This window comes from Streptomyces sp. NPDC047974, from assembly GCF_040653375.1.
In the GTDB taxonomy this organism is placed as follows: Bacteria; Actinomycetota; Actinomycetes; order Streptomycetales; family Streptomycetaceae; genus Streptomyces.
In genome coordinates, this window is record NZ_JBEZNU010000006.1 from 142764 (window position 1) to 200183 (window position 57420).

At 73.6% G+C, this 57420-nt stretch carries 47 protein-coding genes, 4 tRNA genes and 1 pseudogene (2 of these 52 running past the window's edge); 25 read left to right on the forward strand and 27 right to left on the reverse strand.

The features are described from left to right. The 4 genes from AB0E19_RS11510 to AB0E19_RS11525 form a co-directional block, all read left to right on the forward strand. Positions 1-435, forward strand: the 3' portion of a protein-coding gene (locus AB0E19_RS11510) for an HAD-IIA family hydrolase (RefSeq protein ID WP_362176952.1). The gene continues 345 nt to the left of window position 1, outside the view; the window shows 435 of its 780 coding nt (coding positions 346-780); its start codon lies off the left edge, out of view; it ends in the stop codon at positions 433-435. A 74-nt stretch (positions 436-509) separates the two neighbouring features. Further along, complete coding sequence (locus AB0E19_RS11515; RefSeq protein WP_362176955.1) at positions 510-1091, forward strand: hypothetical protein; 582 nt, start codon at positions 510-512, stop codon at positions 1089-1091. Between the two features lie 2 nt (positions 1092-1093). Next, positions 1094-1741 (forward strand): class F sortase, encoded by a 648-nt coding sequence (locus AB0E19_RS11520; protein ID WP_362176958.1) that lies wholly within the window; start codon positions 1094-1096, stop codon positions 1739-1741. A gap of 107 nt (positions 1742-1848) precedes the next feature. Continuing rightward, positions 1849-2820: a glycoside hydrolase family 6 protein gene (locus tag AB0E19_RS11525; protein ID WP_362176961.1), complete on the forward strand. Its 972-nt coding sequence runs from the start codon at positions 1849-1851 to the stop codon at positions 2818-2820. 55 nt (positions 2821-2875) lie between these two features. Here the strand turns inward: AB0E19_RS11525 and AB0E19_RS11530 are convergent. Continuing rightward, positions 2876-2949, reverse strand: a tRNA-Lys gene (locus AB0E19_RS11530). Positions 2950-3156: 207 nt separating this feature from the next. On the opposite strand from AB0E19_RS11530, the gene AB0E19_RS11535 reads away from it, so the two are divergent. From AB0E19_RS11535 to AB0E19_RS11560, 6 genes and pseudogenes are all read left to right on the forward strand, one after another. After that, the gene (locus tag AB0E19_RS11535; protein WP_362176964.1) at positions 3157-4524 is read left to right on the forward strand and encodes a peptidoglycan-binding protein; all 1368 of its coding nucleotides are present in this window, start codon (positions 3157-3159) and stop codon (positions 4522-4524) included. 26 nt (positions 4525-4550) lie between these two features. After that, positions 4551-6854, forward strand: coding sequence for an SPFH domain-containing protein (locus AB0E19_RS11540; protein ID WP_362176967.1), 2304 nt, complete (start codon positions 4551-4553; stop codon positions 6852-6854). Positions 6855-7098: 244 nt separating this feature from the next. Further along, positions 7099-7689, forward strand: coding sequence for a lytic polysaccharide monooxygenase (locus tag AB0E19_RS11545; RefSeq protein ID WP_362176970.1), 591 nt, complete (start codon positions 7099-7101; stop codon positions 7687-7689). A gap of 26 nt (positions 7690-7715) precedes the next feature. Next, positions 7716-8610, forward strand: a pseudogene (locus AB0E19_RS11550) (AMP-binding protein). 95 nt (positions 8611-8705) lie between these two features. After that, positions 8706-10004, forward strand: coding sequence for a sensor domain-containing protein (locus AB0E19_RS11555; RefSeq protein WP_362176974.1), 1299 nt, complete (start codon positions 8706-8708; stop codon positions 10002-10004). After that, complete coding sequence (locus AB0E19_RS11560; protein WP_362176977.1) at positions 9944-10597, forward strand: response regulator transcription factor; 654 nt, start codon at positions 9944-9946, stop codon at positions 10595-10597. The genes AB0E19_RS11555 and AB0E19_RS11560 overlap by 61 nt, the downstream gene beginning before the upstream one ends. Before the next feature lie 79 nt (positions 10598-10676). On the opposite strand, the gene AB0E19_RS11565 is transcribed toward AB0E19_RS11560, so the two are convergent. After that, a tRNA-Lys gene (locus AB0E19_RS11565) sits at positions 10677-10750 on the reverse strand. A 75-nt stretch (positions 10751-10825) separates the two neighbouring features. Next, a complete protein-coding gene (locus AB0E19_RS11570; RefSeq protein ID WP_362176980.1) occupies positions 10826-11584 on the reverse strand; it encodes an IclR family transcriptional regulator C-terminal domain-containing protein in 759 nt (252 codons plus the stop codon). A 389-nt stretch (positions 11585-11973) separates the two neighbouring features. Here AB0E19_RS11570 and AB0E19_RS11575 point away from each other — a divergent pair, with 389 nt between their 5' ends. Next, positions 11974-13089 (forward strand): LLM class flavin-dependent oxidoreductase, encoded by a 1116-nt coding sequence (locus AB0E19_RS11575; RefSeq protein WP_362176983.1) that lies wholly within the window; start codon positions 11974-11976, stop codon positions 13087-13089. Positions 13090-13343: 254 nt separating this feature from the next. Then, complete coding sequence (locus tag AB0E19_RS11580; RefSeq protein ID WP_362176986.1) at positions 13344-15044, forward strand: glycosyl hydrolase family 18 protein; 1701 nt, start codon at positions 13344-13346, stop codon at positions 15042-15044. Between the two features lie 98 nt (positions 15045-15142). Here AB0E19_RS11580 and AB0E19_RS11585 read toward each other — a convergent pair whose 3' ends face one another. Further along, positions 15143-16993: an EAL domain-containing protein gene (locus AB0E19_RS11585; protein WP_362177297.1), complete on the reverse strand. Its 1851-nt coding sequence runs from the start codon at positions 16991-16993 to the stop codon at positions 15143-15145. Positions 16994-17396: 403 nt separating this feature from the next. On the opposite strand from AB0E19_RS11585, the gene AB0E19_RS11590 reads away from it, so the two are divergent. Further along, positions 17397-18647, forward strand: a complete 1251-nt coding sequence (locus AB0E19_RS11590) for a M6 family metalloprotease domain-containing protein (RefSeq protein ID WP_362177300.1) — start codon at positions 17397-17399, stop codon at positions 18645-18647. 60 nt (positions 18648-18707) lie between these two features. Here the strand turns inward: AB0E19_RS11590 and AB0E19_RS11595 are convergent. From AB0E19_RS11595 to AB0E19_RS11610, 4 genes are all read right to left on the reverse strand, one after another. Beyond that, positions 18708-18781: transfer RNA gene (locus tag AB0E19_RS11595), tRNA-Lys, on the reverse strand. After that, positions 18772-19422, reverse strand: a complete 651-nt coding sequence (locus tag AB0E19_RS11600) for a hypothetical protein (RefSeq protein WP_362176989.1) — start codon at positions 19420-19422, stop codon at positions 18772-18774. Before AB0E19_RS11600 ends, AB0E19_RS11595 begins: the two co-directional genes overlap by 10 nt. A gap of 163 nt (positions 19423-19585) precedes the next feature. Further along, positions 19586-19942, reverse strand: a complete 357-nt coding sequence (locus tag AB0E19_RS11605) for a hypothetical protein (protein ID WP_360603364.1) — start codon at positions 19940-19942, stop codon at positions 19586-19588. Positions 19943-20028: 86 nt separating this feature from the next. Next, positions 20029-20643, reverse strand: a complete 615-nt coding sequence (locus tag AB0E19_RS11610) for a TetR/AcrR family transcriptional regulator C-terminal domain-containing protein (protein ID WP_362176993.1) — start codon at positions 20641-20643, stop codon at positions 20029-20031. Between the two features lie 81 nt (positions 20644-20724). On the opposite strand from AB0E19_RS11610, the gene AB0E19_RS11615 reads away from it, so the two are divergent. Further along, positions 20725-21366: a peroxiredoxin-like family protein gene (locus AB0E19_RS11615; protein ID WP_362176996.1), complete on the forward strand. Its 642-nt coding sequence runs from the start codon at positions 20725-20727 to the stop codon at positions 21364-21366. A gap of 59 nt (positions 21367-21425) precedes the next feature. On the opposite strand, the gene AB0E19_RS11620 is transcribed toward AB0E19_RS11615, so the two are convergent. Genes AB0E19_RS11620 through AB0E19_RS11630 form a run of 3 tightly spaced genes read right to left on the reverse strand, consistent with a single transcriptional unit; the run spans position 21426 to position 25458 of the window. Then, positions 21426-22772 carry an AAA domain-containing protein gene (locus tag AB0E19_RS11620; protein ID WP_362176999.1) on the reverse strand — a complete coding sequence of 449 codons (1347 nt, stop codon included), beginning with the start codon at positions 22770-22772 and terminating at the stop codon, positions 21426-21428. After that, entirely contained in the window at positions 22769-24358 is a 1590-nt protein-coding gene (locus tag AB0E19_RS11625) for a hypothetical protein (RefSeq protein ID WP_362177002.1), read from the reverse strand. Before AB0E19_RS11625 ends, AB0E19_RS11620 begins: the two co-directional genes overlap by 4 nt. Beyond that, positions 24349-25458: a hypothetical protein gene (locus tag AB0E19_RS11630; RefSeq protein ID WP_362177303.1), complete on the reverse strand. Its 1110-nt coding sequence runs from the start codon at positions 25456-25458 to the stop codon at positions 24349-24351. Before AB0E19_RS11630 ends, AB0E19_RS11625 begins: the two co-directional genes overlap by 10 nt. A gap of 221 nt (positions 25459-25679) precedes the next feature. Here AB0E19_RS11630 and AB0E19_RS11635 point away from each other — a divergent pair, with 221 nt between their 5' ends. Further along, positions 25680-26276 (forward strand): histidine phosphatase family protein, encoded by a 597-nt coding sequence (locus AB0E19_RS11635; RefSeq protein WP_362177005.1) that lies wholly within the window; start codon positions 25680-25682, stop codon positions 26274-26276. Positions 26277-26529: 253 nt separating this feature from the next. On the opposite strand, the gene AB0E19_RS11640 is transcribed toward AB0E19_RS11635, so the two are convergent. Further along, on the reverse strand, positions 26530-27819 hold the full coding sequence (locus AB0E19_RS11640) for a tetratricopeptide repeat protein (RefSeq protein WP_362177008.1): 1290 nt from the start codon (positions 27817-27819) through the stop codon (positions 26530-26532). A gap of 225 nt (positions 27820-28044) precedes the next feature. Between AB0E19_RS11640 and AB0E19_RS11645 the strand changes: the two genes are divergently transcribed. Together AB0E19_RS11645 and AB0E19_RS11650 are read left to right on the forward strand one after the other, a co-directional pair. After that, positions 28045-28518, forward strand: coding sequence for a hypothetical protein (locus AB0E19_RS11645; protein WP_362177011.1), 474 nt, complete (start codon positions 28045-28047; stop codon positions 28516-28518). Positions 28519-28551: 33 nt separating this feature from the next. Next, positions 28552-29415 (forward strand): fused MFS/spermidine synthase, encoded by an 864-nt coding sequence (locus AB0E19_RS11650; protein ID WP_362177014.1) that lies wholly within the window; start codon positions 28552-28554, stop codon positions 29413-29415. A gap of 45 nt (positions 29416-29460) precedes the next feature. Here the strand turns inward: AB0E19_RS11650 and AB0E19_RS11655 are convergent, their stop codons facing one another. Next, the gene (locus AB0E19_RS11655) at positions 29461-30027 is read right to left on the reverse strand and encodes a hypothetical protein (RefSeq protein ID WP_362177017.1); all 567 of its coding nucleotides are present in this window, start codon (positions 30025-30027) and stop codon (positions 29461-29463) included. An 88-nt stretch (positions 30028-30115) separates the two neighbouring features. Here AB0E19_RS11655 and AB0E19_RS11660 point away from each other — a divergent pair, with 88 nt between their 5' ends. The 3 genes from AB0E19_RS11660 (at position 30116) to AB0E19_RS11670 (ending at position 33919) form a co-directional block, all read left to right on the forward strand. Further along, the gene (locus AB0E19_RS11660) at positions 30116-30817 is read left to right on the forward strand and encodes a response regulator transcription factor (protein ID WP_360603342.1); all 702 of its coding nucleotides are present in this window, start codon (positions 30116-30118) and stop codon (positions 30815-30817) included. 16 nt (positions 30818-30833) lie between these two features. Next, positions 30834-32225 carry a HAMP domain-containing sensor histidine kinase gene (locus AB0E19_RS11665; protein WP_362177020.1) on the forward strand — a complete coding sequence of 464 codons (1392 nt, stop codon included), beginning with the start codon at positions 30834-30836 and terminating at the stop codon, positions 32223-32225. 152 nt (positions 32226-32377) lie between these two features. Then, complete coding sequence (locus AB0E19_RS11670; RefSeq protein ID WP_362177023.1) at positions 32378-33919, forward strand: cellulose binding domain-containing protein; 1542 nt, start codon at positions 32378-32380, stop codon at positions 33917-33919. A gap of 86 nt (positions 33920-34005) precedes the next feature. On the opposite strand, the gene AB0E19_RS11675 is transcribed toward AB0E19_RS11670, so the two are convergent. From AB0E19_RS11675 to AB0E19_RS11700, 6 genes are all read right to left on the reverse strand, one after another. Then, complete coding sequence (locus tag AB0E19_RS11675) at positions 34006-35658, reverse strand: bifunctional aspartate transaminase/aspartate 4-decarboxylase (RefSeq protein ID WP_362177026.1); 1653 nt, start codon at positions 35656-35658, stop codon at positions 34006-34008. 22 nt (positions 35659-35680) lie between these two features. After that, complete coding sequence (aspT, locus tag AB0E19_RS11680; RefSeq protein WP_362177029.1) at positions 35681-37384, reverse strand: aspartate-alanine antiporter; 1704 nt, start codon at positions 37382-37384, stop codon at positions 35681-35683. A gap of 18 nt (positions 37385-37402) precedes the next feature. Then, positions 37403-39085, reverse strand: a complete 1683-nt coding sequence (gene aspT / locus AB0E19_RS11685) for an aspartate-alanine antiporter (RefSeq protein WP_362177032.1) — start codon at positions 39083-39085, stop codon at positions 37403-37405. 166 nt (positions 39086-39251) lie between these two features. Next, entirely contained in the window at positions 39252-40100 is an 849-nt protein-coding gene (locus AB0E19_RS11690) for a carbohydrate ABC transporter permease (protein ID WP_362177035.1), read from the reverse strand. Next, on the reverse strand, positions 40097-41026 hold the full coding sequence (locus AB0E19_RS11695; protein ID WP_362177306.1) for a sugar ABC transporter permease: 930 nt from the start codon (positions 41024-41026) through the stop codon (positions 40097-40099). The genes AB0E19_RS11690 and AB0E19_RS11695 overlap by 4 nt, the downstream gene beginning before the upstream one ends. 41 nt (positions 41027-41067) lie before the next feature. Beyond that, positions 41068-42411 (reverse strand): extracellular solute-binding protein, encoded by a 1344-nt coding sequence (locus tag AB0E19_RS11700; RefSeq protein WP_362177038.1) that lies wholly within the window; start codon positions 42409-42411, stop codon positions 41068-41070. A 192-nt stretch (positions 42412-42603) separates the two neighbouring features. Between AB0E19_RS11700 and AB0E19_RS11705 the strand changes: the two genes are divergently transcribed. Together AB0E19_RS11705 and AB0E19_RS11710 are read left to right on the forward strand one after the other, a co-directional pair. Continuing rightward, the gene (locus AB0E19_RS11705) at positions 42604-45315 is read left to right on the forward strand and encodes a cellulose binding domain-containing protein (protein ID WP_362177041.1); all 2712 of its coding nucleotides are present in this window, start codon (positions 42604-42606) and stop codon (positions 45313-45315) included. Next, a complete protein-coding gene (locus tag AB0E19_RS11710) occupies positions 45300-46640 on the forward strand; it encodes an endo-1,4-beta-xylanase (protein WP_362177044.1) in 1341 nt (446 codons plus the stop codon). Before AB0E19_RS11705 ends, AB0E19_RS11710 begins: the two co-directional genes overlap by 16 nt. 57 nt (positions 46641-46697) lie before the next feature. On the opposite strand, the gene AB0E19_RS11715 is transcribed toward AB0E19_RS11710, so the two are convergent. The 4 genes from AB0E19_RS11715 to AB0E19_RS11730 all read right to left on the reverse strand — a co-directional run bounded on the left by AB0E19_RS11715 (position 46698) and on the right by AB0E19_RS11730 (position 49526). Further along, a tRNA-His gene (locus AB0E19_RS11715) sits at positions 46698-46770 on the reverse strand. Positions 46771-46889: 119 nt separating this feature from the next. Continuing rightward, positions 46890-47492 carry an oligoribonuclease gene (gene orn, locus AB0E19_RS11720; RefSeq protein ID WP_169084502.1) on the reverse strand — a complete coding sequence of 201 codons (603 nt, stop codon included), beginning with the start codon at positions 47490-47492 and terminating at the stop codon, positions 46890-46892. A gap of 269 nt (positions 47493-47761) precedes the next feature. Further along, a complete protein-coding gene (locus tag AB0E19_RS11725; RefSeq protein WP_362177047.1) occupies positions 47762-48931 on the reverse strand; it encodes a helix-turn-helix domain-containing protein in 1170 nt (389 codons plus the stop codon). 406 nt (positions 48932-49337) lie between these two features. After that, complete coding sequence (locus AB0E19_RS11730; RefSeq protein WP_362177311.1) at positions 49338-49526, reverse strand: hypothetical protein; 189 nt, start codon at positions 49524-49526, stop codon at positions 49338-49340. Between the two features lie 560 nt (positions 49527-50086). On the opposite strand from AB0E19_RS11730, the gene AB0E19_RS11735 reads away from it, so the two are divergent. Next, the gene (locus tag AB0E19_RS11735) at positions 50087-50608 is read left to right on the forward strand and encodes a universal stress protein (protein WP_360603317.1); all 522 of its coding nucleotides are present in this window, start codon (positions 50087-50089) and stop codon (positions 50606-50608) included. Between the two features lie 166 nt (positions 50609-50774). Next, on the forward strand, positions 50775-51338 hold the full coding sequence (locus tag AB0E19_RS11740) for a GPR1/FUN34/YaaH family transporter (RefSeq protein ID WP_362177051.1): 564 nt from the start codon (positions 50775-50777) through the stop codon (positions 51336-51338). Between the two features lie 189 nt (positions 51339-51527). On the opposite strand, the gene glmS is transcribed toward AB0E19_RS11740, so the two are convergent. From glmS to AB0E19_RS11760, 4 genes are all read right to left on the reverse strand, one after another. Continuing rightward, positions 51528-53345: a glutamine--fructose-6-phosphate transaminase (isomerizing) gene (gene glmS / locus AB0E19_RS11745; RefSeq protein WP_362177054.1), complete on the reverse strand. Its 1818-nt coding sequence runs from the start codon at positions 53343-53345 to the stop codon at positions 51528-51530. 38 nt (positions 53346-53383) lie between these two features. After that, complete coding sequence (locus AB0E19_RS11750) at positions 53384-53659, reverse strand: hypothetical protein (protein WP_030324756.1); 276 nt, start codon at positions 53657-53659, stop codon at positions 53384-53386. 220 nt (positions 53660-53879) lie between these two features. Further along, on the reverse strand, positions 53880-55649 hold the full coding sequence (locus AB0E19_RS11755; protein WP_362177058.1) for an IucA/IucC family siderophore biosynthesis protein: 1770 nt from the start codon (positions 55647-55649) through the stop codon (positions 53880-53882). Further along, entirely contained in the window at positions 55646-56176 is a 531-nt protein-coding gene (locus tag AB0E19_RS11760; protein ID WP_362177061.1) for a GNAT family N-acetyltransferase, read from the reverse strand. Before AB0E19_RS11760 ends, AB0E19_RS11755 begins: the two co-directional genes overlap by 4 nt. 62 nt (positions 56177-56238) lie before the next feature. On the opposite strand from AB0E19_RS11760, the gene AB0E19_RS11765 reads away from it, so the two are divergent. Next, positions 56239-57420, forward strand: the 5' portion of a protein-coding gene (locus AB0E19_RS11765; RefSeq protein WP_362177064.1) for an RNA-guided endonuclease TnpB family protein. It continues 18 nt past the right edge of the window; 1182 of the gene's 1200 nt are visible here — the first part of the coding sequence; its start codon is at positions 56239-56241; the stop codon falls past the right edge of the window.

Consider the following 57420-nt stretch of genomic DNA (forward strand, 5'->3'; position numbering starts at 1 on the left):
CCCGACTACGTGGTCCTCGGCGAGACCCGCACGTACTCCTTCGAGGCCATGACCAAGGCCGTCCGCCTCATCAACGCCGGCGCCCGCTTCATCTGCACCAACCCCGACGAGACCGGCCCCTCCCTGGAGGGCCCGCTCCCCGCCACCGGTTCCGTCGCCGCCCTCATCACCAAGGCCACCGGCAAGGAGCCGTACTTCGCCGGCAAGCCCAACCCGCTGATGATGCGCACCGGGCTCAACGCGATCGGCGCCCACTCCGAGACCAGCGCCATGATCGGCGACCGGATGGACACCGACATCCTGGCGGGCCTGGAGGCGGGCATGCAGACCTTCCTCGTCCTCACCGGCCTGACCTCCGAGGCCGAGATCGACCGTTTCCCCTTCCGCCCCTCCAAGGTCGTGAAGTCGATCGCGGACCTCGTCGACCGCGTGTAGTCCGCACGCGCCGCCGCCCCTGCGGATGCGAAACGCGCCGAACCGGGTGACCCTGCCAGTACCAGGAGGTCACAATGCGTTCAGGTCCCCTCGCTCTCCGTGCCGCAGGGGCGGCACTGGCTCTGGTGCTCGCTCCCGGCGCCGCCACCGCCCTCGCCCACGACGGCGTCCAGGTCACCGTCACCCCGTCCACCGCCGCCCCCGGAGCCGACGTCGACGTCCGCGCCCAGGGGTGCAAGGGCACCACCGGCGCCGCCAAGTCCCCGGCGTTCGTCGCGGACGCCGAGCTCACCGGCCGGGACGGCGGCGCCCACGCCCTCTTCGGCGGCGCCACCGTCCGCACGGGCCTTCAGGACGGCACGTACAAGATCACCGTCACCTGCGACGGCCACGACCACCCCGACGTCGGCACCCTCACCGTCCGCCACCACCAGGACCGGCCGAGCCACCGCCCGGACCCGGCGGTCCCGGTCGCCCCGGTCCGCGCGGGCGGCGGCGGCACCGCGGCCTTCGCGGCCCCCGCCGCGCCCGGCGTTGCCCAGACGGCGAGCGAGGACGGCCTCGGCACCCCGTACACCCTGCTCGGCCTCGGCATGGCCGCCGTCGCCGCCGTCGCGGTCGCCTTCCGGAGCTCCCGCCGCCGGCGTACGGAATAGGCGTGGCCGCGTCGAGCCGCCCGGTCACCGGCGTGGCCTGGGCGGTCCTGCTCCTCGGCCTGTGGCTCTGGGGCCAGGACGGCGTCCAGGGCCCGGGCGGCAGCTCGGCCCCCACGCACGGCGACATCGCGGCGGTCGGCCGCCCGCTCGGCGTGGCCCTGCCGCCGCCCCGCCCGCCGATACCCGGGGCGGCGGAGCCCCGCCGCGTCCAGCTCCCCGCCCTCGGCATCGACGCCCCCGTCGTCCCCCGGGGCCTCGACGCCACCGGGGCGGTCGACCCGCCGCCGTACGAGCTGCCGCACACCGTCGGCTGGTACGGCCCCGGCACCACGCCCGGCGCTGCGGGCCCCGCGCTCCTCGTCGGCCACGTCGACACCGAGACCCGGCCCGCCGTCTTCTACGGCCTCAGCGCCACCCGCCCCGGCGAGACCGTCCGCGTCACCCGGACGGACGGCTCCGTCGCGGTCTTCACCGTCGACGACGTCTCCGTCGTCCCCCGCGACGCCTTCGACGCCGGCAAGGTCTACGGCCCGCACGACCCCACCCGCTCCGAACTCCGCCTCATCACCTGCGGCGGCACCTTCGACCACACCACCGGCACCTACACGGCCAACGTGGTCGTCTCCGCCTACCTGACCTCCGCGGAGTAGCCCCCGCGTCGGGTTCGGGTACCGCGACGGGCGCGGCCTCGCGTGGACCGGGGCGGGGCCGTGCCACGATGGGCGTCCCCGTCACCCCGACCGCGCACGAGGCCCGCATGCCCGCACGCCGAGCCCCCGCCGCCGCCCTCGCCCTCCTCGCCGTGGCGGCCTGCGCACCCGCGACCGCCGCACCCGGTCCGGCCCCGGCGGCGGACGCCCCCTACTGGGTGAACCCCGACGGGAAGGCCGCCCGGGCCGCCGCCGCCCACCGCGCCGCGGGCCGCACCGCCGAGGCCGCGCTGCTCGACCGGATCGCGACCCGCCCCGCCGCGGAGTGGATCGGCACCGACCGCCCCGAGGCGGAGGCCAGGACCCTCACCGAGGCCGCGACGAAGGCCGGCCGGGCCTCGCTGCTCGTCCTCTACGACATCCCGCACCGCGACTGCGGCCTCCACTCGGCCGGCGGCGCGCCCGACCGGAAGGCGTACCTCGCCTGGGTGGACGCCGTCGCCCGGGGGATCGGCCCGCGCCGGGCGACGGTGGTCCTGGAGCCGGACGCGGTGATGCACATGGTCGACGGCTGCGCCCCCGCCGAGCGCCACGCCGAGCGGTACGCCCTGCTCAAGGCCGCCGTCGAGCGCCTCCAGCGGCAGCCGCAGACCACCGTCCACCTGGACGCGGGCAACGCCGGCTGGGCCGCGCCGGAGAAACTGGCCGACCCCCTCCGACGGGCCGGCATCGCATCCGCCGACGGCTTCGCGGTGAACGTCTCGAACTTCCGCACGACCAAGGAGAGCGTGGCGTACGGTCGCACGCTCTCCGCCCTGGTCGGCGGCAAGCCCTTCGTCGTCGACACGAGCCGCAACGGAAACGGCCCCTACACGGCGGGCGACCCGGCGGAGAACTGGTGCAACCCGCCGGGCCGCGCCCTCGGCGAGCCGCCGACCCTGCGCACGGGCGACCCGCTCGTCCGCGCCTATCTGTGGATCAAGCGGCCGGGAGAGTCGGACGGCGAGTGCCGGGGCGGCCCGCGCGCGGGGGAGTGGTTCGACTCCTACGCACTGGAACTGGCCCGCAACGCACGGTAGTTGAACCCCGGCAACAAGAAGGCCCCTCGCTTTCGCGAGGGGCCTTCTCTGTCGGTGCGCCGCCAGGGACTCGAACCCCGGACCCGCTGATTAAGAGTCAGCTGCTCTAACCAACTGAGCTAGCGGCGCCTGCTGACAGAGATAACTCTACCCGACCTCCAGGGGTGCTTCCGACCAACGACCGCCCCTTCCGTCCCGTCTTCCGTCCCGCCTTCCGGCCTGTCGGATGGTCGTATCAGGCCGTTGATCCGTCAAAATGCGATTTGTCCAGACAGTTGAGAAACTGGCGCCCGAAACGAGGCCCAAAGGGATCTTGACGAGTGTGGAGGGGATCACATGAGCAGCGTGCCGGCCTTCGAGGAATTCGAACCCGCGCCCGACTGTGGCTGCCCGGGCTGCGCCCGGCACCGCCGCGACCTCGCCCTGGGGCTGCCGGTCCGCGCGGGCGGCCACCCGGCGGCCCACGGCGCCCGCCGGGCGCTGGTCCTGGTGACGGCGGCGGGCGCGGTCCTCGGCGGGGGAGGGGCGAGCGGCATCGCCACCGCCCTCGCGCCCGTGGCCCCGTCCGACGCGGCGGACGCGGCGGACGCCGCCCTGGGCGCCGACACCCCGCAGGGCGGCCGCGCCCCGCTGCACGGCCCGCCGGCCGCGCAGGCCGGCGGCGGACCGACCCCGGGCGCCGTCCCGACGACCAGTCAGATCTCGACGGAGACGCTGCGGAAGACGACCCGCACGGAGATCATCAACCGGGCCAAGACCTGGGTCGCGGCCCAGGTGCCGTACTCGATGGAGAAGTACTGGTCGGACGGGTACCGCCAGGACTGCTCCGGCTACATCTCCATGGCCTGGAACCTGAGCAGCAACGAGTGGACCGGCAGCCTCGACCGCTTCGCCGTCCGCATCGACCGGACCCAGCTCCAGCCCGGCGACATCCTGCTCTTCCACAACCCGGCCAACCCGACCCGCGGCTCGCACGTGACGATCTTCGGCGGCTGGACGGACTACACCCACACCTCGTACATCGCGTACGAGCAGACCAAGCCGCGCACCCGGAAGCAGGCCACGCCCATGGCGTACTGGGAGAACTCCTCCCGGTACGTGGCGTACCGCTACAAGGGCCTGGACGGCGGCGGCACCGGCGCGGGCGGCGGCGCGACGGCCCCGCCGACGGGCACGGCGGCGTACCCCGGCAGCGTGAAGTTCGGGCCCGGCGCGAACAACGCGCACGTGACGCGGCTCGGACGGATGCTGATCCAGCGCGGCGCCAAGCGCTTCTACGCGGCCGGGGCCGGTCCGAAGTGGAGCGAGGCCGACCGCAGGGCGACCCAGGCGTTCCAGCGAGCCCAGGGCTGGAAGGGCGCGGAGGCGGACGGCCTGCCGGGCCCGCACACCTGGGCGCTGCTCGTCTCGGGGCAGGGCAGGGACATCGGCGGTTCGAGTGGTTCGAGCGGTCCGAGCACAGATGCGAACGGGTTCCCCGGGCGTGGCTCCTTCCGTCCGGGCCAATCCAACGCATATGTGGAGAAGCTGGGCAAACAACTGGTGAAGCGGGGCTTCGGCAAGCACTACCTGTCGGGACCCGGTCCGCGCTGGACGGAGGCGGACCGCCGCAACGTCGAGGCGTTCCAGCGGGCACAGGGCTGGCGCGGCGCAGCGGCCGACGGCTACCCGGGCCCGGAGACCTGGCGGCGTTTGTTCCGATGACCCCGAGAGCATGAGGTGGACCCCGAATGACGGCAGCACCCCCCAACGACTCCGGCGCGGCGGCCTCCCGCGACGCCGCGCGCACGGCCCGCCGCCTCACCGACGGCACCCTCCCCCGCCGCCCCTCCACCGAGGCCCCCGCGGACTCCGCACCGGCCGAGACGGAGCCCCCCACGGCCCCGGGCCCCACGCCCACCGCCGACCCACCGTCCCCCCCGAACCCGACACCCCCCACACCCGCCGCCCAAACGGTGCGGTCCTCGACCACCCCGACGCCCCCGGGGCCCGCGCCGACCACGCCGACACCCGTGGCCTCCGCGTCGGCGACCCCGGCGCCCGTGGGCTCCGCCCCGACCACGCCGGCGCCCGCGGGCCCCGCGTCGGTCGCGCCGGGTGCCCCGCCGGGGAATCCCGTCGCGGCGGGCCCGCCGCCCGCCGCCCGTGAGGCGGGTGGCGCGGTGTCGCGTGCGGCCGCGGTCGTGCCGGGCCGGGCCACGCCCCCGGCGCCCGAGGGCGCGGCCGGTGCCCCGGCGGGCCCGGCCCGCACGGAGACCCCGGCCGGTCCGGCCCCGGCGCAGGGCACCGCTTCCCCGGCGGGTTCACCCGCGGCGGCGCCGCCCGCGGGCTCTGCCCGGCCGGGCGGTCCGGTCGCCACGGCCCCGGAGCCCGCCGCCCGTGAGGCGGGTGGCGTGGTGTCGCGTGCGGCCGCGGTCGCGCCGGGCCGGGCCACGCCCCCGGCGCCCGAGGATGCGGCCGGTGCCCCGGCGGGCCCGGCCCGCGCGGAGACCCCTGCCGTTCCGCGCGCGGGGGCGGCCGCCCCCGGTCTTCCGCCGCACGCGGCGGCCGTGCCCGCGAGCCCTGCCCGGCCGGGCGGTCCCGTCGCGACGGCCCCGGAGTCGGCCGCCCGCGAGGCGGCTCCGGCCCGCACCGACGCTTCGACGGGGCCGGGTTCGGCAGGTGCCGTTCCCGCTCGTGCGGCCGCCGCCGCGGCCGCGGCCCGTGTCGCGGAGGGCTCGGCCGGGGCGGCGCCGGCGGGTTCCGGCTCCGGGGCCGGCGGCGCCGGTCTGCCGGGGGGCGCGGGGGTCGGTGTGTTCAAGGAGGAGCGGGAGTTGCTCGACTTCGGGCGGATCACCGGGATGCGGGTCGCGTCGGTCGCGGTGCCGGTCGCGGGAGTGGGGCGGTTGCCGCGCCGGAAGAACCTCATCGGGGCGGAGACGACCGGGTCGATCCCGGTCCATCTGCTCTTCCGTGACGGCGACGGCGCCGTCACGGGCGCCGGCAGGAGCGGGACCGTCGCCGACGACGGCGGTCCCGACACCGTCGCCATGGCGCCGCCCACCGCGCGGAAGGCGAAGCAGGCCGTCATCCCGAGGCCCGCGACCAAGCACGCCCGCCCCGGCCCCGCGCGCCCCGCGCCGACGGCCGATCCGGCGCTGGTGGAGCGGGCGGCTGCGGTGCTGCCGGGCTGGGTCGGCATCGCCGGCGGGCTGCTCGCGCTCGTGGGGTGCGCGGCCGTCGTGTGGTGGGCGGGCGCCGTCCCCGCCGAGGTCGCGCGCATGCTGGGCCTGCCCCCGCGTCCGTACCACGGCATCCACCTCGCCCAGTGGGCGCTGATGGCGCTCGGTGTGCTGGTGCTGCTGTTCGCGGTGGGCGGCCTCGGCCGGGGCCGGGTCGGGTACGCCTGGGTGCTGACGCTGTTCGGCGAGTACCGCGGCACCGTCCGCCGTACCGGACTGGTGTGGGCGAGCCCGCTGCTGCTGCGCCGCCGGGTGGACGTCCGGCTGCGCCACTGGCGCAGCGAGCCGCTGCCGGCGGTGGACGCGAAGGGCACCGCGCTGGACGTGACGGTCCTCGTCGTGTGGCGGGTCAGGGACACCGTCCGCGCGGCGCTCGGGGTCGACGGACACGAGGACTACCTGCGCGAGCAGGTGGAGGCGGCGATGGCCCGGGTGCTGTCGCAGCTGCCGGCCGACGCGTTCCACGAGGACGCGCCGACGCTCCGGGACGCGGAGGCGGTCGGCGAGGCGCTGACCCGGATGCTGTCGGCGGAGTGCGCCCCGGTCGGCCTGGACGTGTTCTCGGCGCAGCCGACGAGGATCGAGTACGCCCCCGAGGTCGCGGAGGCGATGCGCCGCCGCCGGATCGCGGCGATCGACGCGAAGCACCGGGACAGCGTCCTGACGTCGGTGGTGGACGCGGTGGACGACGTGGTCCACCGGCTGACCAGTCGTGGTCTGGTCGAGCTCGACGACTACGAGCGGAAGGCGCTGGTGAAGGATCTGACGGTGGCGTTCTACACGGGCCGTGGGGGCCCGGGGGAGGGCGCCTGACGGCCGGTTCGGGTCTCCGCCACGAGGGCGGCCGGGTCTTCCCGGCCGCCCTCGCCGTTGGTATGGACATGTTCAACTTCCGTCCCTACCTTGGTACTTGGTCTAGACCTAAACCGTTCCATCGGCATAATCCGCATCACCCGCATCACATGCACCACCCGCATCACCCGGAACCACCCCGCACGCGTGCAGCACGGCCCACGGGCATCACAGAACTCCCCCACGTTCTCCCTGGAGCGACAGCATGCGCAAAAAGACAGGGCTGGCCGCCGTGGCGCTCGGCGTCACCGCCGCCTCCCTCTTCGCCACCAGCACCGCGAACAGCCACGGCTACACCGACTCCCCGATCAGCCGCCAGAAGCTCTGCGCCAACGGCACCGTGACGAACTGCGGCTCCATCCAGTGGGAGCCGCAGTCGGTCGAGGGGCTCAAGGGCTTCCCGGCCGCCGGCCCCGCCGACGGCACCATCTGCGCCGGCGGGAACTCCCGCTTCGCGCAGCTGGACGACCCGCGCGGCGGCGCCTGGCCGACGACCAAGGTCACCGCGGGCCAGAGCTACAGCTTCCGCTGGCAGTTCACGGCCCGCCACGCGACCTCGGACTTCCGGTACTACATCACCAAGAACGGCTGGAACCCGAACAGCAAGCTCACCCGGGCCCAGCTCGACCCCCAGCCGTTCCTCACCGTCCCGTACAACAACCAGCAGCCCCCGTCGACGCTCTCGCACTCCGGGACCATCCCGGCGGGCAAGACGGGCCGCCACCTGATCCTGGCGGTGTGGACGGTCGCGGACACCGCGAACGCCTTCTACGCCTGCTCGGACGTTCAGTTCTGACGTAGCGTCAGCTACAGTCCCGGGCCATGACGGCCACGACACGGGCAGGCGCGGACACCGTCGCGGAGCTCATACGGCGCCGCTGGGGCGACCACCGGACCGGGCTGCGGGACGAGCACCACACCCTCAGCCACCACCGGCGCCGCCGCGCGGGCCGCCCTGCTCGTGGAGCTGATGCCACCCCGGCCGGGGGGCGAGCCGCACCTCGGCCTGCTGCTCGACAACACGCCGGAGTACCCGCTCTGGCTCGGCGCGGCGGCCCTCGCGGGGGCCGCCGTCGCCGGTCTCAACCCCACCCGCCGCGGCGCCGAACTGGCCCGCGACATCACCCACACCGCCTGCCGGGTCCTCGTCACCCAGCGCGCCCACCTGCCGCTCCTCGACGGCCTGCCGCTGCCGGGCGTACGCGTCCTGGTCACCGACACCGAGGCGTACGGCGAGCTCCTCGCGCCCTACGCGGACGCCCGCCCCGGTGACGCCGTCCTCGGCCCGGTGACCCCCGCCACCCGCTACCTCCTCACCTTCACCTCCGGCTCCACCGGCGCCCCGAAGGCCGCGCTCAGGGTGGTCCCCGGCACTTGCGCCGGGGCCAACCGGTACGTCGACAGGGGCGACCAGGTCATGGCGGCCCTCGCCCTCCACCCCGGCACCGCCTTCGACCCGGCGGACTTCGCCCGCTTCCTCGCCGCCCGGCCCGACCTCGGCACGAAGATGCCCCCGCGCTGCGTCCGCGTCGCCCCCGCCCTCCCCCTCACGGCCACCAACAAGATCCACCGCGTGGCGCTGCGCCGCGCGTCCTTCCTCTGCGCGGACCCGGTCTGGTGGCGCCCGACGCCCACCTCCCCGTACGAACCGCTCACCGCCCCCGCGCTCGCGGACCTGCGCGCGCGGTACCGCCGCCACGGCCGCGAACCCACCTGACCGCCGGGCCCGCCGGGGGGTAGGCCCAGCCCCACCCCCGCCGCACCCCCCACCCCCATGGCCCGGCCCGGCGGCCCCGCCTACGGTGGGCGGTCATGGAAGAAGTACGTGACGTGCGGCGGGCGCTCGCGCCGCGGGCCCTGCGGTTTCCGTTCGGCGCCCGGCCGTGGCGGAGCGCCGGCTACCTCGCCACCGGGGTCGTCTGCGGGGTGCTCGTCTGCGCCGCCCTCCTCGTCCTGCTGCTCGCCTCCCTCCTGCTCGTCGGGATCCCGCTGCTGCTGTTCGGCGGGGTGGCGCTCGGCGGGGCCGAGCGGCTGCGGCTGCGGCTCGTGGACCGGCGGCCGGTGCCCGACCCGCACCGGATGCCCGCCGCGCCCGGGCTCGGGGCCTGGGTGCGGACCCGGGCGGGGGAGCGGGCGACCTGGCGGGAGCTCGCGTACGGGCTGCTGCTCGGCACCGTCCTGTGGCCGCTCGACGCCCTCGTCCTCGCCGTCGCCCTCGGCGCGCCCGCCACGCTGCTCGCCGCGCCGGTGCTGCTCGCCGCCGACGGGGAGGAGACCAAGCTGCTCAAGAGCGTGCTGGTGACCTCCTATCCCGGGGCCTTCGCCGGCGCCCTCGTCGGCGCGCTCGCGCTGCTCGTGCTCGCGTACCCCCTCGGCCTGTACGCCGCCGGGCGCGGCGCGCTCGCCCGGCGGCTGCTCGGGGCGCGGCCCCGGGACGGGCTCGGGGAGGTCATCGCCTCGCGGGCGCGGCTCGTCGACGCCTTCGAGGCCGAGCGGCGGCGGATCGAGCGGGATCTGCACGACGGCGCCCAGCACCGGCTCGTCGCGCTCAGCATGACCCTCGGGCTCGCCCGGCTCGACGCGCCGCCGGGCGGGCCGCTGGCCGAGCGGCTCGCGCAGGCGCAGGAGGAGGCGGGGCAGGTCCTGGCCGAGCTGCGGGAGCTGATCCACGGGATCCATCCGCAGGTCCTCGCCGACTACGGGCTCGGGCCGGCGCTCGCGGACGCGGCCGACCGGACCGCCGTCCCCGTCGACTGCGTGCTCGACTCCCTGCCCCGGCTTCCCGTCGCCGTCGAGAGCGCCGCGTACTTCACCGGCCGGGAGGCGCTCGCCAACGTCGACCGGCACAGCGCCGCCTCCCGCGCCCGCCTCACCGGCCGGCACGACGGCCGCTCCCTCGTCCTCACCGTCGAGGACGACGGGCGGGGCGGCGCCGACCCGGCCCGCGGCTCCGGGCTCACCGGACTCGCCGACCGGCTCGCCGTCCTCGATGGCACACTGACGATCACCAGCCCGCCGGGCGGGCCGACGGTCCTACGAGTGGAGATCCCGTGCCGCGTCAGCTCCGCGTCGTCCTCGCCGAGGACGGCGTCCTCCTCCGCGAGGGACTGATCGGGCTCCTGGCCCGTTTCGGCCACGAGGTGGTCGCCGCGGTCGGGGACGCGGAGGCGCTGCGTGCGGCGGTCGCCGTCCACGACCCGGACGTCGTCCTCACCGACGTACGGATGCCGCCCGGCTTCCAGGACGAGGGGCTGCGCGCCGCCGTCGCCCTGCGCGCCGAGCGGCCCGGCCTGCCGGTCCTCGTCCTCAGCCAGTACGTGCAGCGGGACTACGCCGCCGATCTCCTCGACTCGGGCGACGGCACCGGTGTCGGCTATCTGCTCAAGGACCGGGTGGGGCAGGTGGAGGAGTTCGTGGACGCCCTGGCCCGGGTCGCCGCCGGCGGCACGGTCGTCGACCCGGAGGTCGTACGGCAGCTGCTGCGCCGCCGCCGGGACCCGCTCGCCGCGCTGACCCCGCGCGAGCGGGAGGTCCTGGCGCTGGTCGCGGAGGGGCACTCCAACGGCGAGGTGGCCCGCCGGCTCGTCGTCACCGAGGCCGCCGTCGGCAAGCACATCGGCAACATCCTGGCCAAGCTCGACCTGCCGCCTGCCGAGGACACCCACCGGCGGGTCCTCGCCGTCCTCGCCTACCTCCAGGCGTGACGGACCCGCCGGGGGCGTACGACCCGCGGGGGCATGCAGAAGAGGCCCCTCGCTTTCGCGAGGAGCCTCTTCCTGTCGGTGCGCCGCCAGGGACTCGAACCCCGGACCCGCTGATTAAGAGTCAGCTGCTCTAACCAACTGAGCTAGCGGCGCCTGCTGACAGAGAAAATACTACCTGGTCCCGACGGGTGCTCGTGACCACCCCGCCGGGACCTCGCTCCGGGCGCCTCAGATCGCCAGCGACAGCACCACCGGGGCCGCCCGCCGGTTCAGCGTGTCGGCGGCCGAGCGCAGCCGGTGGGCGTGCTCGATCGGGAGCGAGAGCGCCAGGCAGCCGACGGCGGAGCCGGCCGTGAGCGGCACCGCGGCGCAGACCGTGCCGACCGCGTACTCCTGGAGGTCGAGGACCGGGACGGTCGGCGGCTGGCTGTCCAGCTTGGAGAAGAGCACCTTCTCGTTGGTGATCGTCCGGGAGGTGAGGCGGGCGATCTTGTGCCGGGAGAGGTGGTCGCGCCGGCCGTTCAGGTCGAGCTGGGTGAGCAGGCACTTGCCGACCGCGCTGGCGTGGGCCGCCGAGCGGAAGTCCACCCACTCGTTGACCTTGGGCGTGCGCGGCCCGTCGGCGAACTGGGTGATCTTCACCTCGCCGTCGATGTACCGGCTGATGTAGACGGCGGCGCCGACGGAGTCGCGCAGCTCGGTGAGGGTCTCCTGGAGCTTGGCCTCCAGGGCCTCGCGGCGGGTCGAGCCGGAACCCAGGAGGACCAGGGAGTCCCCGATGACGTACGCGCCGTCGGAGACCTGTTCGACGTACCCCTCGCGCCGGAGCATGAGGAGCAGGGACGAGAGGTGGTGGACGGGCAGTCCGGCCTCCCGGGCGATCTGGACGTCCGACACCCCGCCGCCGTGCCGCGAGACCGTCTCGAGGACGCGCAGGGCGTATTGCACCGAGTGGAACGGCGCGGTGGGCTCGGGCTTCAGCGCCACGGTTTCCCCCTACCAGGTTGTGACCGCAAGCTTCCGTACCACGATAGCCGCCAAGGGCCCTTTACGGGGCGGCTGTTGGCGAGAATCGTGCGGAGGAACCCCGTCCTGTACAGGGGCGCGCCACTCTGGCATATGACATGGGCATGAGTGGCCGAAAGAGGGGGAGGTCAGGGCGGCGCCGCACGCCTCTCGCGCAGGCGTTCGGACGGCGGGCGGGCGAAGATTTTCTCTGGCGAAGCGGACCCGGACGTCGATCTTCCGGTGGCCGGAATGTGACCCCCGCCACCCTGTTCGCACCCTTCGTCCCGTATGGGGGTGACATGGAATAAGGGCCACCGGACCCCTGTTGCCGCACGGATGGACGTACTCGATGGAGGAAGGACCGGACGGTGAGCGAGACCGGCACCCAGGCAGAGGCAGAAACGACGGACGGCCCCGCGGGGGACGCCATACGCGGGGAGGCCCTGGGCTCCGCCCCCGTACCCCTCTCCGTCCTCGACCTGGTGACCGTGGGCAGCGGCTCCACCGCGAGCCGGGCGCTCGCCACCAGCGTGGAGCTGAGCCGGCTCGCCGAGCGGCGCGGCTACCACCGGCACTGGGTGGCCGAGCACCACTCGATGCCCGGGGTCGCCTCCTCCTCCCCGGCCGTCATCCTCGCCCACCTCGCCGCCCACACGAGCCGCATCCGGCTCGGCTCCGGCGGCGTCATGCTCCCCAACCACGCCCCGCTGGTGATCGCCGAGCAGTTCGGCACCCTGGAGGCGCTCGCCCCGGGCCGGATCGACCTCGGCCTCGGCCGCGCCCCCGGCACCGACGGCGCCACCGCCGCCGCCCTGCGCCGCACCGAGACGCTCCACGAGGGTGCCGACGACTTCCCGGAGCAGCTCGCCGAGCTGACCCGGTTCCTGGACGACGACTTCCCGGACGCGCACCGCTACGCCCGGATCCACGCCGTGCCCGGCCCGGTGCAGGGTCCGAAGGGCCGGCCTCCGGTCTGGCTGCTCGGCTCCTCCGGCTTCAGCGCCCGGCTCGCCGGACTCCTCGGGCTCCCCTTCGCCTTCGCCCACCACTTCTCCGCCCGCCACACGATCCCGGCGCTCGACCTCTACCGGCAGTCCTTCCGCCCCTCCGCCGTCCTCGACGCGCCCTACAGCCTCATCGGCGTCGGCGTCCTCGCCGCCGACGAGGAGCGGGAGGCGTACCGCCAGGTGCTCACCGGCGCGCTGTCGATGCTGCGGCTGCGCACCGGCCGGCCGGGGCTGATCCCGACGCCGGAGGAGGCGGAGGCGTACGGATTCGGCCCGGTGGAGCGCGAGTTCGCCGACGGCTGGCTGGCGAACGTCGTGTACGGCACCCCGGACGCGGTCCGCGAGGGCCTGGACGAGCTGCGGAAGCGGACCGGCGCCGACGAGCTGATGCTGACCGCCAACGTGCACGGCGCCGAGGCCCGGCTGCGGAGCTACGAACTCGTCGCGGACGCGTACGACATGCCGCGGCTGGGCTGAATCCCAGGTTCCGAATGAGCGACTGGTTCACCGTCGAACCACCTCGCCGGCTTCCCTAAAGAAACCTTAAACCGCTCGTCACGCATGGTGGCGAGCGGTTTCGTTTTGTGCTGCACGCCTCTGACGAGGGCTTTCGCCCTCGAATTGGTCTAGTCCTCAATCTGGTTCAGACCATTGACGCGCCGTTCATGCGGGGGCTATCACTGCTCCAACTCCTGTACGGCACCACCAGTACCCCCCATCGGAGGACGCTCGTGCACCCCCGTAAGTCATTGATCGCCGCGCTGCTCAGCTCGGCCCTCGCGGCCGGCGCCCTCGCCGCCACCGCGGGCCTCGGTTCCGCCCAGGCCGCCGATGCCTCGACCACCGCCTCCGCCGGCGGGGTGCGCATCGCGTACTACGACCAGTGGAGCGTGTACGGCAACGCGTTCTATCCGAAGCACCTCGACACGCGGGGCATCGCGAGCCAGCTGGACGTCATCAACTACTCGTTCGGCAACATCCACCCGACGAACCTCACGTGTTTCATGGCCAACAAGGCCGCGGGTGACGACAACAACCCGAACGCGGGCGACGGCGCGGGCGACTCCTACGCCGACTACCAGAAGTCCTTCTCCGCGGCCGACTCCGTCGACGGCGTCGCCGACAAGTGGGACCAGCCGATCGTGGGCGTCTTCAACCAGTTCAAGGAGCTGAAGGCGAAGTACCCCCACCTGAAGATCAACATCTCGCTCGGCGGCTGGACCTACTCCAAGTACTTCCACGACGCGGCCAAGACGGACGCGAGCCGCAAGAAGCTCGTCTCCTCCTGCATCGACCAGTACCTCAAGGGCAACCTCCCGGTCGAGGGCGGCTTCGGCGGCGCGGGCACCGCGGCCGGCATCTTCGACGGCATCGACATCGACTGGGAGTACCCCGGCTCCTCCGGCGGCCACCTGGGCAACCACTACGGCCCCGAGGACAAGCAGAACTTCACCCTGCTCCTCGCCGAGTTCCGCAAGCAGCTCGACGAGTACGGCGCGGCCAACGGCGGCAAGAAGTACATGCTGACCGCGGCCCTCCCGGCCGGCCAGGACAAGATCAAGTACATCGAGACGGACAAGATCGGCGCGTACCTCGACTACGCGAACATCATGACGTACGACATGCACGGCGCCTGGGACGGCGACGGGCCGACGTACCACCAGTCCCCGCTGTACTCCGGCTCCAACGACCCGACCGACGTGATCGCGCCGGGCCAGGAGAAGTACTCGGTCGACGCCGCCATCGACTCCTGGATCGACGGCAACCCGACCTACGGCATCACCGGCGGCTTCCCCGCCAACAAGCTGACGCTCGGCTACGAGTTCTACTACCGCGGCTGGAAGGGCGTGCCCGCCGGCACCACCAACGGCCTCGCGCAGACCGCCACCGGCGGCTCGAACGCCCGCCCGCTGAGCCAGCAGGCCGGCATCGCCCACTACAAGGAGCTGGGCGGCATCGTCGACAACGCGTCGACCACCTTCTGGGACGACCAGGCCAAGTCCTCGTACTTCTACAAGGACGGCGAGTTCTTCACCGGCCTGAACCAGAAGTCCATCCAGGAGCGGGTGAACTACGGCAAGCAGCGCGGCCTCGGCGGCGCGATGATGTACTCCCTCCTCGGCCTGGACGAGAACGTCACCCTGCTGAAGCAGATCAACACCGCGCTCGGCGGCACCACCGTCCCGCCGACCACGCCGCCCACGACGGAGCCGACCACGCCTCCGACCACCACCCCGCCGACCACGCCCCCGACCACGCAGCCCCCGGCCGGCTGCGGCTCGGTCCCGGCCTACGTCGCCGGCCAGGTCTACAACGCGGGCAACGAGGTCTCCCACAACGGCCGCAAGTACAAGGCCAAGTGGTGGACCCAGAACGAGACCCCCGGCACCACGGGCGAGTGGGGCGTCTGGCAGGACCTCGGCGCCTGCTGAAGCCCTGACCGCCCCGCGTAACCCCGCATGAACCGCTGCCCCCGCCCGGAATGTCCCTCCGGCCGGGGGCAGTTCCATGCCCGCGCCGCCCGGCGGCCTCAGACCCGCAGCGGCGTCGTGCCCTCGATCATCGCGGCGATCCGGTCCGGGGCCACCGCCCGCGAGTAGAGCCAGCCCTGGCCCGTGTCGCAGCCGATCCGCCGCAGCCGCGCCGCCTGTCCCGCGGTCTCCACGCACTCGGCCGTCACCGTCAGGCCCAGCCGGTGGGCGAGCTGCACCAGCGCCTCCACGATCAGCTCGTCCGCCGGGTTGGGGTGCTCCTCGTCCTGGAAGCCGCGCACGAAGGAGCCGTCCAGCTTGAGGACGGAGACCGGCAGCCGGCTCAGATAGGCGAGGTTCGAGTAGCCGGTGCCGAAGTCGTCGATGGCGATCCGCACGCCCATGTCGCTGAGCGCCTGGAGGGCCTGGAGCGGGCGGCCCGCCGACCCCATGACGGCGGACTCGGTCAGCTCCAGCTGGAGCAGGTGCGGGGCGAGGCCGGTCTCGGCGAGGATCCCCGCGACGTCCGCCACCAGGTCGGAGTCCCAGACCTGGCGGACCGCCACGTTCACGCTCACGAACAGCGGCCGTTCCCGCGGATGGTCCTTCTGCCACTGCCGGGCCTGCGTGCAGGCGGTGCGCAGCACCCACCGCCCGAGCTCCACGATCGAGCCGTCCTCCTCGGCGATCGCGACGAACCGATTCGGCGGCAGCACCCCGAACTGCGGGTGGTTCCACCGCACCAGAGCCTCCACCCCGCGCACCGCCCCGCCGGCCAGGTCGACCAGCGGCTGGTACTCCAGGGCGAACTCCCCGCGCTCCACGGCCGGGCGGAGGGTGGAGGAGAGCGCCTGCCGGGTCATCCGGTGCGCGTTCCGCTCCGGGTCGAAGAGCGTCCAGCGGGCCTTGCCGTCGGCCTTCGCCCAGTACAGCGTGGTGTCGGCGGCCTGCATCAGCCCGGTGGCGGTGGTGCCGAAGGCGGCACGCTCGACCACGCCGATCGAGGCCGAGACGGAGAGCCGCTGCCCGCCGAGGTCGAAGGGCCGCTCCAGGGCGGCGAGCACCGAGCGGGCCAGGTCGGCGAGTTGTTCCGTCCCGGTGGAGTCCTCGACCAGGACGGCGAACTCGTCGCCGCCGAGCCGGGCCACGAGGTGGCCGCCGCTGCGGGTGTAGCCGGCGCTGTCGGCGCACTCGGTGAGCCGCCCGGCGACGGCGGCGAGCAGCCGGTCGCCGACCCGGTGCCCGAGTGTGTCGTTGACCGCCTTGAAACCGTCGAGGTCCAGGTAGCAGAGACCGATCCGCCCTGTTCTGCCATGGCTGTGTGATCGGTACGACCGGTAGGCGTGGGGGGAGCCGTACGGCTCCGGGGCGCCGGCCGGCTCGGTCGGTCCGGCCGCGCCGGTGGCCGCCTCGACGCTCTCCGCCGCCGCGCACTCCAGGGCGGCGGAGAGGCGCTCGAAGAAGAGCGCCCGGTTGGGCAGCCGGGTCACCGGGTCGTGCATCTGGAGGTGGCGCAGCCGGGCCTGGAGCTCGCGCCGCTCGCTGATGTCCGCGACGGAGAGCAGCACCCGGCCGGTGTCGGGGACCGGGGCGACGGTGACCTCGGCCCACAGCTTGCGCCCGTCGGGGTGCTTGAGCCGGCGGGTGCAGCGGAAGCGGGAGCGGCGGCCGCGCAGGACCTCGCGGTAGGCGTGCCAGGTGCGTCCGTCGGCGGCGAGGTCCACGAGGTCGGCGGCGGCCTGCTCGCGCAGGGCGGCGCCGTCGGTGCCGAGGAGGGCGCCGAGGGAGTCGTTGGCGGCGACGACCAGGCCGTCCCGGTCCACGAGGGCCATGGCGAGCCGGGAGGCGCGGAAGGCGGCCCGGTAGTCGCGGAGTTCACGCTCCGTGAGTGCCGGGCGGGCCGGCGGGATGCCGGGCGGTTCTGGGTGTACCGGTCCTTCGGGGGTTCCGCTCACCGCTCGCTCCCGTGGTGCTGGGGGGCCGTTCACATGTGGTCAGGATGGTCGGCCTCCGGACAAGTCTGCCGATCATAGAGCCAGCCCGGGGGGCCGTTCCAGCTCCTGGGCGGGGGAGCGGGGGCGCGGACGGTGTGAGTCCGGACACCGGGAGCCGCCCCTTCGACCGATTCCGCTCGGGTCTGACGCACGGCGTCTCCGGGATGACCGAATGTGACTGTCCGTGAGCTGAACTCCGCCCGTCTCGCGTCCACCGGACGCCACGCTCTCACCCGACCGGGGCAGCGGAAACATGCGAAACACCGCGAACCGTCACAAGGTGGGGGAGGTGTCCCGCACTCGCGAACCGGAGGTCCACGTGGAGGGTCAGCAGCCACCCGGGGGAGTGGAGGGCTCCCGGCTGCGCGCCGGAGCCGCCTCGTTCACGGCGCTCGCCGCGCTCGCGGCCACCGGCCTGGTCGCCGGGCCCGCCGTGGCCGCGCCCTCGGCGGGACCCTGCGCCCTGCCCCGTACCGCCGCCCACCACTCGCTCGGCGTCGACAGCTGGAACGGCTCCTATCCGCGCCCCGAGCGGGCGCTCGACGCGGTCATGATCTTCCTGTCGTTCCCGGACGCCGCCCCGCTGACCACCCCCGAGGAGCTGACCGCCGACCACTTCCCGGCCACCACCGAGTTCTTCCAGCGCGCCTCCTACGGCCGGTTCACCCTGCGCCCGCACCCCCGCGCCGTCTGGACGCCGATGCCCCGCCCGTCCACGGAGTACGACATACGGCGTGACTGGGACGCCGGGAAGCGGGCGGAGTACCTGCGGGACGCGGTCGCCGCGGCCGACGGCTCCGTGGACTTCTCCCGGTACGACATCGTCTACCTGGTCGCCGACCCGGACGCGCCCGGCGTCGACTCGGACGCCACCAAGGTGGTCAACCTGGAGCGCCCGCTGGAGGTCGACGGCGCGAAGATCCGGCGGGTCGTCACCGTCTTCGAGCGGCACCCGCCGGACCGGAACGTCCTCGCCCACGAGACCGGCCACGTCTTCGACCTGCCCGACCTCTACCGCCGTCCGGCCGACGGCAAGGGCGACTGGGACACCCACGTGGGCGACTGGGACGTCATGGGCAGCCAGTTCGGGCTCGCCCCCGACCCCTTCGGCTGGCACAAGTGGAAGCTCGGCTGGCTGGACCGCTCCCAGGTGGCCTGCGTCCAGGGAGGCGAGCCGCGCGTGGTCGGCCTGGAGCCCGTCTCCACCGCCCCCGCGACACCGGCCGCCCGCTCCACCCGGCTCGCCGTCGTCCGCACCGGCCGGGACAGCGTCCTCGCGATCGAGGCCCGCGCCGCCACCGGCAACGACGCCGACACCTGCACCGAGGGCGTCCTGGTCTACCGGGTCAAGGCCCGCGCGGCCTCGGGCGAGGGCCCGGTCCAGGTCGTCGACGCCCATCCGGGCACCGAGGCCTGCTGGGAGCGCTCGGTCTACCCGCCGCTCGCGGACGCCCCGATGGAGGTCGGCGAGACGCTCACCGTGCCCGGTACGGACGTCCGCGTCGAGGTCTCCGACCGCAGCGAGTCCGGCGTCTGGACGGTGAAGATCACCCCGCCGAGCACGGACTGACCCCCGGTCCCGAGCAGCAGAAAGACCCCCTCGCTTCCGCGAGGGGGTCTTTCCTGTCGGTGCGCCGCCAGGGACTCGAACCCCGGACCCGCTGATTAAGAGTCAGCTGCTCTAACCAACTGAGCTAGCGGCGCCTGCTGACGTCGTAGACATTAGCACCCTCACCCGCGGGAGCGAAAATCGATACCCGCACGTCGGCCGCCGAAACCATCCGGGCGGCCCGCACGCAGGCCCAGAGCACCACCTCGGGACCCGGCAGCCACGGGTTCCGGGTGTCGGGGGCGACCAGCCACCGGGGCCGGGTGGACTCCTCCCCGGCCGGCACCAGCGGCGGCACGGTCACCGCGTCGCCCGTCCCGTGACAGATCGGCCGCGGCACGGCCTCCCCCCACTCCTCCCAGTCGAGGAGCGCGGGCAGCCGCTGGGCGGTGCCCGGCGCGGTGAAGAGCAGCGTCCGGCCCCGGTGCGTGGCCACCGGACCCGAGCCCGGGCCCTCCTCCCACAGCCGGTCCAGCATCCGCCGCCCGAAGACCGGATCCACGTTGACGACGTCGAAGGCCGTCCCGCAGGGCAGCACCGCCGGCGACTCCGGCCGTGCCTCCCAGCGCGCCAGCGCCGCCCCGAGGTCCCCGCCGGCCGCCGACGCCAGCCAGGCGGCGCCGTCCGCCGTCACCCGGGCGGTCTGGTGCCGGTCCTCGTCCCCCGCCCGCAGGAAGCGGAGGACGCCGTACGGGGTGTACGGGGTGGTCTCGTCGCGCAGCCAGGTCGTCGTCATGCAACAGGTCTACCGCCGGTGACGGACCGGATGCCGGGAGTCGCGAAAAGGCGGACACGGTCGACCCCGGGGGAGTATCGTGCGCCCCGCATATGGCCCGGCGCATATGCCGAACGCCCGTTCTCCCCCTCCCCGGAGGGGGAGTCCGCTTCTCCGGGGAGGCTCAGTCCTCCGCCGGCCGCCCGTCCGCGCGGATCAGGTCCCGCCCGTACTCGATCATCTTCCGCGCGTAGTCCTCGGTCCACGCCGCCCGCTCGGCGACGTCCGCCGCCGTCAGCCGGTCGAACCGCTTCGGGTCGGCGAGCTGCGCCGCCGCCACGGCCTGGAACTCGACCGCCCGGTCCGTCGCCGCACGGAACGCCAGGGTCAGCTCGGTCGCCCGGGCCAGCAGCTCCTTCGGGTCCTCGATCGACTCCAGGTCGAAGAAGTGCTCGGGATCGGCGGTCGCCTCGGCAGGCTCGAAGATCAGGGGCGCCGGCCGCAACCGCCGCTGTCCGCTCCGCTCCGCGGGTTCCGCCATCGTTCCGCTCCTCCTCGCACACGCGCAGGCCCGGAATGCCGGACCACCCCCCATTCTCCCGCGCCCCGCAAGAGCGCCTCCGGGGGTCAGCCCCCGAGGCCGCGCAGCAGCATCCGGAGCCCGCCGAGGAACTCCTCGTCGGGGCCGACGCCGCCGGCGTCCCGGGCGGTCGCCGTCAGCAGCGGGAACTCCCCGCCGGGCAGTCCGGCGATCGCCTCCGTCCCCGGGCCCGCCAGCGGGCCCCTGTGCTCCAGCTGGATGGCCCCGGTCACGTACGCGTGGAGCGCCCGCAGCGCGACCACCCGCCGGGGGCCGTCGATCCCGGCCTCGGTGAGGATGCCGAGCACCGTCTCCGACCAGCGCAGCCCGCCGGGGGAGCGGTGGCGGTGGGTGAGGGTGAGCGGGACGGCCTCCGGGTGGCGGGCGACGGCCTCGCGCAGCCGTCCGGTCATCAGCTCGACCCGTTCGCGCCAGGGCGTGTCGCGGGGCGGCGGGGTCGTGTCGACCGCGCCGAGGATGCGGTCGACGACCAGCCGCTCCAGCTCCTCGCGGTCGGAGACGTACCGGTAGAGCCCCATCGGGCTCATGCCGAGCTCCTTGGCGGCGGTGCGCATGGAGAGGGCCGCGAGGCCGTCGCGGTCGACGACGGCCAGCGCGGCGGCGGCGAGCCGTTCGGGGGTGAGGGAGCGGGGTCGTGGCATGGCGCTTGACAGCGTACGCCCTACGCCTACACCTTTAGGAGTACGTCGTACGCCTACGAGCCCTCCCACGGAAGGTGTCCCATGCGCACGCCCTCGTCGACCCCCGCCCCCGCTCCGGCCCCCGCCCCCGCACCGGCCCCCGCCCCCGCCCGGGTCCGCCTGAGGCCGGGCGACACCGTCCCCGTCCGCACGCTCGCCCCGGTCGCCGGTCCGCCGCTGGTCGTGCCGGACCCCGGGCGCGTCGTCCACGTGCAGTTCCGGCGCTTCGCCGGCTGCCCCGTCTGCAACCTCCACCTCCGCTCCGTGGCCCGGCGCCACGAGGAGATCGAGCGGGCCGGGATCCGGGAGGTGGTCTTCTTCCACTCACCCGCCGAGGAACTGCGCGAGCACGTCGCCCACCTCCCCTTCGCCGTCGTCGCCGACCCCCGCAAGGAGCTCTACGCGGCCTTCGGCGTCGAGGCGCACCGCCGGTCCCTGCTCGACCCGCGGGGCTGGCCGGGCATCGTCCGGGGCGTCTGCGCGGGCGCCGTGGAGCTGCTCCGGGGCCGCGGCCGCCTCCCGGCCGCCGCCCAGCCCGGCGGCCGGACCGGCCTCCCCGCGGACTTCCTCGTCACCCCGGACGGGCGGATCGCCGCCGCGAAGTACGGCGAGCACGTCGACGACCAGTGGTCGGTCGACGAACTCCTCGCCCTCGCGGCCGGCCCCCGCCTCACCGACGGGTGATCAGCGCTGCGCGGACCGGCGCCTCCGTCCTCCGCGCCGCCGCCCACCGCTCCTGACGGTCAGTCCGCCCAGCGCACCCGGTGCTCGGCCAGGTGCGACAGGACCGCGTGGTTCGCCTCCCAGCCGTCGGGGAACTTGACCGTGACGCCGAGCTGGACCGGTTCCGTGGAGGGGTGCTCGTCGAGGAGGTCCGTCACCCCGGCGCGGCAGACGACCACGCAGGCGTGGCGGTGGCGGGAGGCGAGGACGCAGAGGCGGCCGGTCTCCAGGTGGAAGGCCGTGGCGTCGGGACGCCCCGACAGCGGGTGCAGGACGACCGTCACGTCGTACTCGCGGCCCTGGAGCCGGTTCGCCGTGTCGACCGTCACCCCCGACACGCCGAGCGCCGCGAGCGCCGCGCGGACCGCCGCCGCCTGGTCCCGGTGGGCGGTGCCCACCGCGACCCGGCCGGCGGTCAGCGCCACCGGCGTGTCGGACCGCTCGCTGACCGCCGCGCCGCCCCGGTCGAGGAGGCGCCGGACCACCAGGGCGACCGCGTGCACGGCCTCCGGATCGGTGCGCGGGGTGTGCCGGGCGGGCAGTTCGAGCAGACCCCAGCCGGACGCGGCGGCCTCGTCCAGGACCCGGTCGGGCGCCGAGCCGTCCGAGGGCACGCCGAAGGCGAGCCGGCGGTCGCCGGGACCGGTGCCCGAACGGAACGGCGTGTACGGGTAGAAGGCGTCCGACACCAGCGGCGCCGCCGAGGCCGGCAGCCGCCAGGACACCGGCAGCCGGTGCTGCGGCAGCTCCGGGTTGTGCGCGAGCAGCGTCGACACGGCGCTCGCCGAGGGGTCGTACGACAACCCCGCCCACTGGTCCGCGCCCACCACCGAGAACGGGTCCAGCTGCCCCGGGTCGCCCACGAACAGGGCCCGCTCGAAGAGCCCCGCCACGGCGAGCAGCGCGTCCGAACGCATCTGGTACGCCTCGTCCACGATCGCGTGCGCCCACGGCTCCACGTTCTTCACGTGCGCCCACTTCGCGGCCGTCGAGACCACCACCGGCAGCCCGGCGAGGTCCCCGGCCTTCGCCGACTTCCGTACCTGTTCCAGCGCGTCGAGCGCCTTGTCGTACGGGTCCGCGTCGCTGGAGTGCAGCCGGCCCACCTCCAGGTCAGGCTCCTTCTCGGCGAGCCGCAGCACCAGATCGTCGACCTGCGCGTTCGTCTGCGCGACCACCATCAGGGGGCGTCCCGCGGCGGCCAGTTCGAGCGCCGCCCGCACCACCAGCGTCGACTTCCCGGCACCGGGCGGCGAGTCGACGACGACACCCCGGGCGGTGCCGTGGAGCGTGGACTCCAGGATCTCCGCCGTCGCCTTCGCGGCGGCCGCGGCGGGGTCGAGCACGGCGGGGTCGTACACGGTCACAGCAGGTCCTCGGGGGTCACGGCGTCGGACAGCTCGGCGGTGTCGGCGTGGCGCGGCGGGCCGCCGTGGGTCCACGGCGTCTCCTCCGGGTCGGGCAGTCTCGGCCCCACCCGCGTGTCGTGCTCGAAGAGCGTCCAGGCGATCCGCTCGCCCTTCTCCGGCACCGTGCCCTCCGCCGGCTCCTTCGACCGGCCCATCTTGTCCAGGAGCCGCAGCACCAGCGCACCGTCCTCCTCCCGGCCCACGAACTCCGCCGACTGCGGCCTGCCGTCCAGCGAGCGGTACACCTTCACGCCCGGGTCCAGATGCGGCCGGTCCTCGGTGCGGACCGTCAGCAGCGGGCGCGGCGCGGGCCGCTTCGACTCCGTCCACGCCATCACCACCTCGGCGACCTCGGCGGTGAACGCCTCCCCGGACAGCCGCCGCCCGGCGAACACCAGCGGATCGTCCAGGGCCTCCTGGGCGTCCAGCTGCCCCTGCGCCTGCTCGCGCGCCGCGAGCTTCGCGGCGGCGGTCACGGCGTCGTCGCGGCGCGGCTGCGGCGGCTCGCCCGCCGCGATCCGGTCCCGGTGCGCGGTGAACGACCAGCGGTCCCGGGTCCACCGGTCCTCGACCCGCGCCCCCTCGGGCAGCGCGCGCAGCAGCCCCAGCGCCCGCCACGTCGCGTCCCACGTCGGCTTCAGCTGGGAGACGACGAGCCGCCGCACCTCGCGCTCGGCCCGGTGCAGCCCCGCGAGGGCCGCGTCGGCCGTCTCGCCGTCCTCCGCGGCGCCGACCGCTTGCCGGGCCCGGTCGTACGCCTCGATGGCCGGCGCGAGGAGATCGTTGTCGAACGCCGGGTCGGTCGCGGGCCCGGCCGGCGGGCACAGCAGCTGCCCCCGCTCGTCCCTCCCCAGCTCGGCCCGGTACGCGGCCCGGTCGCCCCGCTCGGCGCCCGGCTCGTCGGACCGGTCGATCCAGGCGAGCAACGCCCCCAGGTGCTGGTCCTCCAGGGAGGACTGGCCGGTCGCCCAGTGCCGGTTGAGCAGATCGGTCGCCGCGAGCAGCAGCGAGGAGCCCGGGACCCGGGCCCGCTCCCCGTAGTGCGTCAGCCAGCGGCCGAGCAGCGGCACGCGCGGCGGCGCCGGATACGGCGTGTCCGGGTCCTGCTCGGCGGTGCGCCGGAACCGCGTCGACCGCCCCAGGAGCCGTACGTACTCGATCCCGGCCCGGCTCGGCACGATCAGCTGCGGCGCGTCCAGGCACAGCTCGACCTGGACCTTCTCCCCGGTGGCGGCGTCCTTCCGCTCCACCGGCTCGACGGCGTCCGCGAACCCGTCGACGTACGGCAGCACCTCCTCGGCCAGCTCGGCGAGGAACGCGAACCGCAGCTCCCGGTCCCGCGGCTGCGGCACCACGAGGAGCCGCGGCTCCTCCGGGTCGGTGCCGACGAGCGCGCCGAGCGGGGCGCCCGCCTCGCCCGCCGTGGTCAGCGGCACCAGGACCAGCGGCCGCCCGGCGAGGTGCCGGTGCCGGACCGTCGCCAGCGGCTGGGCGCGGCCCGCCGCCACGGCCTCCATCCGGGCCAGGTGCGCGATCAGCGACATGCGGCGGCCTCCGCCTCGGCCAGGGCCTCCTGCCGCAGGGCCCGCGCCCGGCGCAGCGCGGCCACCGCCGGGTCCTCCGGCTCCCCTTCCTCGCCGCGCGCGGCGGCCAGGACCGCGCCGATCGTGGTCAGCCCGCCGAGCTCGCCCCGCACCGAACGGCCCAGGGTCTGCACCGCCTCCGCCTCCCGCGCCCGCGACCGGCAGTGGAAGCCCAGCTCGCAGGCGGCCAGGCACTCCGGCGCGTAGGCGTGCGGGACCGCCTCCACGGCCGCCGACAGCTCCTCCGCCGAACAGCCCTGGACGTCGAAGCTCAGCCCCTCCGGCAGCGCCTCGGCGATCTCGTCGATCCGGGTCAGCCGCTCCAGCTGCCGCCGGGTCACCGCCTGCTGCTTGCGCACGTCGACCACGGAGGCCGTCGGCAGGTTCGAGAAGTCCTTCGGGCAGACGAGCAGCACCGAGTGCCGCACCTCGGCCCCCTCGGTGAGCGCCGCCACCCTTTCGAGCGCCAGCACGTACACCGCCGCCTGCCGGGCCGCCGCGCCGACCTTCGCCGCGTCCGCCGCCCCGTCGATCATCGGGAACGACTTGATCTCCACGACCGTCCACCGCCCGGCCGGGTCCACCACCACCGCGTCCGGCTCCAGGTGCACGGGCGAGCCCGCCACCTCCAGGGTCAGCAGCGGATGGTCGAGCAGCGTCCACCCGTCGCCCGCGGTCGCCTCGCGCAGCGCGAGCGCCGTCCGCGCGGTCCGCCCCTCGGGCCCGGACGCCGACAGATCGGGTACGGAGACGGCCCCCGGGTCCTCGACGCCCAGGAGCCGCAGCAGCTCGCGCCCGCCGTCCGCCTTCACCTTCGCCTCGAAGCTGTTGCCCCGCACGATCGCGAACTGCGACTGCCCGAACGGCGCCGGCGAACCCAGCCGCGACGCCAGTGCCCCCTTGTCGACCCCCGCGCCGTCGAGCAGCGCGCGGCGCCTGCACCCCGGGTTCGCGGCCAGCGCGGCCAGCGCCCGGGCGTCCAGCGGGCGCGGCGGGACCGCCGGGCCGCGCAGCTCGGCGAGTCTCTCCCGCGTCCTGCGCCGGCTCGCCGGGGTCGGCACGGGGTCGGTCGTCTGCGGCGGCCGTGACCCGCCGTCGTCCAGGGATACGCTCACCCGCGGAAGTCTCCCATCCGGCACTGACAACGCGGGCGGGTTCCGCCCCGGGGACACCGGGAGTTCGCGCCGGGGCCACCTGCGGGATGATGGAGGGACCCTCCGGGGCGCCCGACGGCGCGCGCCCGTCCCTCCCGCATCCGCGCAATCTCTGGAGAGTCCCGCCCATGGCACCGCGCATCCTGCTCGCCCGACACGGCCAGACCGAGTGGTCGCTCCTCGGCCGGCACACCGGCAGGACCGACATCCCGCTGCTCGACGAGGGCCGACGCGGCGCCGAGCTGCTCGGCGAGCGCCTCCACCGCGGCCCCTGGCAGGGCCTTCCGGGCGTCGAGATCCGCACCAGCCCCCTGGTCCGCGCGAGCGAGACCTGCGCCCTGGCCGGCTTCGGCGACCGCGCCGAACCCTGGGACGCCCTGATGGAGTGGGACTACGGCGCCTACGAGGGCCTCACCCCGGCCCAGATCCAGGAACTCCGCCCCGGCTGGCTGATCTGGCGCGACGCCGTCCCGGAGGGCGAGTCCCTCGACCAGCTGTCGGCCCGTGCCGACGAGGTCGTGGAGTGGGCCCGCTCGGCCGACCGCGACGTCCTCGTCTTCGCGCACGGCCACATCCTTCGCTCCATCGGCGCCCGCTGGCTCGGCGAGCACGTCTCCTTCGCCTCGCGCATCCGCCTCGACCCGACGAGCCTGTCGGTCCTGGGCTGGGCGTACGGCGAGCCGGCGATCGAGCGCTGGAACGACACGGGGCACTTGGAGGGCTGAGCGCGGGCTCGGATCCAACCTCCCGGATCCAACCTCCGGGATATCGGATCCAACTTCCGGGATCCAACCTCCGGGATTTTGGATCCGACCTCCCGGATCCAACCTTCGGGATATCGGATCCAACTTCCGGGATCCAACCTCCGGGACTTCGGATCCGACCTCCCGGATCCAACCTCCCGGACATTGGATCCGATCTTTCGGATCCAATGTCCGACGTCCGGGCTATCGGCTATCGGATCCGACAGCCCCGCCCTCACCCACCCGTAAGGATGAGCCGCGTTTCGGCCAGCAGCCCCCTGATCCGCGCCGACGCGATCCCGTCCAGCGACTCCGCCACCCGTCGCGCCTCCGCCTCCGCCTCGTCGCGGCGGCCGGCGCGGGCGAGGTGGCCGGCGAGCTGGGCGCGGTAGAGGGCGAGGTTGCGGGCGAAGCGGGGGTGCTGGAGGACGGTGGCGCGGTACGAGTGGCGGGCGGCGCGGCTCCAGTCGCCGAGGGCGGCCCAGCAGTGGGCTTCGAGGGCCTCCAGTTCGGGTTCGCCGAAGAAGGACATCCACTCGGGGTCCTGGTCGGCGTGGCCGCGGGCGAAGTGGTCGTGGGCGCGGCCGAGGCACTCCTCGGCGGCCGAGCGGTCGCCGAGTCCGGCCCAGGCGGCGGCCTCGCGCAGGGAGAGCAGGGCGAGCAGCCGGGGGGAGTCGAGCGGGCACGCGGCGCGCAGTCCGGCCTGGGCGGCGCGGACGGCCTCGCGGTAGCGGCCGGTGTCGCGGGCGAGGAAGGAGGTGTTGCAGAAGGCGTGCGCCTCCAGGGCCGCGTCCCCGGAGACCCGGGCGGTGGCCAGGGCCTCGGCGTAGTGGGAGCGGGCGTCCTCGTGGCGGCCCGAGTCGTGGGCGAGCCAGCCGACGGAGAGGGACAGTTCGCCCGCTCCGGCGAGGAGCCGGTCCTCGGTGGCGCGGCGGGCGGCGGTGCCCTGGTCGAGCAGGCGGTAGGCGCCGCGGAGCGGCTGGGCGGCGACCTTGTAGAGGCCGTCGGCGCCGTGCCGGTCGTCCAGCAGGCGGATCTGCCGCACGGCGTCCTCGACGGCGCGGACCTCGGCCTCGCCGATGCGGTGGGTGCCGCGGGGGCTGGGGATCGCGGCGGCGGTGGTCGAGCCGAGTCCCCAGGAGGCGGCCGCCAGGGTGGCGGTGCCGCTCGTCATGAATGCGCGACGCAGCACGTCGCTCTCCTCATCGTTCCGGGTCGGGAGGGCGGGGGGCCCCGAGGCCCCGGCCGGGGCGGCCTGCCGTCGGCCGCGTACCGCCTCCCGCGCAGAGAATCCCAGGTCGGCGAGGGTGAGGCCGGGGAACATGTGCAGGAAGACCCGCTCGTACGCGTAGTTCGGGCAGCGGATCTCGCCCGCCTCCACGCGCCCGATGTAGCGGGCGTCGCACGCGACCTGTTCGCCGATCTCCCGTGCCGCCCGGCGGACCGTGGCGGCGAACTCCGCCGGGGAGTGCTGCCCGCGGAGCCGTCGGAAGGCGAGATTGGGAACTGCCCGTGACATGGCCATGGCCGAGCCCTCTCCTGGTGCTGCCGGGTGTTCCGGCGGCATGAACGTACCTGCTGTGACCGGATGCGTACGCTGAGTTTGGCTACAAATCGGATATCTCGCCTGCGATCTGCCATGAACTGCCATCCTTTGCGGCGGCGTGCCGCCGTAGCCGTTGACGCGTACGGGCGTTGAACCGTATGGGAGAGACGGAACGTGTCTCCTCTGGGAAGCGAGGAGGGGTCCATGTCCGAGAACGCCGCGCCTTTCGAGACGACCACGACCACGGCCGGGACCACGACGGTGACGCCCGCGGTGCCCGCCGCGACCACGACCGGCACCGGAGCCGTCGAGCCCTGCGACCTGGTGACCGTGCCCGCCCGGCAGGGCCTGGAGGCCGTCGACATCCTCCGCCGCCGGGGCGTCCCCGCCGTCGGGCCGGTCCTCCACGACGGCGCCTGCGACACCCTCGGCTTCCTCGTCCCGCCCGGCACCGCCGCCGCCTGGGACCTCCCCGGCAGCGCCTGCACCCGCACCTCCGGGCGTGGCCTGCGCCTCCCCGAGCTCCCCGAACTGCCCGAGCCCGCCGGGGACGCGCCCCGCCCGGCCGGCTGGCTGCTGCCCCCCGGCGACACCGACCCCGTCACCGACCCCGCCGTGCTGCGCCGCGCCCTCGGCGAGGCGGCCCGCCTCATCGAGGCGGCCGACGGCTGTCACTGAACGCCGCGCCCCGGACCCGCCGATAATGGACGGATGGCCAGGAAGAAGCAGAGCGAACGGCCGGCGGCCGGCACCGTCTCCGAGACCGTCGACGGCGGGCTCGCCGAACTGATACCCGACCGCGACCGCCCCCGCGCCTGGACCCTGCTCCTCGACGGCGCCCCCCAGTCCCACGTGGACCTCGACGACCCCGCCGCGCTCACCTTCGAGTACCAGCGACGGCTCGGCCACGTCGTCGACCTCGCCGCCCCGCCCGGCCGCCCCCTCCAGGCCGTCCACCTCGGCGGCGGCGCCTTCACCCTCGCCCGGTACGTCGCCGCGACCCGGCCCCGCTCCACCCAGCAGGTCGTCGAGCTCGACGAACCCCTCGTCCGCTTCGTCCGCCGCGAACTGCCGCTCGACCCCGGCGCCCGGATCCGGGTCCGCGCCGTCGACGCCCGCGCCGGACTCGCCAAGGTCCCGGACGGCTGGGCCGACCTGATCATCGCGGACGTCTTCCGCGGCGCCCGCACCCCCGCCCACCTCACCAGCGCCGAGTTCCTCGACGAGGTGCGGCGCGCGCTGCGGCCCGGAGGTACGTACGCCGCCAACCTCGCCGACGGCCCGCCGCTCGCCCACCTCCGCGGCCAGATCGCCACCGCCGCCGGGGTCTTCCCCGAACTCGCCCTGATCGCCGACCCGACCGTGCTGCGCGGCCGCCGCTTCGGCAACGCGGTCCTCGTCGCCTCGGGCCGCGAACTCCCCGTCGCCGACCTCACCCGCCGGGTCGCCACCGACCCGCACCCCGGTCGCGTCGAACACGGCCGCGCCCTCGCCGACTTCACCGGCGGCGCCACGGCCGTCACCGACGCCACCGCGAAGGCCTCGCCCGCGCCCCCGCCGTCCGTCTTCCGCTGACACGTCCGCTCGTACGTCCGCCGGTGCTTTCGCCGGCGCGACCGGCTAGTGCGTGCGGTCGTCGACCTCCACCCGGGGCGCCGAGTCGTGCCACACGCAGAAGACCGACACCTCGCGGCCGTCCTGCGTGAAGGTCACCCGGATCCACGTCGGCTGCTTCCACACCTGCATCTGCCAGCCCGAGGCCGGGATCGCCGAGACCAGCTCGGCGGAGCTCTCGCCGAGGTCGAAGGTGACCCGGCCGCCGTCCACCGCGGTGGTCTTCAGGGAGGAGGCCGCCGTGGCCGGCGGCGGGGTGGTCCGCGGCGGGGCCGCGGGCCGGGGGGACGGAGCGGCGGCGGTCCTCGGCGACGCCGGGGAGGACGACGCCGGGGAAGGCGACGGCGGGGGAGCCGAGGGAGGGGAGGGGCGGCGCGTCGAGGCCGTCACGGGGTCGCCGATCGCCGTCTCGGCCGGCACCGGGTCCTCCGGCGAGCCGACCGGCAGCGGCAGGGCGCGCGGCGGGTCGTAGACGGTGCCGGACAGCACGGTGTGCACTCCCCACCAGGAGAGCGTGACCGCCGCGCCGGTGGCGAGCGACCAGGCCAGGGCGTGAACGAGTCCTCTTCGCATCGGGGCCATAGTGCACCACGCCCGGCCGGCGCGGACCGGAAGGTACGGAGTGGCCGGGGTGTCCCCCGAATGGCGTACGGTGCGGGCCATGGCAAGTGTGCTCGTGGTCGAGGACGACCAGTTCGTGCGCTCCGCCCTCATCCGGCAGCTGACGGAAGCCTCCTACACCGTACGGAGCGTCGGCACGGCCCTGGAGGCGCTGCGCGAGGTCGCCCATTTCCGCTTCGACGTGGTCGTCCTCGACCTCGGTCTGCCCGATCTGGACGGGTCCGAGGCGCTGAAGATGCTGCGCGGGATCACCGACGTACCGGTGATCATCGCGACCGCCCGCGACGACGAGGCGGAGATCGTCCGGCTGCTGCACGCGGGGGCCGACGACTACCTGGTGAAACCGTTCTCCGTCGAGCACCTCACCGCCCGGATGGCCGCCGTGCTGCGCCGCTCCCGGGCCGTCTCCGGGGAGCCCGCGCCGACCACGGAGCTCCGCGTCGGCGGGCTCGCCATCGACCCGCTGCGCCGCCAGGCCGAACTCGACGGCGTCCCGCTCGACCTGACCCGGCGCGAGTTCGACCTGCTCGCCTTCCTCGCCGGCCGGCCCGGCGTCGTCGTGCCGCGCAAGGAGCTGCTCGCCGAGGTGTGGCAGCAGGCCTACGGGGACGACCAGACCATCGACGTCCATCTGTCGTGGCTGCGGCGCAAGCTCGGCGAGACGGCCGCCCGGCCCCGCTACCTCCACACCCTGCGCGGCGTCGGCGTGAAGCTGGAACCGCCCCGCGAGCAGCAGCGGTGAGACGGGAGCGCCGGCCGTGAGATGGGCCCTCGTGAAGGTGTCGCTGGCCGTCACCGCCATGGTCGTCATCGCCTTCGCCGTCCCCCTCGGCCTCGTCGTCAAGGAGATGGCCCGCGACCGGGCCTTCTCCAACGCCGAGCGGCGCGGCGCCGGGCTCGCCCCGGTCCTCGCGATCACCACCGACCGGACGGAGCTGGAGAAGGCCGTCGCGACCACGGAGGACGGCGCCGCCGGGCGGCTCGCCGTGCACGTCCCGCCCGCCACGCCCGACGGCCAGGCCCTGGAGATCGGCACCCGCCGGGCCGGTGCCGAGGAGCTGACCGCCACCCGCACCCTCGGCCGCGCCTCGATCGCCGAGGTGCCCGGCGGTTACGCCCTGCTCCAGCCGACCGCGCTCAGCTCCGGGAAGGTCGCGGTCGTCGAACTCTTCGTCCCCGAGGGCGAGGTGACCAACGGCGTCGCCACCGCCTGGCTGGTCCTCGCCGGGGTCGGCGTCGCCCTGATCGTCGGCTCCCTCGCCGTCGCCGACCGGCTCGGCATCCGCATGGTCCGCCCCGCGCAGCGCCTCGCCCGCGCCGCCCACGAGCTCGGCGAGGGCCGGCTCGGCGCCCGGGTCGCCGAGGAGGGCCCGCCCGAACTCAAGTCGGCCGCCGTCGCCTTCAACTCCATGGCCGACCAGGTCGTCCAGCTCCTCGCCAACGAGCGCGAGCTCGCCGCCGACCTCTCCCACCGGCTCCGCACCCCGCTCACCGTGCTCCGCCTCAACGCGGCCTCGCTCGGCTCGGGCCCCGCCGCCGACCAGACCCGGGCGGCCGTCGAGCAGCTGGAGCGCGAGGTCGACACCATCATCCGCACGGCCCGCGAGGCCAAGCCGCAGACCACCGCGCCGACCGGTCCGGGCGCGGGCTGCGACGCCGCCGAAGTGGTGCGCGAGCGGATGGAGTTCTGGTCCGCGCTCGCCGAGGACGAGGGGCGGCTCGTCCGCGTCGCCGGGGTCGAGCGTCCGGTACGGATCCCGGTGGCGCGCCCCGAGCTCGCCGCCGCGCTCGACGCGCTGCTCGGCAACGTCTTCCGGCACACCCCGGAGGGCACCGCCTTCTCCGTCGACGTCCACAACGGCGACGACGCCGTCATCGTCCTCGTGTCCGACGCCGGGCCCGGCATCGCCGACCCGGACGCCGCGCTCGCCCGCGGCAACAGCGGCACCCGGGCCGGCTCCACGGGCCTCGGCCTCGACATCGTGCGCCGCATGGCCGAGACCACCGGCGGAGACGTCCGCCTCGGCCGCTCGGTCCTCGGCGGCACGGAGGTGCGCATCTGGATCGGGCTCGGCGGCCACCGCGCCGACGGCTCCGCCGGCCGCCGCTCGCACCGCCCGGCACGCCGTCGCAAGGCCGCCAGGCGCTGAACCTTTGCCGGTGGTGATGGCCGCCTTAAGCGGATCCTAAGAATCCCGACCGGGGTCCGCTCTACGGCAATTGTCCGGATGCCCGGCGCTAGCGTGCTGCCCGCACCCCCACACCGCACCCCCCACACCCCCGCACCACGGAGGCAGCACGCATGGGCAGCAACGGGCACCGGCGCAGGACCAGCGGCCGTACGAAGGCCGTCGGCGCGGTCGTCGCGGCGGCCGTCACGGCGGGCACGGTCTTCGCCCTCACCGGCACCGCCCAGGCCGCCGCGGTCGGCGCCGCCTACACCCGGACCTCCTCCTGGACCGGCGGCTACACCGGCCAGTACGTGATCACCAACGAGACCTCGGCGCCCCAGTCCGACTGGACGCTGGAGTTCGACCTGCCCGCCGGGACCGCGATCGGCTCCCTGTGGAACGGCGACCACACGGTCTCGGGCCGGCACGTCACCGTGAAGCCCGCGAGCTGGAACCGGCAGCTCGCCCCCGGCCAGTCCGTCACCGTCGGTTTCGTGACCTCGGCGGCCGGACAGGCCGGGGACCCGGCGGGCTGCCTCATCAACAAGGCGGCCTGTTCGGCCGGCGGCCCCGCCCCCACCCCCAGCGGCCGCCCCACCGACCAGCCCACCGCCACGGCGACCCCGACCGCCACCGCGAGCCCCGAGCCGACCGCCACCGCCACGACGAGCCCGAAGCCGACCCCCACGGCCACGGCGACGACCACCGTGCCCCCCAAGCCGACCCCGACCCCGACGCCCACCCCGACGCCCACCCCGACCTCCACCGGGAGCCCCGCCACCGGCGCCCGGTTCGCCCCCTACGTCGACACCTCGCTCTACCCGGCGTACGACCTGCTCGCCACCGCCGAGGCCACCGGGGTGAAGGAGTTCAACCTCGCCTTCATCACCTCCGGCGGCTCCTGCGCCCCCCTGTGGGGCGGCGTGACCGACCTGGCGAACGACAAGGTGGCCGCCCAGATCGGCGCCCTGCGCGCCAAGGGCGGCGACGTGCGGGTCTCCTTCGGCGGCGCGGCCGGCCACGAGCTGGCGCTGAACTGCGCGAGCGCCGCCGACCTGGCGAAGGCGTACGGCAAGGTCGTCGACCAGTACCGGCTCACCAAGGTCGACTTCGACGTCGAGGGCGCCGCGCTGCCCGACACGGCCGCCAACACCCGCCGTTCCCAGGCCATTGCCGCGCTCCAGAAGGCGCACCCCGGACTGAACGTCTCCTTCACCCTGCCGGTGATGCCCGAGGGCCTCACCCAGCCCGGGGTGAGCCTGCTCGCCGACGCGCAGCGGAACGGCGTCCGGGTCGACGCGGTCAACATCATGGCGATGGACTACGGACCGGCCTACAGCGCCGACATGGGCACGTACGCGATCCAGGCGGCGACCGCCACCCAGGCCCAGCTCAAGGGCGTCCTCGGCCTCTCCGACGCCGCCGCCTGGAAGGCGGTCGCGGTCACTCCCATGATCGGCGTGAACGACGTCACGACCGAGGTCTTCACGGTCGACGACGCCGCCCAGCTGGTCGACTTCGCGCGGTCCAAGGGGCTCGGCTGGCTGTCGATGTGGTCCTCGACCCGGGACAAGCAGTGCGCGGCCGGCGCCGTGAACCACGCGGACGCCACCTGTTCCTCGATCCTCCAGCAGCCGCTGGCCTTCACGAAGGCCTTCGCCGCCTACCGGTAGACCTTCCCGTCCCCCCACACCGCGTGCCCCGGCCGGACCACCCCACCTCCGGCCGGGGCACGCTTCCGTCGTGTGCCGGACGGGCGTCAGACGCCCCGGGAGGTCTTCCACTCCTGGGCGTAGTCGTCGAAGATCGCCCGCAGGTGGTGGCCGATCTTCAGGTAGTCGAGGTCGTCCAGGTTGGCCAGCGAGACGCGGACCGACCACTCGGGGCCGTCGAAGCCGCCGCCGTTGAGGAGGACGACGCCGGTCTGTTCGGCGAGCCGGAACAGCGGGTCGACGGGCTCGTACTCCTTCTCCAGGAAGTCGGCGAAGTCCTTGCCGTGGACCCGCTCGGCCTCCGCGAGCAGGTCGAGCTCGATGTAGTACCCGGCCCGCTTGTCGTCCTCGGCGATCTTCATCCGGGCGCCTTCGAGGAGCAGGTCGAGCCGCTGCCCGACGATCGCCCGCAGCCGCTCCTTGTACGCCTGGCCCTCGGGGAGCATGTCGAAGAGCGAGAACAGCGTCATCATGACCTGCTGCGGCAGCGACAGGCCGGCGGTGTGGTTGAGGGCGACCTGCCGGGAGTCGGCGACCAGCCGGTCGATGAAGCGGATCTTCTCCGGTTCCAGGGAGAGCGTCCCGTACCGCTTGTCCAGCCGTTCCTTCTCGGCCGGGGGCAGGTCGGCGATCATCCGGTCGATGACGTTGTCGTCGTTCAGCCCGATGACGCCGAGCCGCCAGCCGGTGGCGCCGTAGTGCTTGGAGTACGAGTACACGAGGAGGGTGTTCTGCGGCAGGTCGGCGGCGACCGAGCGGAAGCCGGGGACGAAGGTGCCGTAGACGTCGTCGGTGACGATCACCAGGTTCGGGTTCTTCTCGGCGACGATCTCCTTGAGCTGGTTCGCGACCCGCTGGCTCAGCGCCAGGGACGGCGGGTTGGAGGGGTTGACCAGGCAGAGCAGCTTGATCGACGGGTCCTCCAGCTTGGCGACCTCCTCCGTCGGGTAGCGCCATTCGCGGACGCCGGTCTCGGTGAAGAGGGAGGCGTTGACGTGGACGACGTCGAACTCGTACGTGTCGAGCTCGGGGATCTCGATGTACGGGGTGAAGACCGGCACCATCAGGGCGATCCGGTCGCCCTTCCTCAGGATGCCGTTCTTCATCAGGGAGTCGAAGACGTAGCACATGGCGGCGGTGCCGCCCTCGGTGGCGAAGTACGAGACGTTCCCCGCGGGCGGCCGCCGGTCGAACAACTCGTCGTCGACGTAGCCGCGGACGACCTGCTCGGTGTGGGTGAGGATCCGGTCCGGCACCGGGTAGTTGTCGCCGATGGAGCTGTCGGTGAGCTCGTGGACGAAGGCGTCCTTGTCGAAGCCGAAGCGCTCGACGGCGTACTCGACCGACTTCCGGAGCAGCTCGATGCCGGGCAGGTCCGGGTGCTGCCGCACGAAGGTGTCGAAGCGGGCGCCGGAGCCCTTGAGCTCGGGCATGCCGCCGAGGTCGTCGGCGGTCCACACCCGGCGGGACTCGGAGAGCGCGAAGTAGCCGAGCGCGTGGAAGGCCTCGCGGGGGCTGGTGGCGGTCCAGTTCGGGTTGCCCCGGCCCGCGTTGAGCATCTGGACCGAGGACTTGCCCTTCTGGCCCGGCTGATCGGCCTGGGCGTGCTGGGCGAGGGTGATGAACTTGTCCTTCAGCTCGAACGGCGAGAGCTGGGCGAAGGACTTGATCTCCTCGCGGGTGAAGCTGGTCCTGGGCATGGCGCGTCCTTACGTACGGCGGTCAGTGGTTGAGGATGACGATCACGGCGCCCCAGATGGTCAGCAGCACGTTGCCCACCGCGTAGGGGATCGTGTAACCGAGCGTGGGGATCTGGGACTTGGACTGCTCGTTGATGGCGCCGATCGCCGCGGTCGTGGTCTGGCCGCCGGCCAGCACGCCCATCAGGATCGGGAAGCGGATCTTCTGCACGTAGTGGCCGACGAGGAAGCCGACGACCAGCGGGATCAGGGTGGCGACCGCGCCCCACAGCAGCAGCCCCCAGCCGGCCGTCGACAGGCCGCTGGTGAAGCTCGGACCGGCGTTGATGCCGACGACGGCGACGAAGGCGCACAGCCCGAAGGTGTCCATGAACCACTGGGCGCCCGGCGGGACGTTGCCGTACGTGGGGTACTTGCCGCGGATCCAGCCGAAGACCAGGCCCATGATCAGCGCGCCGCCGGAGGTCGACAGCGAGATCGGCACGCCGGAGACGGTGAGCGCCGGGATGCCGATGCAGCCGCCGAGGAAGACGCCGAGGCCGACCCAGAGCATGTCGGTGGCGAAGGAGGTCGGCACCGGCTTGCCGATCGCCCTGCCCGCCGGGTCGACGAGCCGCTTGGGGCCGGTGAGGATCACGGTGTCGCCGCGCTCCAGCTTCGTGGAGAGGCGGTAGGGGAACTCGGAGCCGGAGCGGTAGATCTTGTCGATGTAGACGCCGACCATGAAGGGCTCGCGGCGCAGCTCGGCGACGGTCTTGCCGAGCTGCTCCTTGTTCGAGGCGACGACGTGCAGGGACTCGGTCTCGTAGCCGAGGAGTTCGACGTCGTCGGTCTCGGGGCCGATGTGGGTGCGGGCGTCGAAGTCGACGAGGGAGCCGCGCAGCGCCGAGACGGCGACGGTGTCGCCCTCCCGGAGCACGGTCCCCTGGTCGTGGGGGAGGACCGTGCCGTCGCGCCGGACCCGGGTGACGTAGATGCGGTGGCCGAGCTCCTTCTGCTGGTTCTCGAAGTCGTCGATGGTGCGGCCGACGAGGTCGGGGCGCCGGATCGTGTACGCCCGGAGCACGACCTCGTAGTAGCCCTCGGCGAGGTCGGGGTTGTCGCCGGGGGCGTCCAGCTCCTTGGCGAGGGCGGCGGACTCGGCGGCCAGGTCCCGCTTGTAGAGCCGGGGGAGGATGTTGGCGAGGAGGATGGCGCACAGGATCGTGCCGAGCGGGTAGGTGACCGCGTACCCGATGGCGACCAGGTTCTCCTCGGTCTTCATCTGGTCGGCGGACAGGCCCGGGAGGTTGCCGATGGCGTCCTGGGCGACGCCGATGACGGCGGACTGGGTGAGCGCGCCGCCGAGCAGGCCGGCCGAGAGCCCGGGGCCGTACCCGAGCATCACGGCGAAGCCCCAGGAGACCAGCAGGCCGGTGACGCACACGATGATCGCGTTGACGACCTGCGGCAGGCCGTCCTTCTTCAGGCCCCGGAAGAACTGGGGTCCGACCTTGTAGCCGAGGGCGAAGAGGAAGAGGGTGAAGAAGAGGTTCTTCACCGTGGCGTCGATGGTGATCTTGAACTGGGCGCCGAGCAGCAGCCCCGCGACGAGGCAGCCGGTCACGGCGCCCAGCGCGATCGCCCGGTAGCGAAGCTTCCCGAAGAGGAAGCCGAGGGCGACGGTGAGGAAGACGAGCAGCTCGGGGTGGGGCTGGAAGATGTTCCGGTTCAGAAAGTCGATCATGGAGGGGGAGGCCGCCTCTCAGGCTCCGAGGATGCCGACCAGCAGCGGTCCGGTCAGCGGGAGCAGGAAGTTGGAGAGGGTGTACGTGATCGTGTAGCCGAGCATCGGGACCGAGCTCTGCGCGACCTGGGTGACCGAGGTGATCGCCGGCGTCGAGCACTGCTGGCCGGCGATGGCGCCGATCAGCAGCGGTTTCTCGATCTTCAGCAGCGTGCGGCCGACGACGAGCGAGATCGTCGCCGGTACGAGGACCATGGCGATGCCCGCGAACGGCAGCAGTGCCCCGTACTCCTTGAGCAGCGGCCCCGCCTGCGGGCCGGAGACGAGCCCGGTGCAGGCGATGAAGATGGCCAGGCCCATGTCCTTGAGCGTGGTCGCGGCCTGCGGCGGGAAGGCGCCGAAGGTCTGGGTGCGGGAGCGGAACCAGCCGAAGAGCAGACCGGAGATGAGGCAGCCGCCGCCGGTGCCCAGCGACATCGGGACGTCGCCGAACTTCACCACGACCTGCCCGAGGAGCGAGCCGCAGGCGATGCCGAGGCCCAGGTAGATGAAGTCGGTGGCGTCGTTCCTCACGATCGAGCCGACCTTGGAGGCGAGCCTGCCGAGCGAGGAGCGGGCGCCCACCAGGGTGAGCACGTCACCGCGCTCGACGACGGTCTCCGGGGTGGCGGGCAGATGCGACTCGTTGCGGAGCACGTCCGTCACGTAGACGCCGCCGGAGGCGATCTCCGGGTGCTCGGTGGTCAGCTGGTCCAGGGACTTGCCGGCCGCCGACTTGTCGGTGAGGGAGACCTGCTGGGTGGCGAGCGGGGTGTCGAGGCCCGGCACGGCCGGGGTCTCGGGGCCGATCATCCGGCCCGCCTCGATGATGTTGGCCCGCCGGCCGACCGCGAGGACCAGGTCGGAGAGGGTCAGCTCGAAGCCGGGCGGCGGCGGGGTGAGGATCTCGGCGCCCCGCTTCACCGCCTCGACGGTGACCCGGTTCCCGAACCGCCGCTCCAGGTCGGAGACCTTGGCGCCGTCGGCGAGGGTGACGAGGAAGGTGCGGCCGACCATGCCGGGCAGCGCCTCCCGCTCGTCGGACTCCAGGCCGCCGCCGGAGCCCCGCATCTTCTCCCACAGTTCGCGGGAGGCGTCGCGGAGGTTGATCCGCATCATCATCGGCATGATCTGGCTGGTGTAGATCACGATGGTGATGAGGCCGAAGAGGTAGCAGACCGTGTACGCGGTGGCCACGTGGCCCTGGTACTGGGTGATCTGCTCCTGGGTCAGGTCGGAGAGCTTGCCGATGGCCTCGGTGGCCGTGCCGACGACCGCGGACTCGGTGGCCGCGCCCGCCAGGATGCCGGCGGCGGTGCCGACGTCCAGGTCGAAGGCCTCGGCGAGCCCGAGGGCGATGCCGACGACGCAGACGACCTCGATGAGGCAGAGGGTGAAGTAGCGCAGGCTCTTCCTGTTGAGGTTGGCGAAGAACTGGGGTCCGGCCAGATAGCCGAGCGAGAAGATGAAGAGCGCGAAGAAGATCGTCTTCACGTCGTCGGAGACGGTGACCTCCGCCCAGGCGCCCATGAGCAGGGACACGATCAGCGTCCCGCAGATGCCGCCGAGCGTGATGGGGCCGACCCGGAGCTTGCCGAGGAGGTATCCCGCGGAGAGGCAGACGAAGAGGGCGAGTTCGGGATGGTCGCGCAGCACACCCATCCGGCCTCACCCCACCCACATGGGGTAAAAACCTTTGATAGCGGACATAAGGGGACGCTAACAGCGGAAGATCGACAAGGGGCCGCCGCCGCGCCCATCCGGGTGAACACCCGTGCACCCCTGCGCGCCCGGTGTCCCCGCCCCCTTCGCCCCCCCCGCGTCCCCGTCACCCCTTCACCGCCCCCCGCATCACCCCGCCCACGATCTGACGCCCGAACAGCGCGAGCACCACGAGCAGCGGCAGCGTCCCGAGGAGCGCCCCCGCCATCACCACCGAGGTGTCCGGCACATAGCCCCGGCCCAGCCCCGTCAGCGCCACCTGCACCGTCGGGTTGCCCGTCTGGGTCAGCGCGAGCACCGGCCAGAAGAAGTCGTTCCAGGCCGCCACGAAGGACAGCATCCCCAGGACCGCCATCGCCGGCCGCGCCGCCGGCAGCACCAGGTGCCACACCACCCGCAGCGTCCCCGCCCCGTCCATCCGCGCCGCCTCCAGGAGCTCCGGCGGCAGCGCGCCCCGCAGGTGCTGGCGCATGTAGAAGACGCCGAAGGCCGAGACCAGCGAGGGCAGCACCACCGCCTGGAGCTGGTCGGTCCAGCCGAGCCGGGCGACCAGCAGATAGAGCGGCACCACCCCGAGCTGCGGCGGCACCAGCATCGTCGCCCCCACCAGGAGCAGCAGCGGCCCGCGGAGGCGGAACCGCAGCCTCGCGAAGGCGAAGCCGGCGAGCGTCGAGAAGAGCACCGTCCCCACCGCCACCGACCCGGCCACCACCGCCGTGTTGGCCAGCGCCTCGCCCATCCCGCCCTCGCCCCAGGCCACCGACAGGTTCCGCGGCAGGTTCCGCCCGAACCAGAACGGCGGCGGCGACTGGGCGAGCCGCCCGCTCGTCCGCGAGGCCGCGACCGCGGTCCACAGCAGCGGGAAGACGGACACCGCCGTGAACAGCGCCAGGAGCAGATACGTGCCCCACCCGCCCCGCTCGTACGACTCCGGGCCCGCGTCCCGCCGCCTCACCGCGCACCCCTCCCGCGGGCGAGCCGCACCAGCCCGAAGACCGCCACCAGGAGCAGCAGCATCGCCCAGGCGATCGCCGCCGCCCGCCCCAGGTGCAGGTTCACCCAGCCCTGCTCGTACAGGTAGAGCCCGAGCGTCTGGTACTGGTGGTCGGCGCCGCCCGAGGCGCCCGCCCCGCTGCTGAAGAGCAGCGGCTCGCCGAAGAGCTGCACCGCCCCGATCGTCGACACCAGCCCGGTGAAGGCCAGCGCCGGCCGCAGCCCCGGCAGGGTGACGTGGCGGAACCGCCGCCACCGCCCGGCCCCGTCGAGCGCCGCCGCCTCGTACAGCTCGTGCGGGATCGTCTGCATGGCCGCCAGGTAGATCAGCGCGTTGTAGCCGGTCCAGCGCCAGATCACGATCGACGCGACCGCGAACTTCGACGCCCAGGGCCCGTTCTGCCAGTCCACCGGGTCGAGCCCGACGAGCCCGATCGCCCAGTTCACCATCCCCTGGTCCCGCCCGTAGAACAGTGCGAAGACCAGCGTCGCCGCCGCCACCGAGGTCGCGTACGGGGCGAGCGCCGCCACCCGGAAGAAGAGCCGTCCGCGCAGCCGCGCGTCCAGCAGGTGCGCGGCGCCGAGCGCGAGCAGCAGCTGCGGCACGGTGGCGAGGACCCCGATCAGCACCGTGTTGGCCAGCGCGTTCCAGAAGAACTCGTCGGTGAGCAGCCGCGCGTAGTTGTGCAGCCCCACCCACTCCCGGGCCTCCGGCGCCGTCAGTTCCACCCGGAACAGCGAGGTCCACGCCGTCGCCACCAGCGGGAACAGCCCGAAGGCCCCGAACAGCACGAAGAACGGCGCGACCAGCACGTACGGCGCCGAGCGCGACCGCAGCCTGCCGAGCCGCTCCCGCCGCTCCCTTCGGCCCCGGCCCGTGGGCACCACCGGCGCGAGCGCCCGCTCCACCACCTCCTCGGCCACCGCGCTCACCGGTCCAGGGCGTTGTCGATGGCCTTCATCGCCGCCCGCCACGCCGAGTCGGGCGAGCGTCCCGTCTGGTCGACCTGGAGCATCCCGGTGTCGGACAGGATCTGGTTCACCAGGCCGTCCTTCGGTCCGACCGGCGCCACCGGCACCCCCCTGGCCGCCGCCGAGTAGATCCGGCCCACCGGCGCGTCCCCGAAGTACGGGTGCCGGGCGCCGCGCACCTGCGGCAGCCCGAAGGCGGCCTGGGCGCTCGGGAAGCTGCCGCGCCGCTCGAAGAGCACCGCCTGCTGCTCCGGCGCGGTCAGCCAGGCCGCCAGCGCGGTGGCCTCCTCGACGTGCCTCCCGGCGGCCGGCACGACCAGGAAGGAGCCGCCCCAGTTCCCCGGCCGGGGCGCCGTCGCGATCTCCCACTTCCCCTTCCCGTCCGGGCCGCCCTTGTCCTGGATGTAGCCGAGCATCCACGCCGGGCAGGCGATCGAGGCGAACCTTCCCTGCGCGAAGCCCTGGTCCCAGTCGGGGGTGAACTGCTGGAGCCGGGCGGTCAGTCCGTGCTCCGCGAACCGCGCGCCGAGGTCCCAGGCGGCCCGCACCGCCGGATTGACCGCCACCACGAGCCGCCCCTCGGCGTCGTAGTAGCGCAGCCGGGCGCCCGAGATCACGGCGCCCATCACCCCGGACGCCGAGTCGGTGAAGGCCACGCCCCGGGGCGCCCGCGCGGCGAACCGGCGGCCCGTCTCCAGGTACTTCTCCCAGTCCCCGGCCCACAGCCGGCCCACCTCGTCCCGGTCGGTGGGCAGCCCGGCGGCGGCGAAGTGGTCCTTGCGGTAGCAGACGGCCAGCGGCCCGATGTCGGTGCCGAGCCCCAGCACCCGCCCGTCCTCCGTCCGCGCCTGCGCCCACTTCCAGGGCAGGAAGTCGGCCTCCCGGACGCCGGGCGCGCGGGCCAGGTCGACGAGCCGGCCGGCCTGGGTGTCGACGACCTCGGCGATGTTCCCGACCTCGACGGCCTGGATGTCGGCGAGGCCCGCGCCGGCCGTGAGGTGGGTGAGCAGCTGCGGGTAGTAGACGTCGGCGCGGGCGAGGGAGGTCTGCCGGATCGCCACGTCCGGGTGGAGCCGCATGTACGTGTCGTACAGCCCGGCCTCCTTGAGCCCGAAGGTGCCGTACACGCCGACGGTGAGGGTGACCGGCCGCCCCGAGCCGTCGACGGTCTCCCCGGCGCCGGCCGCCGGCGGCACCGGCGGGTCGTCCGCGCAGCCGCCGAGCAGCGCGGCGGCGAGCAGCAGCGCCAGGGCGCGGGCGCGAGCGCCGGTCCGTCGTGGTGTCCCGTTCCTCCGCCCCATGGCCCCGACCGTAGGCGGCGGGGGAGGGGCGGCCGGTGGGGCGGCGCCGGGGTCCGGGCGCGCCTCACCCGTTCGGCCCACCGGTCGCGCCGGGTCGTCGAACGTCTTCGACGGCTCCCGCGTATTGACCGTGTTCTGACAGGACTCGGATAGTGGGAGCGCTCCCATACGTCACTTCCCGACGGGATACCCATGCGCAGACCACGACTTCTCGCGGGGCTCGCGGGCCTGGCCCTCACGGGCGGGCTCCTCGCCGGCGCCCTTCCGGCCGGCGCCGCCGAGACCGCCGCCCCGGCACCCCCACCGGCCCGGGCCGCCGCGTCCGCCGCGTACACCTGGAAGAACGTCCGCGTCGACGGCGGCGGCTTCGTCCCCGGCCTGGTCTTCAACCGGACCGAGAAGAACCTCCTCTACGCCCGCACCGACATCGGCGGCGCCTACCGCTGGGACCAGTCCGCCTCCTCCTGGATCCCGCTCCTCGACCACGTCGGCTGGGACGACTGGGGCCACACCGGCGTCGTCTCCCTCGCCTCCGACACCGCCGACCCCGACAAGGTGTACGCCGCCGTCGGCACGTACACCAACGACTGGGACCCCGGCATGGGCGCCGTCCTGCGCTCCGCCGACCGGGGCGCCACCTGGCAGCGCGCCGACCTCCCCTTCAAGATCGGCGGCAACATGCCGGGCCGCGGCATGGGCGAACGCCTCGCCGTCGACCCGCACGACAACCGGATCCTCTACCTCGGCGCCCCCAGCGGCAACGGCCTCTGGCGCTCCACCGACTCCGGCGCCACCTGGGCGAAGGTCACCTCCTTCACCAACCCGGGCGACTACCGGCAGGACCCCACCGACACCAGCGGCTACAACTCCGACGAGCAGGGCATCGTCTGGGTCACCTTCGACGAGTCCACCGGCACGGCGGGCGGCGCCACGCGGACGATCTACGTCGGCGTCGGCGACAAGGAGAACGCCGTCTACCGCTCCACCGACGCGGGCGCCACCTGGACCCGCCTCGCCGGCCAGCCCACCGGCTACCTCGCCCACAAGGGCGTCCTCGACGCCGAGAACGGCTACCTCTACCTCGCGTACAGCGACACGGCGGGCCCGTACGACGGCGGCAAGGGCAAGGTCTACCGGTACGCGACCGCCACCGGCGCCTGGCAGGACATCAGCCCCGTCGCCGAGGCCGACACCTACCACGGCTTCAGCGGCCTCACCGTCGACCGGCAGCACCCCGGCACCGTCATGGTCTCCGCCTACAGCTCCTGGTGGCCCGACACCCAGATCTTCCGCACCACCGACTCCGGCTCCACCTGGACCAAGGCCTGGGACTACTCCTCGTACCCCACCCGCGCCAACCGCTACACCATGGACGTCTCCTCCGTCCCGTGGCTGACCTGGGGCGGCAACCCCAACCCGCCCGAGCAGACCCCCAAGCTCGGCTGGATGACCGAGGCCCTGGAGATCGACCCCTTCGACTCGGACCGCATGCTGTACGGCACCGGCGCCACCGTCTACGGCACCACCGAGCTCACCCAGTGGGACACGCACACGAACTTCACCATCCGGCCCATGGTGAAGGGCCTGGAGGAGACCGCCGTCCTCGACCTGGTCTCGCCGCCCTCCGGCGCCCCGCTGATCAGCGCCCTCGGCGACGTCGGCGGCTTCCGCCACACCGACCTGTCGGCCGTCCCGCCGATGATGTTCACCTCCCCGAACTTCACCTCGACGACCAGCCTCGACTACGCCGAGACCAACCCGGACACCCTCGTCCGCTCGGGCCACCTCGACGGCGGTCCCCGGGTCGCCTTCTCCACCGACAACGGCGCGCACTGGTTCGCCGGGCAGGAGCCCGCGGGCGTCACCGGCGGCGGCACGGTCGCCGCGGCCGCCGACGGCGGCCGCTTCGTCTGGAGCCCCGAGGGCACCGCCGGCGTCCACGCCGCCACCGGCTTCGGCACCTCCTGGACGGCCTCCACCGGCATCCCGGCCGGCGCCACCGTCGAGTCCGACCGGGTCGACCCGAAGACCTTCTACGGCTTCCGGGGCGGCACCTTCTACGCCTCCACCGACGGCGGCCTCACCTTCACCGCCAAGGCCACCGGCCTGCCCGCCAAGGGCAACGTCCGCTTCAAGGCCGTCCCCGGGAAGAAGGGCGACATCTGGCTCGCGGGCGGCGCCCCCGACGCCGCGTACGGCCTGTGGCACTCCACCGACGGCGGCGCCACCTTCACGAAGGTCTCCGGCGTCGACCAGGCCGACGCCGTCGGCTTCGGCAAGGCCGCCCCGAACGCCTCCTACCCGGCGCTCTACTCCAGCGCGAAGATCGGCGGCGTCCGCGGCATCTTCCGCTCCACCGACGCCGGCGCCACCTGGGTCCGGGTCAACGACGACGCCCACCAGTGGGGCTGGACCGGTGCCACCATCACCGGCGACCCGCGCGTCTACGGCCGGGTGTACGTCGCCACCAACGGCCGCGGCATCGTCTACGGCGACACGAGCGAGACCGGCGGAGGCGACGGGGGCGGCGGCACGGACCCCACCGACCCGCCGGACCCGACCGACCCGCCCACACCCCCGGCGGGCGCCTGCAAGGTCGCCTACAAGGTCACCAACCAGTGGCAGGGCGGCTTCCAGGCCGACGTCACCGTCACCAACACCTCCGCCACCGCCTGGAGCGGCTGGACCCTCGGCTGGTCCTTCGCCGCCGGGCAGACCGTCGGCCAGATGTGGAACGCCACGCCCGCCCAGACCGGCACGGCCGTCACCGCGAAGAACGCCGGCTGGAACGGCGCCGTCGCCGCCGGGGCCTCCGCCTCCTTCGGCTTCACCGGCTCCTGGACCGGCAGCAACCCCGCACCCGCCGCCTTCACCCTCGGAGGTGCCGCGTGTTCCGCCGGCTGACCGCCACCGCGGCGCTCCTCGCCGCCGCCCTCACCCCCGTCCTCGCCGGGCCGGCCTCGGCCGCCGACGCCCCGCTCCGCGACCTCGCCGCCGCCCGGGGCGTCTACCTCGGCACCGCCGTCACCGGCGGGAAGCTCACCGGGGCGTACGCGGACACCGCCGCGGCCCAGTTCGACTCCGTCACCCCCGGCAACGAGATGAAGTGGGGCTCCGTCGAACCCGTCCGGGGTCAGTACTCCTGGACCGGCGCCGACCGGATCGTCGACTTCGCCGAGGCGCACGGGCAGGAGGTCCGCGGCCACACCCTGGTCTGGCACAGCCAGCTGCCGTCCTGGGTGTCGAACGGCACCTGGACCCCGGACGCCCTCCGCACGGTCATGACCGACCACGTCACCACCGAGGTGAGCCGCTACAAGGGCCGCGTCGACCACTGGGACGTCGTCAACGAACCCCTGAACGAGGACGGCACCCTCCGGCAGTCCGTCTTCGGCGCCACCCTCGGCGAGTCGTACATCGCGGACGCCTTCCGGGCCGCCCGGGCCGCCGACCCGGCGGCGAAGCTGTACGTCAACGACTACTCGACCGACGGCATCGGCGCCAAGAGCGACGGCATGTACGCCCTGGTCCAGCGGCTCCTCGCCCAGGGCGTGCCGATCGACGGGGTCGGCTTCCAGGCCCATCTGATCCTCGGCCAGGTCCCGTCCACGATGGAGGCCAACCTCCGCCGCTTCGCCGACCTCGGCGTCGACGTGGCGATCACCGAGCTCGACATCCGGATGACGCTTCCGGCCACCGAGGCCGGGCTCGCGCAGCAGAAGGCGGACTACGCGGCCGTGACCCGCGCCTGCCTGGCCGTCACCCGCTGCGCCGGCCTCACCGTCTGGGGCTTCACCGACTCCGACTCCTGGATCCCGGACTTCTTCCCGGGCGAGGGCGCGGCCACCCCGTACGACGAGAACCTGAACCCGAAGCCGGCCCGGGCGGGGATCGCCGAGGCCCTCGCCCCGGTCACCCCGCCGGGCCCGGCGGGGTGCGCCGCCACGTACACCGTGCAGAGCCAGTGGGGCGGCGGCCTCACCGGCCAGGTCACCGTCCGCAACACCGGCACGGCCCCGCTCGCGGGCTGGAAGGTCGCCTGGGAGTATCCGGCCGGCCAGCGGATCACCCAGGCGTGGAACGCCACGGTCGCCCAGACCGGCACCTCCGTGACGGCGACGAACCTCTCGTACAACGGCACGGTCCCGGCCGGCGGCTCCGCGACCTTCGGCTTCAACGCCTCCTGGACGGGCACCAACCCGCCCCCGGCGACCCTCACCTGCTCCTAGGGGAACGCGGAAACGACCGAGGCCCCGGTTCTTCCGAACCGGGGCCTCGGCCTTCAGGGTGAGTAACGGGACTCGAACCCGCGACATCCTGGACCACAACCAGGTGCTCTACCAGCTGAGCTATACCCACCACGACCGGCGGTTTTCCCGAAGGTTTCCCCGACCGGCCGAGAAGAAGTCTACAGGGTTCCGAGGGGTGCTCGCGCACACGTTTTCCCCGGGTGCGCGAGCGAGCCCTTTCGGGGGGTCCTACTCCGCCGGGACGACGTGCCGGGCCGCGATCTCCTTCGCGGTCTCCGAGTCGGGACCGGGCTGCGGCACGAAGACCGCCTCCCGGTAGTAGCGCAGCTCCGCGATGGACTCGCGGATGTCGGCGAGCGCCCGGTGGTTGCCGTTCTTCTCCGGACTGTTGAAGTACGCCCTCGGGTACCAGCGGCGCGCCAGCTCCTTGACCGAGGACACATCGACGATCCGGTAGTGGAGGTGGCCCTCCAGGGCGGGCATGTCGCGGGCGAGGAAGCCGCGGTCGGTGGAGACCGAGTTCCCGCACAGCGGAGCCTTGCCGGGCTCCTTCACGTGCTCGCGGATGTACGCCAGGACCTGCGCCTCCGCGTCGGCCAGCGTGGTGCCGCCGGGCAGCGCGTCGAGCAGTCCGGAGGCCGTGTGCATCTGGCGCACGATCTCCGGCATGGTCTCCAGGGCACGGTCCGGCGGGCGGATCACGATGTCCACGCCTTCGCCGAGCACGTTCAGTTCCGAGTCGGTGACCAGCGCGGCCACCTCGATGAGTGCGTCGTCCGTCAGCGAGAGCCCGGTCATCTCGCAGTCGATCCACACCATGCGATCGTTCATGCGTCCTACCTTAGGCGGCGAGACCCCGAGAGAACCGCCCCCGTGCCCCCTGGAGCCCCGAGAAGCCACCCGGAAACTCCCCGGGGGAGCCCCGAGGGGGTCCGGACGGTCCCGGGACGGCCCCGGGCATGCCGACGGGCGCCCGGGGGATGGTGTCCCCGGACGCCCGTCGGTACCGCGGTGCGCCGCTTGTGGCGGCGCCGGTCCTCGGCGCCGGCGGCGTGGGCGCCCCCGTCAGGTGGGCACCCGCGCCGGTCCGGCGCCGGCGGCTATGGCGCGCTGCGCTGGCCCGGCAGGGCGGCCCGGCCCGGCGTGTAGGCGTCGCCCGGCGGCTTGCCGGGCTCCAGCGACATCCCGGGGCGACGGATTCCCGCCACCACCTGCGTGGGCACCGCCGGCTCCAGGACGGCCGTCGCGGGCTCGCCCTGGGGCCGCCTGGCCCGGTACGCCGCCCGGTAGGCCGCCGGCGAGGAGCCGAGCTGCCGCCGGAAGTGGCCGCGCAGCGCCACCGGCGAGCGGAAGCCGCAGCGCCCCGCGACCTCGTCCACCGAGTAGTCCGACGTCTCCAGGAGCCGCTGCGCCTGGAGCACCCGCTGGGTGATCAGCCACTGGAGCGGCGCGGAGCCGGTCAGCGAGCGGAAGCGGCGGTCGAAGGTCCGCCGCGACATGTACGCACGGGCCGCCAGGGTCTCCACGTCGAACTGCTCGTGGAGGTGCTCCAGCGCCCAGGCCACGACCTCGGCGAGCGGGTCGGAGCCGATCTCCTCCGGTAAAGACCTGTCGAGGTAGCGCTCCTGACCGCCACTGCGCCGCGGCGGGACGACCAGCCGGCGCGCCAGGGCGCCCGCGGCCTCCGTGCCGTGGTCGGTCCGCACGATGTGCAGACACAGGTCGATTCCGGCCGCGGTGCCGGCGGAGGTCAGCACGTCCCCGTCGTCGACGAAGAGCTCCCGCGGGTCCACGTGGACCGACGGGTAGCGCTTGGCGAGCGTCGGCGCGTACATCCAGTGCGTGGTCGCCGGCCGGCCGTCGAGCAGGCCGGCCGCCGCGAGGACGAACGCGCCGGTGCACAGCCCGACGATCCTGGCCCCTTCCTCGTGTGCCCTGCGGAGGGCTTCGAGCGCTTCCGGCGGTGGCGGCGAGGTGATCGAGCGCCAGGCCGGGACGACGACCGTCCCGGCGCGGCCGATCGCCTCCAGGCCGTACGGCGCGGTGAGTTCGAGCCCGCCCGTGGTCCGCAGGGGGCCCTCCTCTCCCGCGCAGACGAGCAGCCGATAGCGCGGAACGCCCGCGTCCTGCCGGTCGATGCCGAACACGGAGAGCGGGATGGAGCTCTCGAAGATGGGGCCGCCGCTGAACAACAGCACCGCGACGACTTCGCGACGGCGGCGCCCGGACAGCTTCCGTGCCGCCTCCGGTGCGGCGGAGTCCTGGCTCATGGCGCTAAGTTCCCCTCGGTGTTCGCGTCTCCCTGGTCGTGTCGCTGTGCCACGTTTCCCCTCGGTTTTGCACGAGACCCCAGTCGTCGGTACCCATGATCGAATCTACTGTGTCCCGTGCCGCCGGCGTGACAAGTTCGCGATCCGGCAGATTGTCGACAAGGCCACTTGGCGTGAAGCGATCGATCCACGGGCGAGTGCCCGCACCACCCCCGGGCGGGGCCCGGTGGTGGCGAAGTGGCCGTGTGCGAGGGGTGCGGCCCGGTGGGGCGGGGCTTTCGCGGGGGAGCGGGCAGGCATAGGCGTACCGTTTCGGCAAGGACGCGCCGGGAACTTCAAGTTGGCTGAAAACATATGGGATCGGCTGTGCGAACCTGTCAACTCCAGGGGCTCTGTGAGCGTCCGCTCAGCCCCGGTGACGCCTCCCCGGGCCCTCCGCGCGCAGTCCCCGCTCCGCCCGGCGCAGCAGCAGCCGGCAGGCGGCCGTCACGGAGGCCAGCCCGAGGGCGGTCCCGCCGGCCCCGCCCAGCGAGGTGCCGAAGGCGAGCAGCACCAGCGGCACGAGGGCGCAGCAGAACACCGCCCAGCGGACCACGTCGCCCGCCGGGTCGGCGAGCGCCCCGCCGACCGCCGCCGGCTCCGCCCGGCCGCCCGCCGCGGACCCCGTGGGGCCGCCCGTCTCCGGGGCGGCAGGCGCCGCGGGGCCCGGTACCCGGGCGCGGCGGCGGGAGCGGGCGGGGTGGACGGAGGCGGCGGACGCGGCGGAGGCGGAAGGGGACGGTGCGGGCACGGGCGGGCTCCCAGCGACGGTGATCCGGACCTGTGGGGAACGAGGAACGGAACGCTCCGGTCACTCTGAGCGACGCCCGTTCGGCCCTCGGGGCCGCGGCCGGAGGACGCCTGTAGGGCACATCCGGCATTGCCAGATGGTGAACCCTTCGTGCATCCTCCGGAGGACACCGCGCGCACCGACCCGCGCACGAGCGGTCAGCACGCCGGGCGCGGCACGGCGGGCCCTGGGCAGGAGAGGAGTGTCGCCGTACCCTTGCGGGTATGGGATTGGGAAGATGATTCCCGGACACAGCTCCGCCGCCACCCGTTGTTCCGCTCCTTCCCCCGTCCCTTCCCACGAGGACTTCCCTAGCCGAGACACCGATGGCCGGTCACGAATTCCCCGAACCCGCGGACCGCAAGCGCGTCGCCGACTCCACGGTCGACCCCCTCGCGGTGGAACAGCCACGCCACGCCTGCGACCCGGCCTTCCGGCACGGGGTGGTCGTCGGCTTCGACGGCTCCACGTCCAGTGAGCGCGCCCTGGCGTACGCCATCGGCATGGCCCGGCGCTCCGGCTCGGGCCTGATCATCGTGCACGTCGCGAACCGGCTCCCCACCACCGTGTGGGCGGGGTGCGAGCCGCCGGTCTTCGTCGACGTCCCGGACCACCGCACCGAGGTCCTCGGCCTGGAGCTGGCCTGTGCGGACCACCTCTCCGAGGTGCCGTGGATCCTGGTGGAGCGCGGCGGGGACATCTGCCACGAGCTGGAGGAGGTCGGCCGCGAGTACTCGGCCGACGCGATCGTGGTCGGCTCGACGCACGGGATCGTCGGGCGGATCTTCGGCTCGGTGGCCGGCCGGCTCGCGCGCCGCGCGAAGCGGCCCGTGATCGTCATCCCGTAACGGGCCCCGGGCTCCCTTCCGTACCGTCCGACGCTCCCTCAACTCCCTTTACCCGGCGATATTTTCCGCCTGGCTCAGGTGATTTGTGTGCTTGTGAAGGGTAGCTAAAGAGCACCGGAACACAGCAGCTCAGGCGGCATCACCGCCCGTTCGAAGGGAGCCCCACGTGAACAAGGACGTCGCGTCGGGGAACGGCACCTCCACCCTCGGAAACCTCGCACTCGGACTGACCCTCCTGGCCTTCGGCCTGGGCGGCACCGGTGTGATCGACAACGTCGCGGCAGCCGATGCCGCGGGCCTCGCCACCTGGGTCGGCGGCGTGGCGCTCTTCCTGGTCGGCCTGCTCGCCCTGCGCGCGGGCAGCACCGGCGACGGCACGGCCTTCGCGGCGCTCGGCGCCTTCTGGTTCACCTGGGGGACCGGAGTCGGCGGCGGGGGCTCGGCGGACGCCGCCGGACTCTTCCTGCTCCTGTGGGCGCTGCTCGCGCTCACGCTGACGCTGGCCGCCAAGGGCGGCGGCGTCTTCGGACAGGGCGTGTACGGCCTGCTCTTCCTCGCCCTGCTGCTCTCGGGCATCGCGGCCCTCGCGGGCAACGAGGGCCTCGGCAAGGCGGGCGGCTGGGTGGCCGCGCTCGCGGGCCTCGCCGCCTGGTACGGCGCGACGGCGGCGGTCGCCGGCTGGCCGACGGCCCTGGGCCGGGCGGGCAGCGGCAGCACGGCGGCGGCGTAACCCTTCCGGGGCCGGTGAACCGGGCCCCGGAAGAAGGGAAGCAGAACGGCCCCTCCACGCTCCTGGGAAGCGGGGAGGGGCCGTTCTTCGTGTCCGGTCGGTTCGCCGGGGGACAGGCCCGGCGTACGGCTCCGGGGGACAGGCCCGGGGCCGTGGCGCGCTCGGCGGGTGACAGGTCCCGCCGGGCGACTACTCGACCGTGACGGACTTGGCCAGGTTGCGCGGCTTGTCGATGTCGCGGCCCATGGCGAGGGCGGTGTGGTACGCGAAGAGCTGGAGCGGGATGCCCATGAGGATCGGGTCGAGCTCGTCCTCGTTCTTCGGGACCACGATGGTGTGGTCGGCCTTGGCCTGCGGCTGGTGCGCGACCGCGAGGATGCGGCCGGAGCGGGCCTTGATCTCCTCCAGGGCGGCGCGGTTCTTCTCCAGCAGGTCGTCGTCCGGGACGATCGCGACCGTCGGCAGGGCCGGCTCGATGAGGGCGAGCGGGCCGTGCTTCAGCTCGGAGGCCGGGTACGCCTCGGCGTGGATGTAGGAGATCTCCTTCAGCTTGAGGGAGGCCTCCAGGGCGACCGGGTAGCCCCGGACGCGGCCGATGAACATCATCGACTGGGCGCCGGCGTACTCGGCGGCGATGCGCTTGATCTCGTCCTCGGTCTTGAGGATCTCCTCGATCTGCGCGGGGAGCCTGCGCAGGCCCTCGATGATCCGCTTGCCGTCGGTGACGGACAGGTCGCGGATGCGGCCGAGGTGGAGGGCGAGGAGCGCGAAGGCGGTGACCGTGTTGGTGAAGCACTTGGTGGAGACGACGCAGACCTCGGGGCCGGCGTGGACGTAGACGCCGCCGTCGGCCTCGCGGGCGATGGCGGAGCCGACCACGTTGACCACGCCGAGGACGCGGGCGCCCTTGCGCTTGAGCTCCTGGACGGCGGCGAGCACGTCGTAGGTCTCACCGGACTGGGAGACGGCGATGTACAGGGTGTCGGGGTCCACGACCGGGTTGCGGTAGCGGAACTCGGAGGCCGGCTCGGCGTCGGCGGGGATGCGGGCCATGCCTTCGATGAGGGAGGCGCCGATCATGCCGGCGTGGTACGAGGTGCCGCAGCCGAGGATCTTGATGCGGCGGATGGTGCGGGCCTCGCGCGGGTCGAGGTTGAGACCGCCCAGGTGCACGGTGGAGAAGCGGTCGTCGATCCGGCCGCGCAGCACGCGGTCGACCGCGTCGGGCTGCTCGGAGATCTCCTTGTGCATGTACGTGTCGTGGCCGCCCATGTCGTAGGAGGCGGCCTCCCACTCGACGGTCTCGGGGGTCGCCGTGGTGGAGGCGCCCGCGACCGTATAGGTGCGGAAGTCGTCGGCCTTGAGGGTGGCCATCTCGCCGTCGTCGAGGGTGACGACCTGGCGGGTGTGGGCGATGAGCGCGGCCACGTCGGAGGCGACCAGCATCTCCTTCTCGCCGATGCCGAGGATGACCGGCGAGCCGTTGCGGGCGACGACGATGCGGTCGTTGAAGTCGGCGTGCATGACGGCGATGCCGTAGGTGCCCTCGATGACCTTGAGCGCGTCGCGGACCTTGTCCTCCAGGGACTCGGCCTGGGAGCGGGCGATGAGGTGGGTGATGACCTCGGTGTCCGTCTCGGAGGCGAAGACGACGCCGTCGGCCTCCAGCTTGGCGCGGAGCTCCTGGGCGTTGTCGACGATGCCGTTGTGGACGACGGCGACCTTGTTCTCGGGGTCCAGGTGCGGGTGCGAGTTGTGGTCGCTCGGGGCGCCGTGGGTGGCCCAGCGGGTGTGCGCGATGCCGGTGGTGCCGGTGAAGCGCTTGGGGACGCGGGCCTCCAGGTCGCGGACCCGGCCCTTGGCCTTGACCATCTTCAGCGCCGCGCTCTTCGGGCTGTTGATGACGAGACCGGCGGAGTCGTAACCGCGGTACTCCAGGCGGGCGAGGCCCTCCAGGAGCAGCGGCGCCACGTCGCGCTTACCGATGTAACCGACAATTCCGCACATAAAGGAAACCCCTCCGGTTGGTGAAAGTGCTGTGGTGCTCAGCCGTAGACGATCCGGCGCAGCTGCCGGAGCGAGAGCTCCGGCGGCGCGACGGCCCGGTGCGGCAGTTCGGCGGAGATCCGTTCGAAGATCTCCGCGTTCACCGCTCCGCCGGACTGCAGTTCGCGGTGGCGGCGCCGGACGAACTCCTCGGTGGTCTCGTCGAAGTACGCCAGCACGTCGAGCACCACCCGGGCGGCCTCACCGCGCTGGAGCGCGGTGCTTCGGACCAGATGGTCGATGAGGTCGTCATGGGACGGGCGGCGTTCGAGCACCCATGAATACTGAGGGGTACCCGCGGGTTCCCGCAAGAATCCTGCCCGAAATCGGGCAGGGACAGCATGATCATCGGCCCCAAGGGCTTATTGGTACAGACTTACCGACCCGGAGCGGGGGGTGGCGGTACGCAGCGTGACCGTGCCGACACGGATGTGAGCCCCCTGCGGAGGACCGTACTCCGCAGGGGGCTCACATCGGTTTCGGGGGGCGTACCCGTCAGGCGAACCGCGCGATCGGGTTCACCAGGTCGCCGACGAGCTGGAGGGCGCCGGACGGGTCCGCCAGGTCGACCATCTGCTTGTTGTTGCGCAGCTGGAGGCGGTTCAGGGCGGACAGGGCGAAGGTCTCCGCGAACATGTCGTACTGCGCGAAGCGGTCCGCCAGCTCCGGCTTGGAGTCCTGGTAGCGCTTCACGCAGTCGGCGACCGCACGCCAGAAGACGTCCTCGGCGACCGTGCCCTCCGCCGCCAGGGTCGCCCCCAGGAAGCGGAAGAAGCAGTCGAAGACGTCCGTGAAGACGGACAGCAGCTTCATGGACTCGGGGACGTCTGCGCGGATCCGCTCCACCGCCGGCGGGAGGACCGCCTGCGGGTCCATCACGCAGATCTCCTCGGCGATGTCCTTGAAGATCGCCCGGTCGACCCCGCCGCGCTCGTCCAGGACCAGGATCACGTTCTCGCCGTGCGGCATGTAGACCAGGTCGTAGGCGTAGAAGCAGTGCAGGACCGGGAGGAGGTACGCGTCGAGGTAGCCGCGCAGCCACGCCTCCGGCTCCAGGCCGGACTCCTTGATCAGGGCGCCCGCGAAGGACGCGCCCGCGTGGTCGACGTGCAGCAGCGAGGCCATCGTCGCCAGCCGCTCGCCCTCGGCGAGCCGCTCCACCGGGGACTCGCGCCACAGGGCGGCGAGCATCTTGCGGTAGGGCGAGTAGCGGTCCGTCGCGGCCTCGTACTCCAGGTGCCGGTAGCCGACCGCCGCCCGCTCGCGGATGATCGAGAAGCGGGCCGCCTTCAGGACGGAGTCCGACTCGATCAGCTGCGCCAGCCAGTCGTTGATGGCCGGCGTCGCCTCCATGTAGGCGGCCGAGAGCCCGCGCATGAAGCCCATGTTGAGGACCGACAGGGCGGTCTTCACGTAGTGCTTGGCCGGGTCGGAGGTGTTGAAGAAGGTGCGGATCGACTGCTGTGCCAGGTAGGCGTCCTCGCCCTCGCCCAGGTACACCAGGCGCTGCTGCGCCACCTCGGCGGCGAAGGTCACCGACAGCTTGTTCCACCACTGCCAGGGGTGGGCCGGCATGAGGAGGTAGTCGGCGAGGTCCAGGCCGAGGCCGGCGAGGATCCCGGCGAAGCGGTCGACGGCGGCGTCGCCGAGCTCGGCGCGGATGAAGGCGTCGTACTCGATGCCCGCGCCGGCGGTGAAGGCGGCCCGGTCGCGGCGGGCGGCCAGCCACACCAGGTGGATCGGGCTCGCGGCCTCGGGGGCGTAGGCGCGGTACTCGTCGACGCCGAAGCCGAGGCGGCCGTTGTTGGCGACGAAGCAGGGGTGGCCCTCGGTCATCCCGGTCTCGACGGCCTGGAAGTCCGCGCGGGCCAGCTCGGCGGCGGGCACCTGCGGCTTGGTCGCCTTGTAGGCGGTGCCGGCGAGGGTGGAGGAGATCTCCTCCAGGTAGACCGGGAGGATCTCGTCGCTCAGGCCGAGCGCGCCGCGCAGCTCGGTGATGAACTGCAGGGCGTCGAGGGGGAGCTGCTCGTCGCCCCGGTGCCGGCTGATCGACTCGGGGTAGACCTGCCAGTGGTCGAGGGCGAAGCGGTCCGCGGTGAAGCGGTACTCGGTGGCGCCGTCGTCGCTGAGCACCCGGTAGCGGGACTCGCCCAGCTCCTGCGGGTTCAGCAGCCGCTCGTGGGCGAACTCGGCGAGGCCCTTGCGGACCAGCGCGCGGTTGGCCGCGGCCCAGCGCTCGGGGGTGAGGTGGGAGACGGGGTTCATATGAGGGCTCCGACGGCGGACTCGAACTGGGCGCGGGTGCAGAAGCTCAGCAGGGCCTTCTTCTCCGGCTTCTGGATCTCGCGCTCGGGGACGAAGCCGACGGCCTCGTTGAGGGCGTGGACGGCCTTGTTGGCGACGTCCGGCTCGACGACCACGCGGGCGGTCGCCGGGTCGGCGAACAGCTCGCGCATGACCTCGGTGATCACCATGCGGGTGAAGCCGTGCACCGGGGTGTCGCTGGGGGCGACGAGGAAGTGCATGCCGACGTCACCGGGGAGCGCGTCGTACAGTCCGACGAGCTCCAGGTGGGCCGGGTCGTACCGCTCCATGAGGAAGGCGGGCTCCCCGTCGACGAGCCCGATGAAGGCGTCGTGGTGCGGGTGGGCGGCGATCTCCGTGTAGGTACGCACGACGTCCTGGAGCTTCGCGTCCTGCATCATCCAGAAGGCGGCCTTGGGGTGAGTGACCCAGGGATGGACGAGCTCTGCGTCCCGGAGGGGATCGAGCGGGCGGATGCGGACGGTCATCGGACTTCCTTCGTCAATGGATCGCGATATGGATCACAATCCGTCATGCTAGTTTGTGAGTTGTGACGGGCGCTCAGGTGAGGCGGGCATTCAAGTACCGCTTCCACCCAACGGATGCACAGGTGGTCGAGCTGTCGCGCACGTTCGGGTGTGTGCGGAAGGTCTACAACCTGGCGCTCGCCGCTCGTACCGAGGCGTGGGCGCGGCAGGAGCGGGTGAACTACAACGCGACCTCGGCGATGCTGACCGCGTGGAAGAAGACCGAGGAACTCGCGTTTCTCAACGAGGTCTCCTCCGTGCCGCTCCAGCAGTGCCTGCGGCACCTCCAGGCGGCGTTCGCGAACTTCTTCGGCAAGCGGGCGAAGTACCCGCGGTTCAAGTCGAAGAAGAAGTCCCGCCGGAGCGCGGAGTACACCACGTCCGCGTTCCGCTTCCGGGACGGCCGGCTGACGCTGGCGAAGATGTCCGAGCCGCTGGACATCGTCTGGTCCCGGCCTCTGCCGACAGGCGCGAGCCCGTCGACGGTGACCGTGTCGCAGGACGCCGCCGGCCGCTGGTTCGTCTCCCTGCTGTGCGAAGACCCCACCGTCCAGCCCCTTCCCGTCGAGGACACGGCGGTGGGGATCGACGTCGGCCTGGACCACCTCTTGACGCTCTCGACCGGCGAGAAGGTCGCCAACCCGAGGCACGAGCGGCGGGACCGTGCCCGGCTGGCCAAGGCCCAGCGGGTACTGGCGCGCAAGGCCCCGGGCGACGGGGCCAACCGGCGCAAGGCCCGGCGGAAGGTTGCGAGGATCCATGCCCGGATCACCGACCGCAGGCGGGACGGCCTGCACAAGCTGACCACTCGTCTCGTGCGTGAGAACCAAACGCTCGTGATCGAGGACCTGACCGTACGCACCATGGTCAGGAACCGGAGTCTGGCCCGCGCCATCAGCGACGCGGCATGGGGCGAGTTCCGGGGCATGCTGGAGTACAAGGCCGCCTGGTACGGACGGGAAGTGGTCGTGGTCGACCGCTTCTTCCCCTCCTCGAAGCTGTGCTCCCACTGCGGCGCCCTCGCGAGGAGGATGCCGCTGCACGTCCGCACCTGGACGTGCGAGAGCTGCGGCACGACCCACGACCGGGACGTGAACGCGGCGAAGAACCTCAAGGCCGCCGGGCTGGCGGTGTCGGCCTGTGGAGCCGGTGTAAGACCTCAACGGAGAACTCCGGGCGGGCGATCGGCGGCGAAGCAGGAAACC

Excerpts from the sequence above, each read along its gene's own strand:
- AB0E19_RS11670 (WP_362177023.1), top strand. The coding sequence starts at position 32,378 with ATGGGCAGCAACGGGCACCGGCGCAGGACCAGCGGCCGTACGAAGGCC.
- AB0E19_RS11540 (WP_362176967.1), top strand. The coding sequence starts at position 4,551 with ATGACGGCAGCACCCCCCAACGACTCCGGCGCGGCGGCCTCCCGCGAC.
- aspT (WP_362177032.1), bottom strand. The coding sequence starts at position 39,085 with ATGGGTGTGCTGCGCGACCATCCCGAACTCGCCCTCTTCGTCTGCCTC.
- AB0E19_RS11760 (WP_362177061.1), bottom strand. The coding sequence starts at position 56,176 with ATGACCGTCCGCATCCGCCCGCTCGATCCCCTCCGGGACGCAGAGCTC.
- AB0E19_RS11705 (WP_362177041.1), top strand. The coding sequence starts at position 42,604 with ATGCGCAGACCACGACTTCTCGCGGGGCTCGCGGGCCTGGCCCTCACG.
- AB0E19_RS11675 (WP_362177026.1), bottom strand. The coding sequence starts at position 35,658 with ATGCCCAGGACCAGCTTCACCCGCGAGGAGATCAAGTCCTTCGCCCAG.
- AB0E19_RS11515 (WP_362176955.1), top strand. The coding sequence starts at position 510 with ATGCGTTCAGGTCCCCTCGCTCTCCGTGCCGCAGGGGCGGCACTGGCT.
- AB0E19_RS11650 (WP_362177014.1), top strand. The coding sequence starts at position 28,552 with ATGGCCAGGAAGAAGCAGAGCGAACGGCCGGCGGCCGGCACCGTCTCC.
- AB0E19_RS11535 (WP_362176964.1), top strand. The coding sequence starts at position 3,157 with ATGAGCAGCGTGCCGGCCTTCGAGGAATTCGAACCCGCGCCCGACTGT.
- AB0E19_RS11660 (WP_360603342.1), top strand. The coding sequence starts at position 30,116 with ATGGCAAGTGTGCTCGTGGTCGAGGACGACCAGTTCGTGCGCTCCGCC.
- AB0E19_RS11600 (WP_362176989.1), bottom strand. The coding sequence starts at position 19,422 with ATGACGACGACCTGGCTGCGCGACGAGACCACCCCGTACACCCCGTAC.
- aspT (WP_362177029.1), bottom strand. The coding sequence starts at position 37,384 with ATGATCGACTTTCTGAACCGGAACATCTTCCAGCCCCACCCCGAGCTG.
- AB0E19_RS11545 (WP_362176970.1), top strand. The coding sequence starts at position 7,099 with ATGCGCAAAAAGACAGGGCTGGCCGCCGTGGCGCTCGGCGTCACCGCC.
- AB0E19_RS11640 (WP_362177008.1), bottom strand. The coding sequence starts at position 27,819 with ATGGCCATGTCACGGGCAGTTCCCAATCTCGCCTTCCGACGGCTCCGC.
- AB0E19_RS11735 (WP_360603317.1), top strand. The coding sequence starts at position 50,087 with ATGGCCGGTCACGAATTCCCCGAACCCGCGGACCGCAAGCGCGTCGCC.
- AB0E19_RS11645 (WP_362177011.1), top strand. The coding sequence starts at position 28,045 with ATGTCCGAGAACGCCGCGCCTTTCGAGACGACCACGACCACGGCCGGG.
- AB0E19_RS11700 (WP_362177038.1), bottom strand. The coding sequence starts at position 42,411 with ATGGGGCGGAGGAACGGGACACCACGACGGACCGGCGCTCGCGCCCGC.
- AB0E19_RS11525 (WP_362176961.1), top strand. The coding sequence starts at position 1,849 with ATGCCCGCACGCCGAGCCCCCGCCGCCGCCCTCGCCCTCCTCGCCGTG.
- AB0E19_RS11605 (WP_360603364.1), bottom strand. The coding sequence starts at position 19,942 with ATGGCGGAACCCGCGGAGCGGAGCGGACAGCGGCGGTTGCGGCCGGCG.
- glmS (WP_362177054.1), bottom strand. The coding sequence starts at position 53,345 with ATGTGCGGAATTGTCGGTTACATCGGTAAGCGCGACGTGGCGCCGCTG.
- AB0E19_RS11755 (WP_362177058.1), bottom strand. The coding sequence starts at position 55,649 with ATGAACCCCGTCTCCCACCTCACCCCCGAGCGCTGGGCCGCGGCCAAC.
- orn (WP_169084502.1), bottom strand. The coding sequence starts at position 47,492 with ATGAACGATCGCATGGTGTGGATCGACTGCGAGATGACCGGGCTCTCG.
- AB0E19_RS11725 (WP_362177047.1), bottom strand. The coding sequence starts at position 48,931 with ATGAGCCAGGACTCCGCCGCACCGGAGGCGGCACGGAAGCTGTCCGGG.
- AB0E19_RS11615 (WP_362176996.1), top strand. The coding sequence starts at position 20,725 with ATGCGCACGCCCTCGTCGACCCCCGCCCCCGCTCCGGCCCCCGCCCCC.
- AB0E19_RS11655 (WP_362177017.1), bottom strand. The coding sequence starts at position 30,027 with ATGCGAAGAGGACTCGTTCACGCCCTGGCCTGGTCGCTCGCCACCGGC.
- AB0E19_RS11555 (WP_362176974.1), top strand. The coding sequence starts at position 8,706 with ATGGAAGAAGTACGTGACGTGCGGCGGGCGCTCGCGCCGCGGGCCCTG.
- AB0E19_RS11610 (WP_362176993.1), bottom strand. The coding sequence starts at position 20,643 with ATGCCACGACCCCGCTCCCTCACCCCCGAACGGCTCGCCGCCGCCGCG.
- AB0E19_RS11635 (WP_362177005.1), top strand. The coding sequence starts at position 25,680 with ATGGCACCGCGCATCCTGCTCGCCCGACACGGCCAGACCGAGTGGTCG.
- AB0E19_RS11625 (WP_362177002.1), bottom strand. The coding sequence starts at position 24,358 with ATGTCGCTGATCGCGCACCTGGCCCGGATGGAGGCCGTGGCGGCGGGC.